At 59.1% G+C, this 47,329-nt stretch carries 44 protein-coding genes; 25 read left to right on the top strand and 19 right to left on the bottom strand.

Annotated features, from left to right (window positions below):
- Nucleotides 1-507: DUF6363 domain-containing protein (locus Q0G18_RS02435; RefSeq protein ID WP_366768924.1), on the top strand; the 507-nt coding region annotated here is incomplete at its 5' end.
- 25 nt (nucleotides 508-532) lie between these two features.
- Nucleotides 533-1,372, top strand: a complete 840-nt coding sequence (locus tag Q0G18_RS02430; protein WP_297149202.1) for an RNA methyltransferase — start codon at nucleotides 533-535, stop codon at nucleotides 1,370-1,372.
- A gap of 8 nt (nucleotides 1,373-1,380) precedes the next feature.
- On the opposite strand, the gene Q0G18_RS02425 is transcribed toward Q0G18_RS02430, so the two are convergent.
- The 4 genes from Q0G18_RS02425 to Q0G18_RS02410 all read right to left on the bottom strand — a co-directional run bounded on the left by Q0G18_RS02425 (nucleotide 1,381) and on the right by Q0G18_RS02410 (nucleotide 5,609).
- The gene (locus Q0G18_RS02425; protein WP_297149200.1) at nucleotides 1,381-2,088 is read right to left on the bottom strand and encodes a DUF4405 domain-containing protein; all 708 of its coding nucleotides are present in this window, start codon (nucleotides 2,086-2,088) and stop codon (nucleotides 1,381-1,383) included.
- Nucleotides 2,089-2,104: 16 nt separating this feature from the next.
- A complete protein-coding gene (locus Q0G18_RS02420; protein ID WP_297149198.1) occupies nucleotides 2,105-3,127 on the bottom strand; it encodes an aldo/keto reductase in 1,023 nt (340 codons plus the stop codon).
- 198 nt (nucleotides 3,128-3,325) lie between these two features.
- Nucleotides 3,326-4,036 carry a flavodoxin gene (locus Q0G18_RS02415; protein WP_297149196.1) on the bottom strand — a complete coding sequence of 237 codons (711 nt, stop codon included), beginning with the start codon at nucleotides 4,034-4,036 and terminating at the stop codon, nucleotides 3,326-3,328.
- A 100-nt stretch (nucleotides 4,037-4,136) separates the two neighbouring features.
- Nucleotides 4,137-5,609, bottom strand: a complete 1,473-nt coding sequence (locus Q0G18_RS02410; RefSeq protein ID WP_297149194.1) for an MATE family efflux transporter — start codon at nucleotides 5,607-5,609, stop codon at nucleotides 4,137-4,139.
- A gap of 154 nt (nucleotides 5,610-5,763) precedes the next feature.
- Between Q0G18_RS02410 and Q0G18_RS02405 the strand changes: the two genes are divergently transcribed.
- Nucleotides 5,764-6,354 carry a TetR/AcrR family transcriptional regulator gene (locus Q0G18_RS02405; protein ID WP_297149192.1) on the top strand — a complete coding sequence of 197 codons (591 nt, stop codon included), beginning with the start codon at nucleotides 5,764-5,766 and terminating at the stop codon, nucleotides 6,352-6,354.
- Between the two features lie 108 nt (nucleotides 6,355-6,462).
- Here Q0G18_RS02405 and Q0G18_RS02400 read toward each other — a convergent pair whose 3' ends face one another.
- A complete protein-coding gene (locus Q0G18_RS02400) occupies nucleotides 6,463-8,400 on the bottom strand; it encodes a GNAT family N-acetyltransferase (protein ID WP_297149190.1) in 1,938 nt (645 codons plus the stop codon).
- Between the two features lie 128 nt (nucleotides 8,401-8,528).
- Between Q0G18_RS02400 and Q0G18_RS02395 the strand changes: the two genes are divergently transcribed.
- Nucleotides 8,529-9,374 (top strand): class I SAM-dependent methyltransferase, encoded by an 846-nt coding sequence (locus tag Q0G18_RS02395; RefSeq protein ID WP_297149188.1) that lies wholly within the window; start codon nucleotides 8,529-8,531, stop codon nucleotides 9,372-9,374.
- Between the two features lie 108 nt (nucleotides 9,375-9,482).
- Here the strand turns inward: Q0G18_RS02395 and Q0G18_RS02390 are convergent, their stop codons facing one another.
- Nucleotides 9,483-10,490 carry a DMT family transporter gene (locus tag Q0G18_RS02390; protein WP_297149186.1) on the bottom strand — a complete coding sequence of 336 codons (1,008 nt, stop codon included), beginning with the start codon at nucleotides 10,488-10,490 and terminating at the stop codon, nucleotides 9,483-9,485.
- 347 nt (nucleotides 10,491-10,837) lie between these two features.
- On the opposite strand from Q0G18_RS02390, the gene Q0G18_RS02385 reads away from it, so the two are divergent.
- Nucleotides 10,838-11,092, top strand: coding sequence for an NAD(P)-dependent oxidoreductase (locus tag Q0G18_RS02385; protein WP_297149184.1), 255 nt, complete (start codon nucleotides 10,838-10,840; stop codon nucleotides 11,090-11,092).
- Nucleotides 11,093-11,194: 102 nt separating this feature from the next.
- Nucleotides 11,195-11,794 carry a bifunctional phosphoserine phosphatase/homoserine phosphotransferase ThrH gene (gene thrH, locus Q0G18_RS02380; protein ID WP_297149182.1) on the top strand — a complete coding sequence of 200 codons (600 nt, stop codon included), beginning with the start codon at nucleotides 11,195-11,197 and terminating at the stop codon, nucleotides 11,792-11,794.
- 115 nt (nucleotides 11,795-11,909) lie between these two features.
- Here the strand turns inward: thrH and Q0G18_RS02375 are convergent, their stop codons facing one another.
- Nucleotides 11,910-13,196, bottom strand: coding sequence for a radical SAM protein (locus Q0G18_RS02375; protein ID WP_297149180.1), 1,287 nt, complete (start codon nucleotides 13,194-13,196; stop codon nucleotides 11,910-11,912).
- A 218-nt stretch (nucleotides 13,197-13,414) separates the two neighbouring features.
- Between Q0G18_RS02375 and Q0G18_RS02370 the strand changes: the two genes are divergently transcribed.
- From Q0G18_RS02370 to Q0G18_RS02345, 6 genes are all read left to right on the top strand, one after another.
- Nucleotides 13,415-14,395, top strand: a complete 981-nt coding sequence (locus tag Q0G18_RS02370; protein ID WP_297149178.1) for a WYL domain-containing protein — start codon at nucleotides 13,415-13,417, stop codon at nucleotides 14,393-14,395.
- A 123-nt stretch (nucleotides 14,396-14,518) separates the two neighbouring features.
- Complete coding sequence (locus Q0G18_RS02365; protein ID WP_297149176.1) at nucleotides 14,519-17,149, top strand: RNA helicase; 2,631 nt, start codon at nucleotides 14,519-14,521, stop codon at nucleotides 17,147-17,149.
- A 385-nt stretch (nucleotides 17,150-17,534) separates the two neighbouring features.
- Nucleotides 17,535-17,921 (top strand): heavy metal-associated domain-containing protein, encoded by a 387-nt coding sequence (locus Q0G18_RS02360; protein WP_297149174.1) that lies wholly within the window; start codon nucleotides 17,535-17,537, stop codon nucleotides 17,919-17,921.
- A gap of 93 nt (nucleotides 17,922-18,014) precedes the next feature.
- Nucleotides 18,015-18,533 (top strand): hypothetical protein, encoded by a 519-nt coding sequence (locus Q0G18_RS02355; RefSeq protein WP_297149173.1) that lies wholly within the window; start codon nucleotides 18,015-18,017, stop codon nucleotides 18,531-18,533.
- 117 nt (nucleotides 18,534-18,650) lie between these two features.
- A complete protein-coding gene (locus Q0G18_RS02350) occupies nucleotides 18,651-19,223 on the top strand; it encodes a hypothetical protein (RefSeq protein WP_297149171.1) in 573 nt (190 codons plus the stop codon).
- Between the two features lie 16 nt (nucleotides 19,224-19,239).
- Entirely contained in the window at nucleotides 19,240-21,288 is a 2,049-nt protein-coding gene (locus Q0G18_RS02345; RefSeq protein WP_297149169.1) for a BspA family leucine-rich repeat surface protein, read from the top strand.
- Here the strand turns inward: Q0G18_RS02345 and Q0G18_RS02340 are convergent.
- From Q0G18_RS02340 to Q0G18_RS02325, 4 genes are read right to left on the bottom strand one after another with little or no spacing between them, the layout of a single operon-like run.
- Nucleotides 21,228-21,602 (bottom strand): CrcB family protein, encoded by a 375-nt coding sequence (locus Q0G18_RS02340; RefSeq protein ID WP_296062815.1) that lies wholly within the window; start codon nucleotides 21,600-21,602, stop codon nucleotides 21,228-21,230. The genes Q0G18_RS02345 and Q0G18_RS02340 overlap by 61 nt on opposite strands.
- Entirely contained in the window at nucleotides 21,599-22,222 is a 624-nt protein-coding gene (locus Q0G18_RS02335; protein WP_297149167.1) for a CrcB family protein, read from the bottom strand. Before Q0G18_RS02335 ends, Q0G18_RS02340 begins: the two co-directional genes overlap by 4 nt.
- Nucleotides 22,222-22,929, bottom strand: coding sequence for a 5'-methylthioadenosine/adenosylhomocysteine nucleosidase (locus tag Q0G18_RS02330; protein ID WP_297149165.1), 708 nt, complete (start codon nucleotides 22,927-22,929; stop codon nucleotides 22,222-22,224). Before Q0G18_RS02330 ends, Q0G18_RS02335 begins: the two co-directional genes overlap by 1 nt.
- A 9-nt stretch (nucleotides 22,930-22,938) precedes the next feature.
- A complete protein-coding gene (locus Q0G18_RS02325) occupies nucleotides 22,939-23,433 on the bottom strand; it encodes an S-ribosylhomocysteine lyase (protein WP_296062807.1) in 495 nt (164 codons plus the stop codon).
- A gap of 323 nt (nucleotides 23,434-23,756) precedes the next feature.
- Between Q0G18_RS02325 and Q0G18_RS02320 the strand changes: the two genes are divergently transcribed.
- Nucleotides 23,757-24,167, top strand: coding sequence for a hypothetical protein (locus tag Q0G18_RS02320; protein ID WP_297149162.1), 411 nt, complete (start codon nucleotides 23,757-23,759; stop codon nucleotides 24,165-24,167).
- Between the two features lie 127 nt (nucleotides 24,168-24,294).
- Here Q0G18_RS02320 and Q0G18_RS02315 read toward each other — a convergent pair whose 3' ends face one another.
- Together Q0G18_RS02315 and Q0G18_RS02310 are read right to left on the bottom strand one after the other, a co-directional pair.
- A complete protein-coding gene (locus tag Q0G18_RS02315; protein WP_297149160.1) occupies nucleotides 24,295-25,584 on the bottom strand; it encodes a type II toxin-antitoxin system HipA family toxin in 1,290 nt (429 codons plus the stop codon).
- On the bottom strand, nucleotides 25,584-25,910 hold the full coding sequence (locus Q0G18_RS02310; protein WP_297149158.1) for a helix-turn-helix domain-containing protein: 327 nt from the start codon (nucleotides 25,908-25,910) through the stop codon (nucleotides 25,584-25,586). Before Q0G18_RS02310 ends, Q0G18_RS02315 begins: the two co-directional genes overlap by 1 nt.
- A 132-nt stretch (nucleotides 25,911-26,042) precedes the next feature.
- Between Q0G18_RS02310 and Q0G18_RS02305 the strand changes: the two genes are divergently transcribed.
- The 5 genes from Q0G18_RS02305 to Q0G18_RS02285 all read left to right on the top strand — a co-directional run bounded on the left by Q0G18_RS02305 (nucleotide 26,043) and on the right by Q0G18_RS02285 (nucleotide 33,392).
- Entirely contained in the window at nucleotides 26,043-26,456 is a 414-nt protein-coding gene (locus tag Q0G18_RS02305; protein ID WP_297149156.1) for an EthD domain-containing protein, read from the top strand.
- A 204-nt stretch (nucleotides 26,457-26,660) separates the two neighbouring features.
- On the top strand, nucleotides 26,661-28,961 hold the full coding sequence (locus Q0G18_RS02300; protein WP_297149155.1) for a molybdopterin-dependent oxidoreductase: 2,301 nt from the start codon (nucleotides 26,661-26,663) through the stop codon (nucleotides 28,959-28,961).
- 496 nt (nucleotides 28,962-29,457) lie between these two features.
- Nucleotides 29,458-30,402 (top strand): LysR family transcriptional regulator, encoded by a 945-nt coding sequence (locus Q0G18_RS02295; RefSeq protein ID WP_297149153.1) that lies wholly within the window; start codon nucleotides 29,458-29,460, stop codon nucleotides 30,400-30,402.
- 192 nt (nucleotides 30,403-30,594) lie between these two features.
- Complete coding sequence (locus Q0G18_RS02290) at nucleotides 30,595-31,932, top strand: MFS transporter (protein WP_297149151.1); 1,338 nt, start codon at nucleotides 30,595-30,597, stop codon at nucleotides 31,930-31,932.
- A gap of 47 nt (nucleotides 31,933-31,979) precedes the next feature.
- Entirely contained in the window at nucleotides 31,980-33,392 is a 1,413-nt protein-coding gene (locus tag Q0G18_RS02285; protein WP_297149149.1) for an SLC13 family permease, read from the top strand.
- A 71-nt stretch (nucleotides 33,393-33,463) separates the two neighbouring features.
- On the opposite strand, the gene Q0G18_RS02280 is transcribed toward Q0G18_RS02285, so the two are convergent.
- The 4 genes from Q0G18_RS02280 to Q0G18_RS02265 all read right to left on the bottom strand — a co-directional run bounded on the left by Q0G18_RS02280 (nucleotide 33,464) and on the right by Q0G18_RS02265 (nucleotide 37,730).
- Complete coding sequence (locus tag Q0G18_RS02280; protein WP_297149147.1) at nucleotides 33,464-33,898, bottom strand: helix-turn-helix domain-containing protein; 435 nt, start codon at nucleotides 33,896-33,898, stop codon at nucleotides 33,464-33,466.
- Nucleotides 33,899-33,909: 11 nt separating this feature from the next.
- On the bottom strand, nucleotides 33,910-34,164 hold the full coding sequence (locus Q0G18_RS02275) for a DUF4160 domain-containing protein (protein WP_297149146.1): 255 nt from the start codon (nucleotides 34,162-34,164) through the stop codon (nucleotides 33,910-33,912).
- Between the two features lie 114 nt (nucleotides 34,165-34,278).
- Nucleotides 34,279-34,965 carry a 4Fe-4S dicluster domain-containing protein gene (locus tag Q0G18_RS02270; RefSeq protein WP_297149204.1) on the bottom strand — a complete coding sequence of 229 codons (687 nt, stop codon included), beginning with the start codon at nucleotides 34,963-34,965 and terminating at the stop codon, nucleotides 34,279-34,281.
- A 143-nt stretch (nucleotides 34,966-35,108) separates the two neighbouring features.
- A complete protein-coding gene (locus Q0G18_RS02265) occupies nucleotides 35,109-37,730 on the bottom strand; it encodes a molybdopterin-dependent oxidoreductase (RefSeq protein WP_297149144.1) in 2,622 nt (873 codons plus the stop codon).
- Nucleotides 37,731-38,317: 587 nt separating this feature from the next.
- Between Q0G18_RS02265 and Q0G18_RS02260 the strand changes: the two genes are divergently transcribed.
- From Q0G18_RS02260 to yfcE, 7 genes are all read left to right on the top strand, one after another.
- On the top strand, nucleotides 38,318-39,853 hold the full coding sequence (locus Q0G18_RS02260) for a LuxR C-terminal-related transcriptional regulator (RefSeq protein ID WP_297149142.1): 1,536 nt from the start codon (nucleotides 38,318-38,320) through the stop codon (nucleotides 39,851-39,853).
- Nucleotides 39,854-40,037: 184 nt separating this feature from the next.
- On the top strand, nucleotides 40,038-41,312 hold the full coding sequence (locus Q0G18_RS02255; protein ID WP_297149141.1) for an ArsB/NhaD family transporter: 1,275 nt from the start codon (nucleotides 40,038-40,040) through the stop codon (nucleotides 41,310-41,312).
- A 98-nt stretch (nucleotides 41,313-41,410) separates the two neighbouring features.
- Entirely contained in the window at nucleotides 41,411-41,947 is a 537-nt protein-coding gene (locus Q0G18_RS02250) for a VanZ family protein (RefSeq protein WP_297149139.1), read from the top strand.
- An 87-nt stretch (nucleotides 41,948-42,034) separates the two neighbouring features.
- Nucleotides 42,035-43,069 (top strand): beta-eliminating lyase-related protein, encoded by a 1,035-nt coding sequence (locus Q0G18_RS02245; protein ID WP_297149137.1) that lies wholly within the window; start codon nucleotides 42,035-42,037, stop codon nucleotides 43,067-43,069.
- Nucleotides 43,070-43,166: 97 nt separating this feature from the next.
- Complete coding sequence (locus Q0G18_RS02240) at nucleotides 43,167-43,691, top strand: nitroreductase family protein (RefSeq protein ID WP_297149134.1); 525 nt, start codon at nucleotides 43,167-43,169, stop codon at nucleotides 43,689-43,691.
- On the top strand, nucleotides 43,692-44,927 hold the full coding sequence (locus Q0G18_RS02235; protein WP_297149132.1) for an SLC13 family permease: 1,236 nt from the start codon (nucleotides 43,692-43,694) through the stop codon (nucleotides 44,925-44,927).
- 116 nt (nucleotides 44,928-45,043) lie between these two features.
- Nucleotides 45,044-45,607, top strand: a complete 564-nt coding sequence (gene yfcE / locus Q0G18_RS02230) for a phosphodiesterase (protein WP_297149130.1) — start codon at nucleotides 45,044-45,046, stop codon at nucleotides 45,605-45,607.
- Between the two features lie 71 nt (nucleotides 45,608-45,678).
- Here yfcE and Q0G18_RS02225 read toward each other — a convergent pair whose 3' ends face one another.
- Nucleotides 45,679-46,101, bottom strand: a complete 423-nt coding sequence (locus tag Q0G18_RS02225; RefSeq protein ID WP_297149128.1) for a flavodoxin — start codon at nucleotides 46,099-46,101, stop codon at nucleotides 45,679-45,681.
- Nucleotides 46,102-46,211: 110 nt separating this feature from the next.
- The gene (locus Q0G18_RS02220) at nucleotides 46,212-46,904 is read right to left on the bottom strand and encodes a DUF3793 family protein (protein WP_297149125.1); all 693 of its coding nucleotides are present in this window, start codon (nucleotides 46,902-46,904) and stop codon (nucleotides 46,212-46,214) included.
- Between the last annotated feature and the right edge of the window lie 425 nt (nucleotides 46,905-47,329).

Genomic DNA, 47,329 nt, shown 5'->3' with positions numbered 1-47,329 from the left:
ACCGTGGCGTGGACGAAGGCGGATATGCCGACGATGCGCGACATGATGCTGCGCGTGCGCGCCAGTTCGACCATGCCCCTGTTTATGCCGCCGACGACGATCGACGGACGCACCTATATGGACGGCGGAATGGGGACGAGCTGGGGGATTTGCCTCGATGCGGCGCGTCGTGACGGTTTCGAGCGCTTCTTCATCGTGCGGACGCAGCCGCGGGGGTATCGCAAAAAGCCTCTCGGGGCTTTGCCGCGCGCCGTGTTCCGCGCTGCCTTTCGAGGCCATCCCTTGGTTGCGGAGCGCACCATCGAGCGGCCTGCTCGCTATAACGCTCTGTGCGACGAGATTGAGCAGCTTGAACGTGCGGGTGCGGCGTGCGTGTTTTACCCCGATGAGATGCCGGTCGACAACAAGGAGACGAACTGGGAAAAGCTCTGCGCGTCATACGAAGCAGGCTATGCGCAGGCTCAGCGCGAGGCGGCTTCATGGGAGGCGTGGATCGGTGGCCGGTAGGCGATGTCGCAAGAGGGGGAGAGCAATGCCGATAATCACATTGGAGCAAACGGGCGACGCGGGTGCCGAGCGGGGCGGGGACTTCTCCCTGTTCACCCGCACGGCCGACGTGGAGCTGCGCGAGAGAGGGCTGTTCATCGGCGAGTCACTCAAGGTGATCGAGCGCGCGATGGCTGCTGGCGCCGTCCCGCGCGCGATGCTGCTTCCTGAAAAACTGCTCGAGGGCACGATGCCCGTCATTGAGCATGCGCTTGCGACAGATTCCTCGACGCCGATTTACGTCGCGCCGAAGGCGCTCTTCAAGGAAATTACCGGGTATGAGGTGGTCAGAAGCGCACTTGCCGTGTTCGAGCGCCCGTCTTTACCAAGTGTGACCGAGCTGCTGGACAATCTGGGCGCACGACGCGTGGCGGTGCTTGAGGACATTGGGAACTCGACCAACATCGGGGCGATATTCCGCTCGGCAGCTGCTCTCGGCGTCGATGCGGTGCTCGTGACCCCATCGTGCCACGACCCGCTTTTTCGTCGTGCGGCTCGCGTATCGATGGGGACGGTATTCCAGGTTCCCTGGACGCGCATCGGGAGCGTCCAGGCCTGGGCGGGGGAGGGCATCGCGCTCCTTCATGACCTGGGGTTCAAGGTCGCGGCGATGGCGCTGTCCGACGATTCAATCGCGCTTGACGATGAGGGTCTGCGAACTTGCGAGAAGCTCGCAATCGTCCTTGGGACGGAGGGCGAGGGGTTGGCGCAAGCCACGATCGACGCAAGCGATTACACGGTAAAGATTCCCATGGCCCACGACGTCGACTCCTTGAACGTCGCGGCGGCAAGTGCCGTTGCCTTCTGGGAGTTGCGCGTGCGGTAGGCTGGCGTTTATCGTGCCCTAGATGTTCGGTGCCGACTTATCTCAAGCGCTTCGAGAGTGGTTCGCAGGTAGTGAAACAGACCGCTGATCAGCACCGCAATGGAGGCATAGCTCATCAGCAAAAGATCGATCGGCGCGCCGTAGTCGGCAAATGCAAACTGAACTCTGCCAAACAGGTAGGCTGCGAAGTCAAGCTGGATGAAGGAATACGCACCGAAACAGGCGACCGCCGCGAACGAGAAGCGACATGCCCAGATGACATAGCGAGGCACATCTGACGCGTTTCTCTCCCCTCTGGTGCGTATGAGCCGACTGGGTCCCTTGATATGCAGCCCGACATGGGCAAACGCGAGCACGAATCCCCAGTACGAGCACAGCATGTGGATTCGACGCGCGACGGCGGCCCCTGGCAAAGCCGGCAGGAACCCGAAGGCGAACTTCGAGAGCACAAGAGCGCTTGCCGCCTGCCCGATAACGCACATGACCAGGCATGCGATAGCCATGAGGCGCAGCGCGCGAACCATATTACGGCGGCCGCGGAGAAGGGCCCTGAACCGACGCCGGTTCAGGATGGCGTGAGCCGTGACGGCGGCGAACAGGCTCGCCCCCAAGTACTCATGCGCGGCCTCCTGTACAAGAGCTGTGGCCATCACGGCGATGAGCAGCCCTGCGAGCGCGGCATCCACTGCAATGGCGATCGGGCTGCGGTTCTTCACGGGAAACGGCCCTTTCCTAGTACGAAGCGTAACGCTGGTTGCGGTCGAGGGCGTCGATGGCGGCCATCTCATCGGCGGTCAGGCTGAACCCGAACACGTCGGCGTCCTCGCGGATATGGTCGGGATTCGAAGAGCCTGGGATGCAGACGTTGCCCGATTGCAGGTGCCAGCGGATGACCGCCTGTGCGGGGGAGATGCCGTGGTTGCCAGCGACCTCGGCGACGATGGGGTCGGCGAACAGGGTGCGGCAATCGGCCTTGCCGCACAGCGGGAACCACGATTCCAGTATCGTGCCCGCTCCAGCGATGGCCTCCTTGACGCTGCGCTCCTGGAAGTAGGGCTGCGTCTCGTTCTGCAGTACGGCCGGCGGGATGGACGCCATGTCCAGCATGCGCGCGAACCCGCTCTCGTAGAAGTTCGATATGCCGATGCAGCGGATCTTGCCGGCCGCCACGGCGTCCTCCATCGCGCGGTAGGCGTCCTCGTCGCTGGCGTCCTCGTGGTGAAGCAGCATGAGGTCGACGTAGTCTTGCCCCAGGCGCTGGAGCGACCCGTCGATGGCCGCGGCGGCGTTGGCGAAGTCGGCGGTCCACAGCTTCGTGGTCAGGAACACCTCGTCGCGCGGCACGCCTGCGCGGACGATGCCTCGCCCCACGCCTTCTTCGTTGCCGTAGATGCGCGCGGTGTCGACGAGGCGCGTGCCCGCCATGAGCGCCGCGTAGACCGATTCCTCGGCCTGTGCGCTCGACAGGATGTAGGTGCCGATGCCAAGCGCCGGCATCGCGACTCCGTTGTTGAGCATCACCGTGCGTGCGCTCAAATCGAAGGAAGGGCTGTAAGCGGAAGGCGTGAGCGCGTTCGATGCGCTCGTCGAGGCCGAGTTGTTCGCAGCGTCGCTTGCCGAAGGAGTTGAGTCTGCGGCAGCCGACGAGTCGCCTGCCGTCTGCTCCGATGCGCAGCCCGCAAGGCCGAGCGCGGCGGCCGCGCCGAAAGCAAGCGAGCCCTTCAAAAACGATCTTCTGTTCATTGTGTTGTTCATTTCACCAGTCCAATCTCCTTGCTGGGTGGGACAATCAGAGGGTTAGGGAATCGAGATTCTTTGCCGCGTCGTGGTCAGCATCTCGCCCGAGTTCGAGGCGTCGTCGCGGTGAGGCTGTCGTATTCGTGAGCTGCCGGCGATGGAGCCCTTCTCGATCTGCCCCTCGCGCACGCCCCGATCGGTTGTTTCCCATGCTTGCTAGCTCAAGCTTGCAAGCCAGTTGTCTATCTGCGACTCTGCGGTGTTTCGGTCGTTTTGCGCCGTGGTGCCCGACATGGTGAGGCCGCTTGTCACGGTCGCACCTGCGCATTTCCGAGCGACGGTCGCGAACATGCCGGCCTCGCCGCTTCCCGCATGTGTGTTGAACGGGCAAATCGTCTTGCCGCCCCAGTCGAGCGCCTCGATGGCGGTGTAAACTGGCATGGGCATGTCGCCCCACCAGCACGGAAAGCCGAGGTACACGGTGTCGTAGCCCGACAGGTTCGGCATCTCTGCCAGCTCGGGGCGCGCGCCGGAGTTCTTCTCATCGACCGCTTCGTCGCAGCACGCGTCGTAGGCATCGGGGTAGGGCTCCGCGCGTTCGATTTCGAACAGGTCGGCACCGGTCTTTTCGGCGATCATTCGGGCGAGCACCATGGTGTTGCCCACCTCCACCGTGCCCACGCCGTAGTTTTCGCCGGCGCGGGAGAATACGAGTACGAGTGAAGTGCCACTCGAGGCGGCTGGTGCTGCCGAAGTGGAGGGCTTAGATGTCGCATCGCCTGATGGAGTGCCGCCCGACGACGCACTCGCCGAGATCGACGCGTCCGTCGCGTTCCTGCTCTCGCTGCAGCCTGCGAGCCCCGTCGCCGCGCCGAGCGTCGAGAGTCCCGTGATTTGGAGGAATCTCCGTCGAGTCAAAGTGTTCATACCGCTTTCCTTTCCTTCGTTTCCTTATTTATGTGCCCCTGGCTGCAGTCTCCAACAGCAGCAGGAAGACACGTTTTCGGAACCTGCCTTTTCAGCTCGTTTAAGCCTTCGCTTCTGCAATTCGCTGCGCCATGTCCTCCCTTCTTTCTTTCGCGTTTTGGCTGTTCAAACGTACCCAAAGAGCGATGGCCGTTAACGCCGTCGCGGATTCCATGATGGGCTGCGCAAGCATGAGACCGTATATTGGCCAGATGGCGTTCAGCGCGATCATGAGGGGAAGGTCGACCGTTCCTTTCCTCAGGACGGATACGATCAAAGACTGCTTGGAGCTGCCCGTCGCCTGAAACGCCGAGTTCAGCGCGAACTCCAGCACGATGGCCGGCAATGCCAGGATGCGCAGACGAAGAAAAGCGGCTCCGAAGGCGACGGACTCGGCGTCGGAGACGAACAGCGACACCAGCGGCTCGGCAAGGGCTTCATAGATGACGAGCACGAAGGCGGCCGCTACGAGGGCGATCGTGAGGACGAAGCGCATCGTCGCGCGCATGCGGGCTCGATTGCCGGATTTCGAGCAGTAGGCGATGAGCGGCACCACGCCGCTTGTCACGCCCATGATCAGCTGGAACGGGACAAGTTCAAGCTTTTGCACCACGCCCAAGCCGCTCTCTGCCGTCACGGGCGCGGCCGAGAGCAGTCCCACCAAAACACCGTTCGACAGCGAACCAAGCGCGATGATCGCGGCAGCCGGAAAACCGACGGCGAAGATCTCGCGCAGATCGGCGCCGGCGGGGCGGCCCGGCCTCGCCGCAATCGGGACTTGAAGTCTTTTGCGGTTTCGGATGAAGTACCCGATGAAGAACAACATGCTCGCTGTGTTTGCAATGGCTGTCGCAAGGGCTGCTCCGGCGACTCCCAGGTCAAGCCCGAAAATGAACACTGGGTCCAACGCGATGCACATAAGAACGCCCATGCACATGCCCGTGCTCGCAACCCCGGGCTTCCCCTGCGCCTGCAGCATGGAGGCCAGAACGAGTCCCGTGACGGTGGGCAGCGCTCCGGCGGACGCGGCGAACCAGAGGAAGGCGCGGGCATGCGGCATGACGGCTTCGGGCGTCCCGAGCAATCTTAGCAGCGGCTCGGCGCAAAGCAGCAGGATCGCGCCTGCGACAAGGGAAAACGCTGCGGCAAGCCACACCGACGTGGTTGCCACGCGTCGGGCGCGCTGCTCGTCGTGCGCGCCGAGGCTGCGGGACACGAGGCTTCCGCCGCCGACGCCGAACAGATTGGAAACCGCGTTCAGCAGCATGTATATCGGGAACGTGGCGGTCAGGGCAGCCACCTGGGCGGGATCCCCCGTCTGCCCGATGAACCACGTGTCTGCCATGTTGTACGCCAGCACCACAAGCTGGCTTGCCACCGCCGGCAAAGCGAGGCTTGCCACGGCGCGCGGGACCGGTGCCCGCTCGAACAGGTCGGTGGAATCGAACTTGTTCTGTCGATGGTTCCGAAATCGCCGTAGAGGGTTTCGATGTTTTTCTGCTTTGTCGCCTGTGAGCTGATCGTCGGTTTGCATGATTGAGATGCTCCTGATATGCCACGGTAGTTGCTTATTTCTTACGAATGGCATAACATCATGAAGAACGGGTTCTCGCAATGGACTCGCATGCTCAAATCGTGGCTTATGACCGCGCTTTAGCGTAATCAGTGGCTTAAAGAGAGGTGGGTGCATGGCCGAGATGCCAGATGGCCGGAAGAAAACGGATTTACGCGTTGTGAAGACGCTCGATGCGATTCGCACGCACTTCGAGCGGCTCGTCTGCGAGTGCGGCTACGACAAGCTCACCGTCGCGAGCCTGTGCGAGTCGGCCCGCATCAACAAGAAGACGTTTTACCGCCACTACAAAAGCCTCGACGATCTGCTCGCCCAGGTTCAGCATGAGTTCGCAAGCGAGTACGTAGAGCTTACCGGCCATTTGAGGATTCCCGAAGATGCCGGCGAGATAACGCGCCGCTTCATCCTCTATTCGTGCGAAACGGGCGCAAGAAGTCCCTTTTATGAGGCTGTGACCTGCAGTTCTGCGTTCAGCAGCATTCAGGCATCGATGATTGACAACGTTCTTGAGTCGCGCCGCGTCTCGCCTGGCGGGTTCGGCGCGCTGTCGGCGGAAGAGGCGTCCGTCGTCATTTCCTTCCTGCAGCAAACCGGCATAAACGCCTACAGGCAATGGGTTGCAGATGGCAAGCGGCTTTCTCCGGAAAGACTGGCTAGCTTGACGGCAAGTCTTGTCGAAGGCGCCCTGGAGGGGGTCCTCCAGTAAGCAAGTGGGACAGGGGTCGGGTGATTTGTCCCACTTGGCGCTTTCGGGAAGGGCTCGCGCGCCTGAAAGCGGGGGAGTTGGGAGCCCGCCACTGGGTGTCTTACCAGTTCAGAGCTTCTTTTGCTGGTAGAGTCCGTGCTGTTCGAAGCCAAGGCTCGCGTAGTACTCGCGCGTTCCTACGGCGCTGATGACGTTTATGCGCTCGTAGCCTGCCTCTCGCGCGATATCGCATGCCCGAGCGACGAGCTTGCGGCCCAGCCCCGTGTGCTGGGCTCCCGTGCTTGCATGCCCGAGCGCGGCGACGGCGCCGTACACGTGCACCTCGCGGATCATGGCCTCGCCTGCAGCTAGAGGGAAGGCGTCGTGAGCGGAGCGTTCTGCTTGCGCGCTTGCGCTTGCGGGCGCAATATCTCGTGGGGCCTGGTGAGAGGTGGCCTTGCCTTCGAATGGCATCGCCTCGCACCCCGTTGAGCCGATCGCCCCGCGCTCGTTTTCCGCTTCCGCGCGTGCAGCTGCGATCGCATCGGCTTTCGGCAGCGACAAGCGCAAGAAACCTGCAATTTTCCCTTCGGGCGTTACCCATTGCAGGAAACGCTCGCTCGACACGGTGGTCTCATAGGGGAACTCGACGAGCTCAAGCTTGCTCAGGTTTGCTTTGTGCGTGCCAATTTCGCGCGTCCTGATTTCGGCCACCGCAGCCTCGCGGCGCGCCAGCTCGCTATCGACCATCTGGCGCAGGTTCACCTTCTTGTTGCCCGCCATGATATCGTGCGAGGAGATGTCGCGGATCATGCGCGACACGCGCACGTAAGGAGGCGTGACCTGCATGTTTGCAACCAGAACACCAATAAGCTCCTCCTCGGCGTAGGGTCTCCACGTGCTGTTTCGCCAGTGTTCCACAAGACCCGTGCCGTCGACGAGCGCGCAAGGGTACATTTTCACCTCGTCGGGGAGGAAGCGCCTGTCGGTCACGAGCGCACGGTACCCCGCGACATCGCTCTCAGGCGTGGCCCCGTAAAGGTTGGCCATGAAGTGCGCATGGATTTTGAAGCCAAACAGCCTTGCGAGCTCGAAGGAGCGCCCGATGCGATCGAGGGAGATGCGGCGTAGGTTCGCATCGAGTATGTGCTGGTCAAGGCTTTGAATTCCGATTTGAACCTTCGTTGCGCCGAGTGCCCGCATCTCGGTGAGCGCTCCGGGGGTGATGCAATCGGGGCGTGTCTCGATGACGAGTCCCACCGAGCGATGCGCGGCCTGCACGTTGAGCGCATGCTCGAGGGTGACGTCTGCGAGCGCGGCCGTCTGGCTGTTGCTCGCCTGCCGCCAGCCCGCATCGTCCCCGTAGAGTTCGCGGACTGCTTGGTTGTAGGTGAGTTCGCCGCAAGTGACCCGCGCCTGCTCGTCGCGAGTAAATGCGGCAAGGTCGTCTCTCTCGCTTTTGATGCCGCATTGCTCGTAGAAGGCGCGCCGCTCGGCGATGCTTGTCCGTTGCACGTTTGCGTCCGATGCCTCGTTCAGCGCGCGGAAAAGCTCGCGCATGAACCAAAAACGGTACGCGCGCGGATAATCTGTCCAGGTGCCGCCGAGGACGATGAGCTCGACCTTGTCGGTCGTGTGTCCCATGTCGGTGAGCGTGCGCAGTCGCAGCGCCACCTGAAGATAGGGATCGAACCAGTTGCGCTCGGCTCGCTGGCAGGCAGGCTCATCTGCCAGATAGCTTTTCGGCATGCGGATGTCGTTCGGGCAGTAGAGGCAGGCGCTTGCGCAGGGCCACGGCTTGGTGAGCACCGTTACGGTCGCCACACCCGATGCGGTGCGCATGGGCTTCATCCGCAAGGTGCGCACGAGAAGAGCCTCGAGCTCGTTGTCGATGCTCCAGCTGCGCCACAGGTCGGGATTGCGTTCCTTCGTTTGCTGGTAAAAGGGGAGGAGCTTCTTCTTTGCCACCGCGCGCACGGGTCCTCGTAGCTCGCGGTTGCGCGCGCGGATAATCCGGTCGAGTGCGTTCGCGTCGAGCGGCTGACCCTGCTCTTTCAGGGCTGACAATATGGTTTCGAGGGTTTTCTGCATAAGCGGCATTGTACGCTATGCGGACCCGGCGCGCGCTGGCGGATCGCCGGCCCGCTGCGGACGGCGAATTGCGTCGCGAAGCGATACAATGCACGGGATGACTTATGGATACTGAAACCGCCCGAAAACTGTGCGACATAACCTCAACTTTCTACCGCGGGAACGCCCCGTCGTTCTCGTCGACCCGCCGCGCTTCGTGGGCGGGTTGGAGGCGCTGCCTCGACGAGATGGGGATCGGCGCTGAGCCGTCGTCGGATGCGAGTGCGGCTTTCCCAAAGGGTGCGCTTCTCGAAGGCGCCGCTTTCGCCGCTGGCCAAATTCCTCGCGATCCGCTGCGTGTGCTCGATGTGGCGTGCGGCAACGGGCGCTTCCTTCGCTTTCTGCAAGAGGCGCTGCCCGGTGCGGCGATAGCCTACTTCGCGGTGGACGATTGCGAGCAGCTTGCGCGCGATGGGCTCGCAAGCGATGCCGACAACGTTGCCTTCCAGAAGCTTAATATCGCAAACTCGCTGATAGACGCTTCGATTGAGCGCGCAATCGAAGCGCCGCCTGTCGATATGGCGGTGTGCTTCGGATTCTTCCACCACATTCCTGGTGCCGATTCGCGGGCGGCGCTTCTGCGGGCGCTCGTCAAGAGCGTGCGTCCCGGCGGGCACGTGGCGGTGTCGCTTTGGCAGTTCGCGAAGAGTCCCGAGCTTGCAGCAAAGGCAGTAGAAACGACGGCGAAAGCTCGCGTGGAGTATGGGCTGCCCGCGCTCGATGAGGGCGATTACCTGCTTGGATGGCAGAACAGGCAGCATGCATACCGCTATTGCCACACCTTCTCGGATGGGGAAGTGGCCGACCTCTCTCGTGCCGTCGACGGCTGGGCAAGCCTTGTTGCTCGGTTCGAAGCGGACGGCCGGACGGGCACCCTGAACAGCTATCTTGTGTTTCGCCGTCGGGCTTAACCGTTGTCATGACCTATGCTCCGCGGCCAATCGCGGACTTGGCATCGAGAATGCGGGGTTTCTCGTTTAGTAGCCAAAAGGTGCTTTGCTAGCTGCGATACTCGCAGTTCAGCGGGCGATTCTTCCACGGTTCCGTTTGACAGGCTCGCTGGATTCCCAGCTTGTGGTGGTCGCTGGCCCGTCGGCGACGGACTCGTCGAGGGCGGAGTCGGCGGCAGCAGCAGCGGCGCCGCCTCCCTTGTCGCCAAGCTGAGTTGCCGCGATGGAGGCGAAGATGAGCACGAATCCCAACGCCATTCTCGGCGTGAGCGCCTCGCCGAAGAATGCCACGCTGAACAGGGCGCAGAACACGCTTTCAAGCGAGCAGAGCAGGCCCGCCTCGGAAGGGGACACATGTGCCTGTGCTGTGTTCTGCGCCACGGCTCCAAAGGCCGCCGAGAGGACAGCAACATAGGCCATGGCGCCGATGAACTCGGGAGTGGTCACCTGCGCCGCCGTTGGCATGGGCTGCGTGGTCAAAGCGAGCAGCAGGGCCAAGATACCGCTGGTGAATTGCTGGACGACGGTGGTGGTCAGGATATCGTTGTCGCGCATGACCAGACCGATGATCACGATTTCGGCGCCGTAGAGGAACGCCGAGAGAATGCTTATGCCGTCTCCCAGGCTGATGGAGAAGCCGTCGGTCAATGACACCATCCCGATGCCAATGGCGCATATTGCCGCGGAGATAAACACTTTGGCGGACGGGCGGCGGTGCGAGACCACCCACCAGATGAACGGCACAGTAAGGCAATAACATGCGCTCAAAAAGGCGTTCTTCGATGGTGTCGTCATACCCAGGCCCAGAAACTGAGTCCAGAACCCGAGGAACGTGGCCACGCCTATGATCATGCCCGCCTTCAGCGTCTTTCGACAGAAATTTCGCTTGATATGGGGAAATAAAATGATGAGCAAAACGATGCCCGCCCCAAAGAAACGGATGGCGGTGAACCAGGTGGCGCCAACGGTGGCGATGGCGCTTTTGCCGATCACGAAGCCGAGGCCCCAGATGGCGGCGGCCGTGGCGAGGATGAGTCGATAAACGTTCGTCGGATATGGTTTGTCGAGGATGCTCATAATTGCTTGTGCTCCTGGCAACTCGGAGAAATGATACGGCTAGCATGGAACTAGGATGCCAGCCACCTCTTCAATTGAGCTTGCGAAATGAACTCCCTGCCGCTTGCGCGGCGAGGAGACCCCATATTTCCCGTGCGGTTGAAGAGGGTATGTGGGCTATCGTAGAAGCCATTCGAATTGAACATTATGCACGGTGCGCCCAGAGGTTCAAGTGATATGAGGGAAATGACCTTGCTCGTGCCGTTTACGACAGGATTGGCTTTGTCGCATGGTTCGAGGCGGGCGGCGGGACGGGCACCCCGAACAGTTTCTCGTGTTTCGCTGCCTCTGAGGAGCGAGACCCTTAGTTGACCACCGCCCAAGCACTCGAGGAGGGAAGGCTCTGGGGTGCGGGAATCGACGTGTTCGAGGACGAGCCGATTGATTTCACGCACCCGATCATGCGTGCGCCGCATACAGTGCTCACCTCGCATGCGGCGTATTGGTCGGAGGAATCGGGTCGGGAGCTTCGCGAGCGAACGATGCAAAGCGCCATCGACGTCGTATGCGGGCGCCGTCCAGCCGATTGCTTGAATGCCGACGTTTTCGATAGGCTATCATAGGGCCGTGCCCGCCCAGCTCGCGACGTCGCGTGCTGCGGGCCCTAACCTCCGTCGCGCTGGAATCCTCCAACGCCTTGAGCCTGCATAAGGAAAGGATGTCCTATGAACGTGGTTTGCTTGGATTTGGAAGGTGTGCTTGTCCCCGAGATTTGGATCGCGTTCGCCAAGGCGAGCGGCATTCCCGAGCTTGAGCGAACGACGCGCGACGAGCCCGACTACGACAAGCTCATGAACTTCCGCCTGGACATCCTGCGCGAGCATGGACTTGGCCTGGCCGAGATCCAAGACGTGATCGCCACAATCGACCCAATGGAGGGCGCCCGCGAGTTCCTCGATGCGCTGCGCGAGAAGACGCAGGTCATCATCATCTCCGACACCTTTGAACAGTTTGCGCAGCCGCTGATGCGCAAACTCGGCTGGCCCACCATCTTCTGCAACTCGCTCGAGGTGGCAGAGGACGGCGCCATCACCGGTTACAAGATGCGCTGCGACCAGACGAAGCTCACGACCGTTCGCGCGCTGCAGAGCTGCGGGATGGAGACCATCGCTGCGGGAGATTCGTACAATGACCTGGGAATGATTCGCGCAAGCAAGGCGGGCTGGCTGTTCAAGGGCGCGCCGTCGACGAAGGCCGAGAACCCCGATGTCCCCACGCTCGAGGAGTACGACGAGCTGCTCGCCGCGATCGAGGCTGCGCTGTAGGAAGCCACCAAGGTCCATCGGTGCGAAAGCGGCATTTGGCGACGCGTTTGCACCGATGGACCATCGTATTCTCTAGTTCTTGGGCTGCGGAGGCTGCGGGGGGCTCCCATGCGCGCTATTCAGCCACGTGCAGGTCAAGCTCCTGGATATACGAGCCGTTCTCGTCCGATTCGAGCACAGCATACGCAACGGCCGGCGTGACGTTCACGCCGCGCAGAAACTCCAGATAGCGCAAGGGAAAGGTTGTCGAGTCCTCCTCATCGCTGTCGACCATCGTATCGCAGCCCGCCGTGGCGAGCACGGGGCGCGCCACCTCGCGGTCGGGGCCGAACACCTTTGCCGTCTTCAGGAAGAAGTCCCCCTCGTCGAAGGTGAAGCAGGGGTGCACGTGCGCGGCGCGCTCGTTTCGCTGCCGCATCTCGCTTCGATGCTTGTTATCGAGCGAGCAGTAGTGCATGCCAAACGAGAACCCCTGGTCGTGTGCCCATATCATCAGCGAGAGCGCAAGCTGCTCGCTGCCGGCGATGGGAAGGCCGCCCGAGTAGCCGTAGTCGTACATCACGTCGAAGGGCGGGTTGCGCACGACAAGGCCGCGACGCGCGAACTCGTCCCAGCTGTGGAAGGGGAAGCAGAACTCGAGCATGTTGATCCCGCGGATGCCGATCTCCTCGAAGCTCGCGAGCAGCTCTTTCATGCGCGCCTCGGTGCCGGGGATGATGGGCATCTCCACCATGACGTCGGGAATGTAGCGCTTCGCCAGGCGCATCGCGTCGAGTACGCGCTCCTGCATGGGCTCGGGGTCGAAGTCCTTCACGCTGAAGCGGATCTCTTGCAGCCCCGCGTCACGCAGCGTTCGCGCCATGTCCCCCGTCAGCAGGTCGCCCGAGGTATACATGCGCTTGTGCGCCTCGGGGAAAAGCTCGCGCGCGCGGTTGAGAAACGCGATTGACGCGTCGAAGCTCAAAAGCGGCTCGCCTCCCGTGAGCCCGATGACGGCGAGGCCGTTTTTGTAGGTTTCAGCGGCGCGGGCGAGGCCCTCTTCCCATGGGCAGCCCTCGCGGACGAACTTGTCGTAGTCCGCCTGGTTGTGGTTGAAGCAGAAGTAGCAGTCGCGGTGGCACTTGAACGTGGTGGAAAACGTTTCGGAGCCTTTGTTTCCCGTGCACTCGATGCACGCTTTCGAGATCCAGCCCATGCGGATCGATGCGCCCGCGTTGCGGAACTCGGCGCCCCGTTTCTCAAGCTCGCCGCGCAGCTGGGCGATCTCGGCATCGGATGATCCTCCGGGGGCGAATTCCACGCCATGCTCGGCGAGCGCGCGAAGGTAGGTCTCGCGGACCTCGTCGTAGTGGCGCAGTGCCGCGCGAAGGGAATCGTTGCCTGCCAGGGTGCCTGCGTTCATGAAGTCACATCCAAGTCGTCGTCCGGTTGCATCTGTCTTGCGATTATAGCCGACCTTGCTCGCTTGCGCCCTTCCCGATAATTTGACGTCTTCTGAGACAACTTTGGGACGGGCAAATGTCATAATCGACGTGATTTTTGTAACGAACGCTAGTTTACCTGGGGAAACAAAGAAGTATAATCATTATGGTAACTGAGGTATAAAAGGGAGGGTGTCCCGTGGCGGCCAATTTGCAAAAACTCAAGCTCCTCTACATCGCGCAGATGCTCGTGGAGGAGACCGACGCTGTCGCCGGCTTGACCATGGCGCAGATTCTCGAACGCCTCGAGGCTCACGGTATCACGGCGGAGCGCAAGTCGGTCTATCGCGACATCGAGTCGCTGCGGGAGTTCGGCCTCGATATCCAGACGTTTCAGCGGGCACCGCTCGAGTATGCCCTCGTCACGCGATCTATCGAGCTCGACGATCTGATGCTTATCGTGGACGCCGTGCAAAGCTCGCGCCATTTGACGCAGCGCAAGTCCGATGCGCTCGTCCGCTCGATCAAACGCCTTGCGCCCAAGCGCGAGCGCGACTTGCTCGACCGTCACCTTTCCGTGAGCGGGCGCATCAAAATTCAGGGTGATTCGCTGCTCTACAACGTTGACCACATCCTGGAGGCGATCGCGGGCAAGCGCAAGGTGTCGTTCCGCTATTTCAGCTACAACGCCGCGAAAGAGAAGGTCATGCGCCGCAGCGGCGAGCGCTACGTGGAGACGCCTGTGGAAATCATCGTGAACCAAGGCGTGTACTACCTGGTCACTTACAATCCTGAAACCGACACCTTCGAGGGCTTTCGCGTCGGGCGCATGGATTATGTGGAAGTCTCCGAGGAGCGGGCGGCGAAGGTTCCCCGTCAAAGCGATTTCTCGGTCGAGCGGCTCGACAATGCGGTCGTCGGTGCGGCTGGCGGTGCGTTCGTCGACGCGACGCTTATCGCCGATGGCCATGCCATGAACGCCGTCGTCGACCGCTTCGGACGCGACGTCGCCTCCACCGACCTCGGTGACGGCACGGCGCGCATCGAGGCCCGGGTTGAAGAGGGCCCTGCGTTTTACGGATGGCTTGTCCGGTGCAACGGCACGGTCCGCATCGAGGGGCCGGAGTCGCTCGCGGAGAGCTACAAGCAGTATCTGCGTGCCATTCTTGAGCAGTGTTAGCATCATTCGGCTGCGCTGCGCTACACTTCGAAGAACTGAATGCGAATTCGCGGTGACTGAGTCGGGCGGGCCAGCAGGTCCGCCCGTTTTGTCGCGCGGGCGAACCTGTACGAGGAGCGATTTTTGTCTGAACGAACCAACGACGGCGTATCTGTCCACGTCACGACCCCCGAGAGCGAGGTCGCGCAGCTTGCCGACGCATCCCGCGCGCATGAGCCTGGAGAGCTCGGCGCGCTTGCCTGCAAGCTCTACGATGAGAACCCTAACCTTACGGAGGAAGAAGCCTACGAGGCGTTCATCGGCTGGGTCGAATCGCGCGGCATCGAGCTGTGGCCCCATCAGGAAGAGGCCCTCATGTCCATCATGGTCGGCGATCACGTGATCTTGGGAACGCCGACCGGCTCGGGCAAGTCGCTCGTCGCGCTCGGCATGCACTTCATCGCGATGTGCTTCGGCGAGCGCTCCTACTACACGGCGCCCATCAAGGCGCTTGTAAGCGAGAAGTTCTTCAACCTGGTGGACATCTTAGGCCGCGAGAACGTGGGCATGATCACGGGAGATGTGCACATCAACACGTCGGCCCCGGTCATCTGCTGCACGGAGGAGATCCTCGCAAATCAGGCGCTCGCCGAGGGAAAGGACGCCCCCATAGAGAGCGTCGCCATGGACGAGTTCCACTTTTTCTCCGACTCCGATCGCGGTTGGGCTTGGCAGGTGCCGCTGCTTGCGCTTCCCAATGTGCAGTTTCTGCTGATGAGCGCCACACTTGGCGACGTTGACCAGATTGCAGGGCTGCTCGAGCGCCAGACGGGCAAGGACGTCTCCCGCATCATCGACGCGCCGCGCCCGGTTCCGCTTTCCTACGAGTACGCGCTCACGTCGCTTGAAGGCACGGTCGAGCTCGCGCTGCGAAAAGGGGAGGGTCCGCTCTACATCGTCCACTTCTCGCAGGACGCGGCGCTCTCGAGCGCGTCGGCGCTGGCGAGCTACGGCGTGGCGACGAAGGAACAGCGTGAGGCGGTGAAGGAGGCCATGAAGGGCGCGCGATTCACCACGGCGTTCGGCAAGACGTTGAAGCGCCTGCTCGGCTGCGGCGTCGGCGTGCATCACGCAGGAATGCTGCCCCGTTATCGCTTGCTGGTGGAAAAGCTCGCCCAACAGGGCGTTCTCCCCGTCATCTGCGGAACCGACACGCTCGGCGTGGGCATCAACGTGCCCATCCACACCGTCGTGCTCACCGCGCTCACGAAGTTCGACGGCCACAAGATGCGCCGCCTGCGCTCGCGCGAGTTCCACCAGATCGCGGGGCGCGCGGGACGATCGGGCTTCGACACCGAAGGCGTGGTCATCGCCGAGGCGCCCGAGCACGAGATCGAGAACCACAAGGCCGAGGTGAAGGCCGCAGGCGATGCGAAGAAGCTCCGAAAGATCAAGAAGAAGAAACCGCCCGAGAACTTCGTCAACTGGAACGAGGACACCTTCAACCGCCTGGTGGAATCGGTTCCCGAGAAGCTCACGCCCCGCATGCGCATCACCCACTCGATGGTGCTTGCCGAGGTAGAGCAGGGGGGCGACGCCCGCGCCCGCGTGGAGGAGCTCATTGCCGACTCGCTGCAAACCGACGAGGAGAAGGTGGCGCTCTCGCAGCGTGCCGACGAGGTGTTCGCCACGCTCATCGCCGCGGGCGTGGTGGTGAAAGAGGATCTGCCCGACGGGGGCGCAAGCTACTACGTGACGGTCGATCTTCCTGAAGACTTTGCGCTTGACCAGCCGCTTTCTCCCTTCTTGCTCGCGGCTTTGGAACTTTTGGACCCTGAAGACGACGACTATGCGCTCAATGTGGTGTCGATGGTCGAGGCGACGCTTGAGGACCCGCGCCAGGTGCTGCGTGCCCAAGAGCGCCGCGCGCGCGACCGCGCCATGGCTGAGATGAAGATGGACGGCGTGGAATACGAGGAGCGCCTCGAGCGTATCGCGGACGTGACCTACGAAAAGCCGCTTGAGGACTTGCTCGACGCCGCCTTCGACAAATACTGCGAGGGCGTGCCGTGGGCGCGCGACTTCTGCCTGCGCCCGAAGTCGGTGCTGCGCGACATGCTGGAGAGCGCCGCGGACTTCAAGGGGTATATCCAGAAGCTGGGGATCACGCGCTACGAGGGCGCGCTTCTCAGGTATCTGTCCGAGGCGTTTCGCGCCCTCGACCGCACGGTTCCCGAGGGCAAGCGCGACGAGCGGCTTGAGGACATCGTCGCTTGGCTGGGACTTGTCGTGCGCTCGGTCGACTCGAGTTTGGTCGACGAGTGGGAGAACGCGGGCGCCGCGCTCGATGCTGCGCCGCCTTCGCCCGAGGACGAGCCGGTGGTGCGCGATCGTCGCGGGCTTACTGTTCTTGTGCGTAACGCCCTGTTCAGCCGCGTGCGTGCGGCGGCGCACCGCGACGTTGCGACGCTTGGCGAGATGGATGCGGACTGGGGCTTCGGCGAGCGCGCCTGGGCTGTGGCACTCGACGAGTTCTACGACGCCCACGAAGAGGTGCTCCTCGATGCGGATGCGCGCTCGAAAGCTTACCTTGTGCTCGATGAGTCCGACGAGGAATCGGCCCACGTGTGGCATGTGCGCCAGATTTTCCACGATGCGGAAGGCGACAGCGACTTCGCGATAGCGGCCGACGTCGACCTGGACGCCACGCAGGCTGGCGATGGGGTGGTGTTTGCGAACTACCGCGTAGGGTTCGCCGAGGACTTAGGGGAATAGGAAGGCGCGCCGTCGGTAAGAGGCGGTGGGCCGGCAGTGTTGCGTGTCTGGCTCGGCCCCATCATCCTCCGCTGCGCTTGGCTCGACCCCAAGCGCAGCGGATTCGCGAGTCGCCGCCTCGTGTCGTGTGATGCGGTCGAACTGGCTGATTCTTGTATTCTGGCGGTGTCAAGAACCGGCTGATTTTTGTTATGCGCAGGTAGATGGCCTGAAGGAAAGGGAACGTCACCTGTATTCATATACCCTCAGAGGGTATATGAATACTGTGTGACGATGTCTTGCCCAACGGTTTTCTCTCGCTAACTTCTCGTGTACACTGCCGAAAGTATCAAAGGGAAAACTTCTTGCTTATCCAAGAAGCGAAGGCTTTCGGAGGAGCTGCTGTATGAACGCACCAACCTTGATTATCATCATCGTTATCGCAATCCTTATGGTCTTCGCGCTTCGCCGCGCTTACCGCGTATTCTCACTCAAGGATGACTGCTGCGGCGGCGGTTCGAAAACCCCCAAGGCGAAAAAGGTCGCTGCTGTCACGGTGGAAGACGCCGACGAAGCGAACTATCCCTATTCGCTTGACGTGAAAGTTAAGGGGATGACCTGCGAAAAATGCGTCGAACGCGTGCAGAACGCCCTCAATGCGCAGCCGGGAACGTGGGCGACAGTCGACCTGGCGTCGGGCACGGCGCACATCTTGGCGAAATCCCCCATCGTCCGCGACGCCGTCGAGCGAGCGGTGGAGGACGCGGGATATTACGTGTCGCATCGTAATTAGCCTTCTCAGTATTATGCTGTTTGCATTTTTATCTTGTCGCGAGGGGCGAGCTTTGCGATAATCCATCCGCGAAAAATGTCGAAGGGTGGGGAATTGAGCGAAGTAGAACAAGAAGATAACTCGCGCAAAAAGAAGCGGCGCGTCGTCATTCTGATACTGCTCCTTCTGCTGCTTCTTTCCATCGGCAGCTGCGCGATGTGGCAATTCGCCCAACCTAAGGCTGACCCCGGCGCGACCGTGCAAACCCACGAGGGCAAAAGCGACGAAGAAGTTATTGCCGAGCTCAACCGTCAGGCGGAGGAGTCGCGCATGACGATTTCCGTGTCGGCGAAGCCCAAGCTGGCCGATGGGAAGGTGCGCGTGAACGTTTCGAACGTAGCGGAAAACAAGTTCTCGCAAACGTTCACCCTTTCGCAGGATGGCATCGAGTTGTACAACTCCGGGCTTATCGCCCCCGGCGAGGTCGTCGAATGGTGCGAAGCGCCGGATGCGCACGAGGGATCGGCGACCGTGACCGTGCAGGGCTGCGACCCCGAGACCGGCGCGCCGTCGGGCAACCCCCAGTCCGTTGCCGTCACCATCGTCGCAGCCGACTTAAGCGAGAGCCAGTAAGGCCAGCTAATAGCGCAGTTCGGCATCAGCAAGGCACCAAGCTGCCGGCATCTTCGGCGGCAGAAAGCAAACAATGAGGCGGGAAGGGCCCGCTTCGCACAAGAAAGGAGTCCTTTCGTGGACGCAACCAGCAACCGCGGCCTCAAGGCGCGCGTGGGTGCGCTGGCCGTATGCCTCGTCATGGCTACTGCTATCGCAACCCCCGCACTCGCTTTCGCAGATGGCACCACCTCTCAGTCGACGGACGTCACCATCCAGTCCGTGACCCCCGACCCCGATGGCGACAACCTGTCGTTCTCGGTTCCGACGAAGATCCCCTTCGTCGCCAAGACTGACGGCACGATGCTGGCCCCCTCTGCGGACACCCTGCAGATTCAGAACAAGTCGGTCTTCCCGATCCATGTGGTGAACATGGCCGTCACCGAGCAGTCGCCGTTTAAGCTCGTCGCCGACGTGACGGTGGGCACCGCCGCGAACGCCTTCCAGTTCACGGTCAACGGCTTGCAGGCCGCCGAGTCCGTCGACACCTCCGCCCTTGCGGCATGGAACATGGGCTACGCCACTTCCGCAAACGATACAATCTCCCTCGACATCACCGACGCGAAGATCGCGCGCGTGACCGCCGACATCTCGGCGCCCCAAAAGGCTGCGACCATCACCTGGACCGTCGCTTCCGGCGCTGCGCAGTAGCAAATAGCCCCATCACATGTGTCACGTGCGGGCAATAACGGGAATATGGCATGCCGCCGCGGTCTTATGTGCGGCGGCATTCGCGCTGGCATGGTGCCTCGCCTCTCCGTTTGCGCCCGCATACGCTGACGAGGGCGGGGCTGGCGCGTCCGCAGACGACGATACGATCGTGGTGACCATGCCCACGACCGTGCCGTGCGCGCTGCTCTCCGACGGGACGGTCGCGACGCCGACTTCGTGGAAGGTGGAGAACTCGGGAAGTATCCCGGCGCGTCTTGCCATGGCCACGGCGACTACCGCCTACGACGGCATATCAATCTCGGCGAAGGCGGGCGGCTCGACGCTGCTCGACTACTCAGGAGGCTTCGCATCCTACGACCCGACGCTGATCGTCCCCGCGAAGGGGTCGCTTGACGTGAGCTGGGCGGTGTCCCCGATCGATCCCGCCGCGCACGCCGACCTGTTCGAGCAAGCAGCCCAACACCCCGTGACGTTGCTTTCGGTGTCGTTTCTCTTCTGCGCTCAGTCGACGGAGCCGAGTGCCTCGGATTCCGTCCCGTTTGCTGTATATTCCGAAGACGACGCCTCGCTCACCTTCTACAAGCGTCGCGCCCTGCCCGCCGAGGGAAGCATGTTCGAGGGCAAGACGGCGACGGCGGTGTACGCAAATATCGAGAACACGAAGAGCACCCCGCCGTGGAAGGGCATCGCGCGCAAGATTGAGCGCGTCGCGGTCGTCGACGACGGCGTCGCCCCGCAAACGATGTACGCGTGGTTTTTCGAGTGCAACAATCTTTTGTCGGTCAACCTGTCCAAGCTCGACACGTCGAAGACGACGAGCTTAGGGTATGCCTTCTCAAGGTGCAAATCGCTCACCGACCTCGACCTTTCCGCTCTCGACACAAGATCTGTCAGGTCGTTTGCCGACGTGTTTCAGGATTGCTTGTCGCTTCGGACACTGAACCTTACGGGCTGGGACACGTCGAGCGGCAAAGACTTCAGGCAGATGTTCTATTGCTGTGCCGCCCTTGAGGAGCTCGATGTTTCGTCGTTCAATACGTCCAGTGCAACCACGTTCGAGCAGATGTTCTACGGGTGCCGCTCGCTTAGGTCCCTTGATTTGTCGCACTTCGACACGAGCAACGCGACCACCTTCGCGTCGATGTTCTACAACTGCGCCTCGCTTGTCACCCTCGACGTGTCAATGTTCAACACCGCCGCCGCTACCGACCTCTCCCAGGTCTTTTACGGGTGCAAGTCTTTGAACGAGCTCGATTTGTCGAGGGCGTCGACCGCCAAGGTGCAGACGTTTTACGGGATGTTCTCGGGCTGCTCGGGGCTTAAGCGGATCGACCTTTCGCTTCTCGACACGTCGTCTGCGGTCAACCTGAGCTATCTGTTCGCTGATTGCTCAAAGCTCGAAGCGGTGAATTTCGCTGGAATCGACACGTCGTCCGTCGTCGACTTCAATCATATGTTCTCGGGATGCAGCTCGCTTGCTTCGCTCGATCTGTCCTCATTCGATACGGCGGCGGCGAACAGTCTGAGTTACCTCTTCTTCGGCTGTTCCTCTCTTCGGGCGCTCGATCTGTCCTCGTTCGACACATCGAATGTGGAGACCATGGTGTACCTGTTCGAGGGATGTTCGAAGCTTGCAGAGGTGACGCTCGGCGAGTCGTTTGCCTGGGTTGGTTCCAAGTGCTTTCTGCCGCAGCCGAGCGCTGCGGACATCCCTGGAGCGGACGGCCTGTGGCATGCTGCATCGGACGGTGCCGCCTATCGGCCTTCTGCCGTGCCGGGCAACAAGGCGGACACATATCGTGCAGTTGCGTCTGGTGGGGAAGGCGACGCCGCGGAAGATGGTGCGGGCACTGCGGAAGATGCGAGCAATGCGGGACGCGCGGGCTCTGAGAGCGCTGCGGACGCCGCGGGCGGTGCGAGCACCCCGAATAGCGAAAACCACGCCATCGCCGCGGAAGGCATGGCGGCAGCTGCGCGCGAAGACTACATGACCGCGCTTGCGATGGCGAACCCGATCGCCGCGGCGCCGAGGGTGCTCGCGTAAGTCGCGGCAAGGTATCCTGCGCCGAGTGCGCGCTTGCCGCCCAGGACAAGCTCCACCGCCTCGTAGTTCATGGTCGACAGGGTGGAGAACCCGCCGAGAAATCCCATGGTCGCCGCGAGGTAGAGAACCTCGTTAAGATCAGCCTGAACCGCCAAGGCAATTCCCGCTAAAGTGCACGAGCAGATGTTGATGATGAGCGTCGCTGCGGGGAAATCCCCATGCGTGCGTGCTTTGAGAAAGCCCGTCGCCTTGCTGCGGCAAAGCGCTCCTAAGGCACCGCCGAATCCTACGGCGACAAGCAGAAGAGGACTCATCGTTTGCCTCCCTCGTCTTCGGGGGAGGAATCCTCCGCAGTTGGGTTATCCTCGCAATGCTGGACCCACTCCTGTGCGAAGGCGTTTCGCGCCTGGCCTTTCGCCCTGTCGGCTTCTCGCATAGCCCTTGCTCGGCGTGCGGCATGAACCCGGTGGATGGCCTCGCGGCGCCGTTCGATGCGTGCAAGGCGCCATGCGTCGAGACCGCGGCATGCGGCGTGCCCCGCAAGCGAGGCGAGAAACGTCGTCGCAAGTGTGGCGGTGACGTAGGCTGCCCACAGGCCGACCTCTCCTGCCTGCAGAAACGCGAGACACTCGGTCGAGAACGCCGATATTGTGGTGAAGGCGCCCACAAGCCCCACGCCGAGCGACTTCACGAGAGCACCCGGCAGGTGCATGCGACGCCCCACGTACTGGTTCACCAGTTCCAGCACGAAGCAGCCGAAGATGTTGATGACGAGCGTTCCCGCAGGAAAGCCGCCGTTTGCGGGCAGCGCACATTCCAGAAGATAGCGAAGCGAGGCACCGATGAATCCCATGACCAGGATCAACGGCGTGAGTGCTCCCTTGCGGCGCAGCAGCTTTTGCGCGCGGGCGGCGGTGTGCGTTTGGGCGGTCATTACACGAGGCGGCCGATCATCCGCGTGACGAGCGCAGCGCACTGACGCGCCGCCTGGGCCTCGAAGGTGGGGTAGTCGATGTAATCGGTGCCGTCCGCTTTGTCGGAGATTGCGCGCACGATGGCGAAGGGAACGCGGTTCAGCCAGCAGACCTGGGCAATCGCCGCGCCTTCCATCTCGCAACAGCTTGCGTCGAACGTGTCGGCGATGCGGTTTTTGTCGGCGTCCTCGCGCACGAAGACATCGCCCGAGGCCACGCGGCCTTCCCAGGTTTGGATGCCGAGCTCGGCTGCGGCGTCCACCGCGGCGCGTCGGAGCGCCTCGTCGGCGGGGAAGGCGAGTGTGGACAGCCCCGGCGTTTGCCCTGGGGCGTAGCCTAGGTTCCCCACATCCATCAGGTGGTTCACGGCGTCGGTCGCCACCACGATATCCCCGATGTCGATCGAGGCGTCAAGCGATCCCGCGACGCCCGTGTTCACCACACCGCGTACGGCGAAGCGGTCGATGAGCAGCTGCGTGTGGGCGGCTGCGTTCACCATGCCGACGTCGCACTGTGCGACGACGACGGGCACGCCCGATAAGGTGCCGGTGAAAAACGAAAGCTGCCCGGTGTGGGAGGCCTCGACCGTGCCCTCCGCAGCCATGCTCTCTTTCAGCAGCTCAACTTCGACGTCCATTGCGCCGATGATGCCGATAGGGTTCTCCATCGATATGTCCTAGTCCAGAAGCGCCGGATAATGCGTGTGCGCGTCGTCGAGCACGGAAAGTGTGTCGGCCACGTAGCGGCGTGCCCACCATTTCGCCTGAGCCAGGTCGGAATCGTGGTAGTTGCCGCATTCTTCGGGCTTTGCGCCGGGGATTTCGCCCTCGAAGTCGCGAGCGAACTCGAACAGGCGAAGCACGAGGTCTGCCACGTCGGTGGGTTCATAGGCGCCGAACAGCACAAGGTAGAACCCGGTGCGGCAGCCCATGGGGCCGAAGTAGATCACGCGGTCCTTCCATTCCGCATCGTTGCGCAGGAAGGTGGCGCCGAGGTGCTCGATCGCGTGCACGGCGGCGGTGTCCATCACCGGCTCGCGGTTCGGCGCTGTCATGCGCAGGTCGAAAGTGGTGGTCACACACCCGGTCTTCTCGTCGGCGTCGCTGCGCGATACGTAGACGCCGGGCTCGAGCTTGGTATGGTCGACGGAAAAGCTTGCGATTCGTTCCATGAATTGGCTCCTTTGAAGGTTGTTATAGTTGGAAGGATATACGATTCGCCGATGCGCGCAAGCGTGCTAATCGCTATCGGTGTTGTTGGGCATGGCACGGGGGCGAATCGTTTTGGGGTCCTGGGCTGTTTGCTGGCTTTGATTTGCGGGGCTGGGATGCTGATTCGTCGTGCGCTTCCGCCTTTTGGACAGTGGCCGACTCAATGAAAGATGAGACTCATGTCCCAATAATTGTTCACCGAGAGGCTTCGCCCTTCGATTTTCTCGTTAGCTCCTGTATCCTTAACGCACGACAATAGGTTGGCAACAACAAGGAGGGGCGTATGAAAACCAGTTCACAGACGGCATTGAAGGTTCTGTCGATTATCGGCATCGTTGTGGGGGCGATTATCGCGGTTCTCGGAATTGTGCTCACCGTGGGCGCCAACGGTTTCGCCGTGTCCCAGGCGAGTTCTTCTGGTGCCGGCGTTGCGGTATTGGGCACGATCGGCGGTGTGGTCCTTATCGTGGCCGGCGCCTTCGATATCGTTGTCGGCGCATTCGGCGTGCGCGGTGCAAACGACCCGTCGAAGATCGGCGTGTTCTGGGTGCTGTGCATCATCGGCATCGTGTTCAACGCGCTCGGCCTCATCATGGAGGCGACCGGTTCGGGCATCAGCGCCAGCAGCCTGATCGGCACCCTGTTCGTGGTCGTCCTATTCATCCTCGCGAACAACATCAAGAAGCAGGCATAAAGCCGCGTTTGCCATATCCGGAAGACGAGGTCTTTAATGGAAGCCCGCGGGCGGCAATGCTGCAAGCGGGCTTCACTTCGTTTCGGGGGCTAAAGGCGTGGATCGTGAGTCTCGCAGCGACAAATAATTACAACCGCGCTTTCGCCTTCTTGCATAGTTGTGCAATAGGTTCCTCCATGTGCGATCTGAGCTCTTTTGCGGATGGGGCGGACGCAGTGCCCTTCAAGTGGTCGAACACTTCTGCAAGCTTAGCGGGAATGATGTCGGCATAGAGCGACATCAGCTCGGCGCAGCCTTCGGGGGTGATACCGACATCGTCCAAACGGGACTGCCTTACGAGCTTGCTCAGGTTGTTGGCCGTGATGCATCCAGCTCGGTTTTCTCCGCCTATCGACATAGCGAGTTTCGGTGGCTTTGTCTTCCACGTGTTGGGCTTTATGTAGGGAGCGATTGAAGCGACATCGTACATGGGTGCCAGCCGATGCCCCCCATTTGCTTCGAGCATGATGGAATAATTCTTCGCGTGGGCATCGGTCGCGGCGATGAGGTAATTGAAAAAGAGCATTTGCAGAAAACCCGCTATGTTGTTTTGGGCCGCATCGCCGGTCGACTTCAAAAGCTCAAGGACGTCGGCGCAGCTAGGGCCGCCAGAATCGGTGTATTTGTTTTCCGGCAGGCATCCGAGCGCCTGACAGAGGTCTTCCTGATGCAACCGCTTCACGACGTTGTTGCTGGTTAGACGATCGTATCGCTCGATTACTATCGCGGGCTCGATTCCCCCTGCGCCTTCAAACTCATGGTACTCGACTTGGGCAGTGTTGACTCCGCAGGCTGCGGCAAGGCGCATGCATACATACTCGTTTAGGGCTTGATGGGAAAGTCCCCTTACGCCGCTTTTGAGAATGTGCGTGGTTGCTGCCGCGCCTTCGCAGGAGAACCATTTGCCGCCCTGTCTTCTGAGCGCGAATTTGCTCTGTTGGCCGCCAAGGCTCCAATGCTCGTTATTCGCGAGCCATCCAGAGCCTTCCTCGCGGCCAGCTGAAAGCCTCCGCGCGATTTCTGCATTGTCGATGGGGACGAGCTTCTCCTCTCGCGCCGCATTCTCGCCTGGCGGGCAGAATTGAACGGCACCGGGGCAGTCCAGGCCGATGATGCCCAAGAGTGCAAAAGGGTTGTTCGGTGAAACTTCTGCATTCGCAGCAACAGCTTTTCGCGCGGCCTGGTCTTCGGGAAGAAGGCCCCAGAGATACGGTCGTACGGTTTTGTCGCGATAGGTTCGGGTCGACAAGGGCATTGCTGACGAGAGCGGTACGCCGCGGTATCCCTGAAGATAGGCGAACGAAAGCTGGCCGGAGTCGTCTTGCGAGAGCATGCCAGCGTGCTCTCCCGAAATCAGCACGTCCAATTCTTCGAGCATCATTTTGCCTTTCCTGTGAGAATCGCTAGGGCGTCGAAGCTGTTATCGCAATGCGGAGAGGCGTCGGTCGGCTTCGCGCCCAGTTCTACCTTTTGGGCCTTGAAACACGGAGGATCGCCTTTGTCTATTCGCAGGTCTAGCCCGAGCACTCCCAACACGGCAGTCAATTTGTCCAGTTGAACGCCAGGATTTTGACCCAGTTCCAGCGACCACAGACATCGCTTCGAGACTCCTGCTGCCTCGGCTACCTGCGCCTGGGTCAAACCGAGTTCTGCTCGGCGGTCCTTAATCGCATAGCCGATTTCAAGTGCGTCTATCACCAGCATTTCCTCTCGTTTGTCTGCGAAAAATGATGCATTCGCATAATTTTGCGACAATAATAACTCGCAAAATTATGCGAGTCAATAATTTCGCATCATTTTGCGAATTGGATAGAGCGCTCACGCCTGTCGCGCCTCGTGTCGGCTTCGCCCGCCGCGCTCCGCATCGGCTTCTACCTGCCCGTTGACGCCATGGTGGAGTTCTACTTCGAGAACTGGGACGCGTTCAACTGCTTCTATGCGTCGGAGGAGTTCAAGCGCCTCTCCGCACACGGTGCGGGCTTCATCGGCTCCATCGATACGTACCTCGTGCAGTCGCACACCGTCGTCGAACACCCCTCCGACGGCGGCTATTGGCTGAAAAGGTTTTGCGACTCTGTCCGGGGTCACAAGGAGAAAGCGGGCCTCGTGCCCGCTTTTTGTGACCCTCCGCCATGGACAAAGAATGACAGCCTGCGCAGCAGGGGAGCTCAAAGGAGTCCGCGCATCATGGGGAGCCCGTGCAGCTCTCGCTGTTCGACCTCGCCTAGCCTTCTTGAGGGAGTAATTTAATTGCAAGGGGAAGAGTGCCCCCTCATGCGGGGGTATTGTCTGGTGCATGTATTTAGACATGAGATAGATAAAGCACTAAAATAGCTATTCGACCTGCTTTGATTTGATTTATTAATAGCCAGAAATATAAACGAAAAACTGAGCAGCATCCATGCGCCTTACAATCGGGCCAGCGTTACAAGCCAGATGAGGTGAGGAGTCGCTATGGAGGCGAATCGAGGGGAGTTTAAAACCAACTGGAAGGAAGCGCAGCTGATGGGTCCCACACAGGATGACCCAACGGGTCGCGAATGGACATGGGAGGAGGACGGGTATACCGTTATTCGCTCGAACGCGCGATCGGGCCCAGGCTGCCACGACAACTGCGGCATTCTTATGTACGTGAAGGATGGTGTGCTCGAAAAAATCGAGGGCGATCCGGAAAACCCGTACAACCAGGGCCGTCTTTGCCCGCGTTGTTTGGCGTTCAAGGAGATGCTGTATCACAAAGACCGCCTGCGATACCCGATGAAACGAGCTAAGGAAGACAGGGGAAAGAACACCTTCGAGCGCATCACCTGGGATGAAGCGTATGACATCATCGAGCGCGAAATGAAGGCTGTCATCGAAAAGTACGGTCCCGAATCGATTTGGGTGACGCAAGGCACGGGTCGTGACATCAACGGCTATGGAAAGCTTATGGCGCTGTGCCTGGGGACTCCGAATTATGGTACGGGTTTTCTTTCGGGGCAGGCTTGTTACGCACCACGCATGTTCTCGACCTCGCTTAAAGCGGGCGGTTTGTTTATCTGCGATTACTCCCAGTTCTTCGCTGATCGTTATGATAATCCGGCGTGGGAACCGCCTGGATGCATCCTCGTGTGGGGCAACAACCCCGTTGTCGCTAACTCTGACGGAACGCTTGGCCACTGGGTAGTTGAATGCATGAAACGCGGGAGCAAGCTTATTGTCGTCGACCCGAAACTAACCTGGTTGGCTGGTAAGGCTGATGTATGGCTTCAGGTTCGTCCGGGTACGGACACGGCGCTTGTACTCGCACTCTGCAATATCATCATTGAGAATGACTTGCAAGATAAGGAATTCATCGATTTATGGTGCTATGGCTACGATGAGTTCGCCGAGAATGTGAAGAAGTATCCTGCGTCGTTTGCTGCAAAGACGTGTGGCGTGGACGAGGATTTGGTCGTCGAAGCAGCTCTTGAAATCGGCCACGCGAAATCGGCATGCTTGCAATGGGGCGTTGCGATGGACCACACATCAGAGGGATTCATTACAGGCATGGCGTGCTTCGATCTTATGGCTCTTACGGGTAACTTTGAGAAGCCTGGCTCGATGGTTGCCGCAAATCCTGTGTGGGACATGAGCGTAACGTGGCTTCCGCGTGAATGGGTGTGGGATGGATGCCATAAACCGCTGGAGCATCCCGAGCTCACCATGAACGACAAGTACCCTGCGCTCAATGCAATTGCTGCTATCAGTCCCGATATGCTGCTTGAAGCCATGGAAACGGGCGAGCCGTACCCGATCAAGGCGATGTTCATGATGCAAAACAATGCCATCGCTTGCATGGGCGCACAGCCGCAGCGCATCTTGCCCGCTCTTCAGAAGATGGATTTCAACGTAGTGGTCGATTTGTTCTTGACGCCGACGGCGCTCGCTTGTGCTGATGTCTTGCTCCCTGCAGCGTGTTTTGCGGAGCGTATTGGTATCACGGGACATCAGCCTTATGCGTTGGGCGCAATTGCCCAAGCTGTCGAACCTCTTGGCGAATGTAAGTCCGATCAGCGCATCATTTACGAAGCGGGCGGACGCTTTCAGGGCGAAGAGTACAAAAAATGGGACAGTGAAGAGGGAATGTACGACTATCTGCTTCGCAACACGGGCCTTACTTACGAGTCTCTTCGCGAGCGCACCTGGCTCTATCCGGAATTCGAGTATTACAAGTACAAGTCGGGCAAATTGCGTCCCGATGGTACGGTCGGCTTCGCCACGAAGACGGGACGATATAATTTCTACTGCCCAGAGATGACATATTTCGGTCTTTCTCCCTTGGCTGACTACGAAGAGCCGCCCGAAAGTCCGATTTCCCGTCCCGATCTGGCAGAAAAATACCCGCTTGTTCTTACCACTGGCGCTCGTTCCTGGGGTTTCTTCCATTCTGAGCACAGGCAAAGCCCGTCTATGCGCAAAATACACCCGGAACCGACGGTGCTCATCCATCCCGAAACGGCCGAAAAGTACGGCATTACCGATGGCGACTGGGTGAAGATTGAGAACAATTACGGTTCGTGTAAACAGAAGGCGAAGCTTTCTATCCGTATTCGAAAGGATACTGTTTCTGCTGATCATGCCTGGTGGTTCCCTGAGCGTGATCCGAACGACGGTACGCTGTTCGGCGTCATGGAATGCAATATCAACAAGCTTATTCCCATGCGTCCCGGCAAGGTGGGCTTGGGCGCGTCATACAAATCGCAGTTGTGCAGCATCGCAAAGGCGGAGGGGTGATTACCATGAGGCAAGTTCTTGTTGTTGACTATGAGTATTGTTCAGGATGCCATACATGTGAAATTGCATGTCAGCAGGAACATGGGATGGATCCTGATAAGTACGGCATCAAGCTTACGCAAATCGGCCCTGATGAAATAAAGCCACGGAAATGGCAATTCGAATTCTTGCCTATTCCCACAGATCGCTGCGACATCTGTGCGAATCGCCAGGCGAAAGGCAAGCTGCCTTCGTGCGTGCAGCACTGTCAGGCTGGATGCCTTTACCTAAGGGACGCTGACGATTTGGGAGATTTGCTTTCGAAGAGGAAGGTGTCGCTCTTCACATTGGGACGCTAGGTTGGTAGTCTCTTGCTGCAATAAGGACAGGGCGGTTGGATGACATGCGTTATCCAACCGCACCATGCCTGAAGTGGATAGCTTGCTGCTTTGAAATGGTGCTTAGTCGTTTGTTTCCGACGTATATAATGAGGGACAAAGCGAGAGGGGGCAAAGCGGTGAAAATCGATACTCTGTACGAATTTCTCTTGCTTGCGTCTACGCTCAACTATACCGAAACCGCGAAGAGCTTTTTCGTTTCTCAGCCTGTTCTCAGCAATCATATCGCTGGCCTTGAAAAGGAGTTGGGCGTTCGGCTCTTTAACAGGAATAGCCATGCGGTCGAGCTCACGGAGGTGGGCGCGATTTTCGTTGCCGATGCGCGGAAGATTGTCGACGATTATGAGAGCGCTATGGGTCGCATCGCTCATTATCGTGAAGGTGTTACTTCGTGCGTGACGATAGGCTTTCTTCTCGGATCGTATGGCTCGTTTCTTCCAGAAGTGTGTCGTAGGTACAGCGTCAAGCATCCAGGTACCGAGTTCGAGTTCAAGGAGCTGGAAATCGGCGCTGTGCAAAGGGGACTTTCGCAAGGGACGATAGACGTTGGTTTTACGCTTTTCTCTGAAGCCGGCAATTCGAATCGCTACGAGTTTCGATGCCTCTATAGAGATCGCTATAAGCTTGCGGTTCCAAAATCGCATCGACTTGCAAAAAGGTCGTCAGTCACTATTGACGATTTGCGAGACGAGGTTGTGCTTGCTCCGCGGTTCGATAGCTTTAGGAGCACTCTCACTCAGACGAGCGTGAGGCTTCGCAGCGCTGGTATTGATGTGCGAAACGACGATCGCATTGTCGATGCGGCGGCGCTTATGGCGACGCTCGTGTCGAGCGGTCGAGTGGCCATGGCTCTCGATCATCTCAGCGTGTATGGCAACGGCAACGTCGTGTTCGTTCCTATTGAGGGAACCGGGTTCGATTTATGTGCTGGTCCGATGTGGAAGAAATCGCAAGGCAATGGGGCGGTTGAATCGTTCATTAGTTTTCTCGCGAAGGAGACAAAGGGCTTCTCGCGTGAGGATTATCTCTCAAGGCAAGGAGCCGACACGCTTCCTTTCGAGTGACGAGGCATTTGCTCCGTTGTTTTTAAATTACCAGTTCAGGATTCAATTTAGTACATTGCTGGCTGCGTCTCAACATCTAAGGTTGAGATGGTGATCCATGATTCAAATTCAACATGAGCGTCTGTAGACCTTAGGCACGGTTGTGGGGATACTTGCCTTCAGGGGGAGGCGGACACGAGGGGAGTGGGCTGCATGTCGATTATCACGCAGCGAAAAGAGTCGCAGACAAAAGATCCCAAGCGCAGCTTTTTTTATGGCTATGCGCTCGTTGTAGTTCTCGGCTTTCTATATTTCTGTTCATCGGGGATTGTTCTGGCGACGGCTACCATCGTGAACCCTCTCATGCTCCAAGATGAAGCGCTTGGGATGAACGCGACGATGCTCGGAACGGGGTTCTCGCTTTTCGTGCTGGTGCAAGGTATTTCGGCGCCGCTTGTTGGTGCATTGATCTCAAAGTGCGGTGCTCGCTTCAGCATGACGCTCGGTGCGGTGGTTCTCCTTTGCGCTATGCTTGCGCTCATCTTCTTCGTCTCTTCGCCGATTGCCTATTTTGTAGTGTTCGGAGTTGTGACAAGCGCGGCTACCATGATGGTGGGGCAGCTTGCGGTGCAGAGTACTTTGGGCAGTTGGTTTGTGGAGCGTCGTGGCGTAGCAATGACCTGCATGATGGTCATTGGCGCAAGTGCGTCATTTATAGCACCGCCCGCTGTGAACGCCATCATAGGGGCTACTGGCGGCGGTTGGAGGAGCGGATGGTATCTCATCGCTGCACTTGTTGCGTTGGCTATTCCCGTGGCGTTTTTCTTAGTGAAAAATCATCCTTCAGACATCGGGGAAATACCTGATGGCACGTCAGGAGCTAAGGTGGCAGCTAAGAAATGCGATTATAGGTTCGTGGTGTACAAGAATAAAGAGAGCGTCCCGTTCAAGCAAGTTGTTCGTACGCCGACGTTTTGGCTCATTTCCCTTGCGGCAACGAGTGGGTTCGCGGCATATACGCTCTCGACTTCGCAGGGTGTCCTCCATTTTACGTCGCTCGGTTTCGATAGTGGTCTTATTGTTGCGGGGGTGGCGCTTATGGGGGCAATGGGCCTTGTGGGCAAGATTTCCATGGGGATAGTGTCCGATCGCATCGAGCCGATACGGCTTATCGTAGTAGCCGCGCTCATTCTCGTGATTGGCATCGTAGTGGGTGCCGAGGCGTCAAGCGATGCCATGCTGCTCGTTTTCTACGCTTGTATTGGCCTTGGGTTCGGCGGCGTGAATGCAGTGTTTCCGACGGCTATGGCTAACTACTTCGGAGCAGGGTCGCTTTCGAAAAATTTAGGTACTGGGATTATGATTACAACCCTTGTCGCTTCGGCTCTTCCTATTATGAGCGGTGCTTTTTTCGATGCGACGGGGTCGTGCGCTCTGGCGTTTTACGTAACCGCGGGAATCGTTGCGGCGTGTGCAGTGTGCGGCATGCTCGTTCGTTTTCCTGCAAGGGGAGAAGGCGGCGTTCGCAGTAAGGAGGTTGTCGGGGGTTAAATGGGAGTCCGTTTCTGTTGTGTCTATAAATCTATAAGGAGGAGATAATGGAAAGCACGAACGTACCCATGTCGAAACGTCTCATTGGTATTGCTTTGGCAGCTGTATTTATCGTAGGATCGATTTTCATTCCAGGAAGCGAGACGCTCGGTCACGAAGGGGTCATGACACTCGGCTTGCTTTTGGCGCTGGTGTCCTTGTGGGTTACATCTGCGCTGCCTTTGGGCGTTACGGCACTTTTCATCATTGTAATGTGTCCGGTTTTAGGTATCGTTGGCGGCTTGGGCCAGGCAATTGGCGGTTTTGCTAGTCCGGCACTGTTCTTCATCATTGCGGTGTTCTCGCTGCCCGTTATCATGTTGAAGACCAACTGGGGTACTCGTCTTATTGGGGCTCTCATCAAATGGACGGGATCGAATTCTCGCAAGCTCGTTCTGGGCTTTATGATTGCGACCACGCTTGTCTCCACGATTATGTCTGACGTGCCTTGCACGGTCCTGTTTCTTGGTTTCGCACTTGCCATCCTGAAAGCTGCAAACGCCAAACCCTTAGAATCCAATCTTGGACGCTGCTTGATGATCGGTATCCCGATTTCTGCCGTCACGGGCGGCATGGCAACGCCGGCAGGTAGCTCTTTCAACGTTGTTGCAATGAATATTCTTCAGAAGGCTACGGGCGCGTCGATCTCGTTCCTCGATTGGGTCATCGTCGCGTTGCCGGTGGTTATCGTGATGGTTCCCGTCACCTGGTTCTTTATCACTCAGATTCTGAAGCCCGAACCCATTACCGACGAGTGCCTTCAGGGCATCCGTGAACAGGCTGCCGCAGCTAAGAAGATTGAGCCCTATGAAATCAAGGCTATTATTGTTGTGCTCGGCTTGCTCGTTCTCTGGATTGCCGGCAACTGGATTCCGGTGCTGAACGCTACGGTCGTTGCATTGATCGGTCTTACCGTGATGTTTCTTCCCGGCATGCAACTCCTGTCTTGGAAGGAATTTCAGGACGCCGTGCCCTGGGGCATTGTGCTCATGTGCGGAACCATCATGTCGCTTGGTTCGGTTATCGAGTCTACGGGTGGCGCTGCGTTTCTGGCTGGCCTTATCACCAATAGTGGCGTTATGAGTCTGAGCTCGTTTGCGGCGTTGGCGCTTATGCTTGCCTTCGTGTATATCCTGCATACCGTCTGCCCGATTGGCGTCGCTATTCTCGGTATCTTCCTGCCGATTATGATCACGCTGTGCGCAGGGTTCGGCATGTCGCCTGCTGTTCCGACTATTGCTTTGGCGGTTGTCGTTGCTGGCAACTACCTCATGCCGGTGAACCCGACGGTCATGTTAACGTACGGTGAGGGTTACTATACCTTTGGTGATATGTTCAAAACGGGCATTATCCCATCCATTGTGCTCGTTCTTCTCATGGCGGCATGGATGCCGTTTATCGTGGGAATCTTGGGTATCTAGCTAGTTTCAACGTTTTCAAAACTTATCTATCAAGGCCTGCGATCCGCTTCGTGATGGCAGGCCTTTTTGTGCTATGCGGAAACTGGATCGCCGTATTCTCTCTGCATGGCGTCTTTTGTTACAATCCACTGTTTCCCGTATTTTCGTGCATCAATGCCTGAGACGATCTTTCCATATGAAACTGCCTTGCGAAGTGTCGATTCGCTCAACCCCCACAGCTCCGAGGCGTCAGCGAATGACATAAGGTCGTCAAAAGGCGTGCTTTCTGTGACCCCGTTGTACCAGAGCTCATCGCACGAAAGATCAATGTCGTCATTCCATATGATGCCGTAGCCGCCGACGTCGACTTGGACGTCGTTGAACAGCGAGTCGTCTTCGAGGGCTTTGAAAGCGGGAATTCTCATTGCGAGCGGGGCGACATCGTATCTCTTCGTGGTTCCGTCGATGAATAGAACACTAAGCTTCATGTTGGGCAGTGGATAGACGTCTTTGATTTTGTGAAACATCGAATACCTCCTTAACTCAACGGGTCGAGCTTCTTGAATTCCTGCGTTTCCCACATGTCGAGCAGGGCATCGCGATTGATTCCAATCCACTCCCTGACCATGCCAGATGCGCGCGCAGGCAACTTGCCATCGAGCAATTCGCCTGTATTGATATCGAACGCGGCGGTGTCTTCGCCGTAAATTGCATGAACATGGGGAGGGTTGTGCTCTGATTGCAGAAAGTACATCCGAATCACGATTCCGTAAAAAGTTGAAAGTACTGGCATAACTCCCCTTTCCAATCTTGCAGATAATATAATATCACGATACAGTGATATTAGGAAGCAAAAAGCCCAAGCCTATAGAGGCTTGGGCTTTGAAAAATGCGGCGTGGGACGTTGCTACCCTAACTGGTTGATATAGAGCTCGATCGGGCCAACGTTTTTATCTTCATTGGTGGTATCTGCCTCGATGACACGAGTGAGATAGCCATTGGCTTCGACGTATACCCTAAACTTTGCGGCGGGAATCTGGTGGAACCAGAAGTCGCCGAAGTCGTCAGATTCGGTCACCTTGATTTCGCCGGAATTGAGATTCTCGAGTGTGATCTTGGCTCCTATGATGACTTCGTCAGCCTCGAGATCAACGATGATGCCGCCGATGAATCGCTTGGGCAGGTTCAGATAGTACATGCGCGGCTCGTCACTGGCGGCCCGCTCGGGCATGATGGCCTCGGCTTTTGCAATATCGTCAGCAAAATCCTCCTCGTCTCCAAAGCGCAGTGCTTCGTGCGGACATACGTCAACGCAGTGGGGAAGCTCTCCCTCGTCGACCAGGTGAGCGCATCCAGTGCACTTCTGAGGGATTGCGAGTTCCTCGTTCCAGAAGATGGCGCCATAGGGGCAGGCATCTACAAGCTCGCGCTTGCCTTCGGCCTTCACGGGATCGATGATAACCAAGCCATCTTCGCGCTTGTATACCGCGTCGGGTGCGGCTTTCATGCATGGGGCGTTGTCACAGTGTTGGCAGCGATGTATCACGTAGGATACCTTCACCTTGGGAACTTGCCCTCGAATGATTTCTTCCATGGAGGTCCAAAATTGCCCAGTGTCGGGTTGGGGTTTAGCATAGGGAAGCCATTCGTTGTCGACATGCTCGTCCTTGCATGCTAGCTGACAGTTGCGGCACCCGTTGCACTTTGCTGCATCGAAGATGAAAACCTTGCCCATGGCTATTCGCCTTCCTTTCCGTTGACGACGCGCGCAGTGGCAACAAGACCGCACGCTGGATCGTAGTCGCGCCCGAACGCTTCGGGATATTCCTCGGCAAGCTTGTGCACATCAACCTTCTCGATGTTTACCAAAAAGCCGCTTGTCACTTCGCCGTGGGCATGATTGGACGTGCAGGCGGTTGGAGCGATAAGGTTGTTCGCGCCGCCGCGGTCGAGACCGCCCTCTCCTAGCACAATGGAGTCGCAGCGCGCGCCGTGATCCTGATAAACTGCGCCTGGCATAATGCGCTCTGACACGATAACGCCGCCGAGCACGGCACCGCGCTCATTGTATACGCGCACCACGTCTCCCGTTTCGAGACTGAGCTTGCCCGCATCGATTGGGTTCACCCATACGGGTTCATACTTGTAGCCATCGGGGCCGGTCACTTTGCAGGTTTCCATTTCGCGGAACCACGTGACGTCGTCGTGCTGGGCATGCACGCGGAAATGCGGGTGGTTAGATACCAGCAGGAACGGATACTTACGACCGCGCTCCAGATACTGGCGTTCCTGATGCCCGGCGCCTTCGTCAACCCAATGCGGAATGGGACCACGCTCTTTGTCGTCGGGGAAGTTCTGTGCAAGCGTGGTGGAATAGTACTCCAGCTTGCCTGATGGTGTGCGGAGCGGGTTTGCCTCGGGGTCGTCGTGGAACTCACGCACGCCAGCGGGGATGTCCTTCCAGTCCTCGCGAGTGGGGAAGGCGTAGTACTGCTTCTCTTTGAATTCTTCAAAGGACATGCCTTCGGGAGCGCCACTTGTGTCAAAGCCCACGCGAATCCACTCGTCGTCGGTTTTCCCCCCCAGATATTTGTCGTAGATACCTTCGTATATGCCGCCGAACCTCTCGAGTTTCTTGGCTACTTCTGCGACGACTTCTTTGTCAGATTTCGACTCGCCTAAAGGCTTAATTGCCTGGCGCTCATAGAACACGACGTTCCACTGGCCTGAGTCGCAATCCGTCCCGATGTCTTCCGTTTCGAATTTGGTATTCGAGGGAAGGATGATGTCGGCGAACATGGTGTCGTTTTCCATCCAGGGATGCTGCACCACGACGCACTCGATCGACTCGTCGCGCAGCGCATCCTGCATTTTGAACCCGCCGTTCCAGCATGTTTCCCAGCAGGGCGAATCGGACCAAATCATGTGCACGCGGCTTCCGCCTTCGGGCGGGAAGGTGTAAGGGCCGTCAAACTGGTCTTCACGAGGCAAGCCAGCAGAGATGTGCCCGTACCATGAGACGGGTGGGTTCATGATTGCTTCGGGAATCATGGTCTTGGGGATGAAGCTTGTCTTGGTTCCGGTGACGTATCCGCGATACGCAGCTCCCAGACTGGGGATATGCGTCGAAGGGGGCAGGGGGTCAAGCGTGGGAATGCCGAAGAGCGTCCACTCCATGAATTTGAACTGGTTGGCGCCAGGCTTTCCGAGACCCTGCATGCCCAGAAGTGCCACTTCGAGACGCGCCGGTTCGTGCGCGAAGCATGAGCGGATGAACGAGCCGCCGTTGCAATGCGCAATGGAGACTGCGTGCTTGGCCCAGTAGCGGGCGAGCGCCTTGATGGTGTAGGAAGGCACGCCGCAGATCTTTTCGGCCCACTTCGGCGTCTTCGGAACGCCGTCCTCGCCGCCTAAAACGTAGTACTTGAAGTTCTCGAAGCCAACAGCATGAGTATCGAGATATTCCTGGTCGAAGGTTCTGTCCTTTATCCAGGTATAGGCGATGGCAAGCTGCAGCGCGGCGTCGGTGTTGGGAAGGACGGGGATCCACTTGTCGGCGTGCACGGCATTGGCATAGTTCACGTCGGGGGAGATGTGAATTTGCTTCACCCCAATCTCTGTGAACCAGAAGCAGATTCGGCTTGCCATGTATCCTCCCCAGCCGAGGGGAGTGGTCTCAGGGTCGCAGCCCCAGAACAATACTGCATCGCCGTTTTCGGAAATGTCTTTAATTACGTTGTTCTGCTTGTTCTGTTGTCCGAGCGGGTCCATGCCCCAGATATGCTTGGCGCCCCAATACCAGCCTTCCCAGCTGTCGGGCTGGCGGGACTGCAAGGTAAACCCGCCGCACAGATCGAGTAGATGGGTAATACAGCCGTGGCTCGCGTGCACCACTTTCGTTTCGCCGTGGCCGTCAATTTCGCATAGGATTGCCTCCGGGGCATATTCATCATGCATGCGCTTGATTTCGGCTGCAACGATTTCTGCTGCCTCGTCCCAGCTGATGCGCTCATAACCGCTTGTGCCGCGATTTTGTGGATTGCGTTCCCCCGCCGGATCCCAGTCAATGCGCTTCATAGGGTAGGGGATGCGGTTTTTAGAATAGACGCGCTTCTTGTAGCAAAGCGACAATGGCGAAATCAGTGTTTTAAAGCCTGGCTCGAAGGTTTTTCCCCTTGCTTCGATTTTCCAGGCGTTTAATTCCTCGGGAGTTTGATGCTCGTCGAAATGAAACGGCCTGATACGCAGGATTTTGTTCGCCTCCTCATCGATGTCAACTGTGCAGGCGTTGGCGCCGAGTCCGAAGCTGTCAAATCCGAGGCCCTTGACAATCGGTGTCCCCTTTGCGTTCTTGCTCATGCGTGCTCCTCTCCTTGCTCTCGTCTGATTGAGTCGGGATTTCCCCGGCTTATCCATGGATTAAATGCTGCGTGCCCCCAAATATTCGCTTTTGACTACCCCCGAGGCACATTGACTTTTGGCGCTCCGGGGACAGAGGGAACGCTCGGTGTCTTTGGCACACTCGGTACGGAAGGTGCACCCGCTGCACCGGGGACCTTTGGAATCGAAGGTGCGCTTGGCGCCCCTGGCACGGGCGGCGCCCCGACGGCGGCAGTCGCTTTGGCTCCGCACTTGGGACATGCATCGAGGTTTGGGTCAACCATCGCTCCGCATTTCGGACATTTGACAGGACCCTGATCGACGCTTGGTGGTCTGAAACACATGAATTTCCCCTCTCGCTCGTTTGGTTGAAAGGCGCATCGGAAAAACGAGAAGCCAGCTTGACAGCCTTCTTGTTGCCAGCGGGACACCTTTTTTAAGCGCGCCTCTCTTTTAACTAAATGGAGTATCTTTTATTGGGTGTGCCTGGTCGACAGCTGGTAATATTGAAATGAGAGCAACTTGAGGGATCGTGTCATACCCAGATGTTTAGAGGGGGGAGAGGTATGGAAAGCGTCGAAGGGGAAGATGCATCGTCGGAGGGGGCGACTCGGCGGCAAGCCGGCGTCGCATCGCTGTTCGCGGTGGCGGTTGCCGGCTTTTCGTGTTTGATAGGTTGGGAATTGTCGGTGGTGTTCTCGCCGTCGCTTCCTCTTCTGTCGTTTTGCGATATTCAGACGGCAATTGTTATACGATGCATTTCTGTGCTGACGCTTGCTTTCGCCTTTGGCTTCTTTGCGGTGAAAGCTGATTTATTTTTCAAAAATCGAGATAGGCTTGCGGTCGCTGCGCTGATCGTGTCGTTTTTGCCTATGATATGCGCGTGCGCCTACACTGCGACAGGTGCTCTCCCGATTATCGTTCTTGAGATTTCGTGGGCGTTGCTCGGAATTTCCCAAGCAATCTTGGCTACGTACTGGTGCGTAATATTCAGTCTAATGGAGTCGTCGTTCACCATGAGGGTGGTGGTCTCGGGAGGGGTTGGCGGCACATTCCTGTTCGTTATCGTGAACGCTGCGGGAGAGCTGTGGGTGAGTATGCTCGAATTGTGTCTCATCCTCTTCATTTCGGTCTTGTCTGCTGCGATGATTGCGCGCTCCATTCCGAAAAACTCTATCCCGAATGTGCAGGATTTTCGCCGCGTGCCCGACTTGTCTGCTCCCGCGTTCTTTTCCGTCGCGAGTTGTGGTGCGGTGTATGGACTTATGAGCATCGAGGTGTGTTATCAAGGCTTCATGGCAGCGCTCATGGGCGGTGCAAGCGGCATCTTCGGTGTTGCTCTCGCAGTTGTCTGGTGCGTGCTTGGCTCGCGTGTCGACATCGATGTGGGGGTTGTTCAGCGTATCGCTTTGCCACTTTTGGTAGTAAGCCTTCTCATGATGCCCCTGTTTGAGGGCCCTTTGCGTGTGATTTGGGCGTGCGTTGCCTTGGCGACGCTTGCGCATAATCAAATGTTCACTTGGTTCTCGGTGAGCATCGAGAACTATGAGTTCCGTCTGCATCCTGTGCGCCGTTTCGCGCTTCGTCAAATTCCGTCGTGGGTTGGTTTCTTTATCGGATGCCTTCTAGCCTACGCCGCCGCTTTCGTATTCCGCCTCGACAGTGAAAGTCTCTACCTGTTCACTTGCGTTTTCGTTGTAGTTATTGTGGTGGCGTTCTCTGTTTACGGTGGTGATGAGTCGAAGACGAAAAGGCGGCTTGATTCGCTCATCGACGTTGCGGCGCAAAAGGCGATAGAAGCGGTCTCGAAGCCCGAGGAGGTGGAGGTGATACCCTCCGCGGGCACTTGTGAGGGGGGAGAGCCGTTTTACTCAGAGGGCTTTCAAGACCGTTGCGAAGAGGTGTCGCGCAAGTATTCACTCACCCCGCGCGAAACCGAAGTGTTTGCGCTTCTCGCAAAGGGGCGTAACGCCGAGTACATTGCTGGGCAGCTAATGGTGACGCCTGCCACTATCAAATCGCATATCTACCATATCTATCAAAAGCTTGGTGTGAACTCCCAGCAGCGTTTGATGGATCTGGTGGACGAAGGCGAGCGATAATATTGCGTTCCTCGGAGTGTTTTAGCATTAGCCGCCTATTGTCACTGTGGCCTTGATATATCCGCGGCATCTTTGAATGCATCCGCCGAGATTTGCGGCTTTTCCAACTTAAATGTTGATGACAAGGCTCCCTTCTTCATGGATACTGATTCGAATGCGAAAAATCGAACAGTAAAGGAACCGCATGGGCACAACCCAGATAATCGCCATCGTCGTGTTCGTTGTCGTCATGGTGGCAATCGTAACTGAGAAGATTCACCGTGCGCTCGCCGCAGTCGTCGGTGCAATGATCCTGCTCATCCTCCACGTGGTCAGCTTCGACGCGGCTATGGAACACGTCGATTTCAACACGCTCGGCGTCCTTTTGGGCATGATGCTCTTCGTCGCCGTGGTGAAGCTATCGGGGCTTTTCGAGTACCTGGCCATCAAGTGCGCGCGCCTTGCGAAGGGCAATCCCTGGCTGGTGATGGTGCTCTTCGTCTGCCTGACCGCGGTGCTCTCGGCCCTGCTCGACAACGTGACGACGGTCCTGCTCATCGGTCCCATGACGGTCACGGTCTGCCGCCTGCTCGACCTCGACCCCCTGCCGTTCTTCCTCGCCGAGATCATGGCCTCCAACATCGGCGGCACGGCGACCCTCATCGGCGACCCGCCCAACATCATGATCGGATCGGCCGCGGGTCTCTCGTTCGCGGACTTCGTCATGGTCGACGCGCCGGCGGCGATCATCTGCCTCATTGTGATGATCGGGCTGTTCTATCTCCTGTTCGGCCGCAAGTTTAAAGTCGACGAGGAGCACAGGCGCGCCCTCATGGAGCGCGACGAGCGCGAGGAAATCAAGAACCCCACGCTTCTTCGCCAGAGCGTCATCATGATCATCCTCGTGACGGCGGGCTTCATGCTGCACGGCTCGCTCGGCATCGAGTCCTGCGTCGTCGCCCTCACGGCGGCGGGCATCCTCATGCTCATCTCGGGCGAGCGCATCGAGGAGGCTCTCGCGCATGTGGAATGGACGACGCTCGTCTTCTTCGCGGGCCTCTTCATCGTGGTCGGCGCCTTGTCCGAGGTTGGCGTCATCGGTATGCTCGCGCAGGCGCTCATCGACGTCACGGGCGGTTCGACCTTCGTCGCCATGCTCGTGCTGCTCTTCGCCTCTGCTGTCATCTCGAGCTTCCTCGACAACATCCCGTTCGTCGCCACGATGATCCCGATCTTGCTTTCCATGGAGGCGACCGGCATGGACGTCATGCCCCTGTGGTGGGCGGTGTCGCTCGGTGCCTGCCTCGGCGGCAACGGCACGCTCATCGGTGCATCGGCGAACGTCGTCATGTCCGACATCGCCAAGAAGCACGGTACCGAGATCACGTTCATGGGCTTCTTGAAATACGGCTTCCCGATTATGCTCGTCACCATCGCCGTGTCGGCTGTGTACCTTGTCGTGCGCTTCCCGCCGATGTAGGGTGTGACAGGTAAGACAGGTAAACCAAACGATCGAATCGGGGCTGGCAAAAGTGCCGGCCCCGTTTTCATACCGTCGAAAGAGAAAAGATAGGAATCATGTTGTCTTCTGCGTCGAATGAGCATCGCGGGCAATGCGTGCGGCTTGCGGCCTGCGTTGTGGCGCTCCTCCTGTGGATGGGGTTCATCTTCTTCATGTCGGCGAACGATGGCGACCACTCCCAGGGCATGAGCGATGGCGTAACGTCTCTCGTTCTCTCCGCAGTGTGGTCGGGCTATTCCGGCATGTCGCCCGATGAGCAGATGGCTGTCGTGGAATCGCTCAGCTTCCCCGTGCGAAAGGCGGGACATTTCAGCGAGTACGCCGTGTTGGGTCTGCTCGCCTTTGCGACACTGCGCCAGGCCCAGACGCTTCGGTCTTCCCAAGCGCTGCGGAATACGCGCATAATCGCCCCTGCTTCTGCGGGCGCGGTGGTTGTCGCCTTCTTGTACGCCTGCTTCGATGAGTTCCACCAGCTGTTCGTTGCGGGCCGAAGCGGGCAGCCGTTCGATGTCGGCGTCGACACGGCAGGCGCGCTTGTGGCGGTCGCCATCGCGGTGGCTGTGACGCGCATGCGGGAAAGGCGCCGCGTTTAGCGCGGTCTTGCGCCGCTTTCCGTGTTGGTGCGATATGCTGTTGTCCGTACATTTCTCAAACTGTTGTTTCCCGAAAGCCAGGATTCCATGATCAGACTCAACTGCGATTACTGCAAAGGCGCCCTCCCCGAGGTCCTCGAGGCGCTTCAAACTATTAACAACCAGGCGTTTTGCGGCTATGGCTGCGACGAGGTGTGCGAGCGCGCGGCTCGCCTGATTCGCGAGCGTGCAGGTGCGCCCTCGGCCGATGTGCACTTCCTCGTTGGCGGCACGCAGGCGAACTTCGTCGTCATCGAGTCCGCCCTGCGCCCATGGCAGAGCGTCATCTGCGCCGACTCGGGGCACATCAACGTGCACGAGACCGGCGCGGTCGAGCACGCGGGCCACAAGTGCGAGACCGCGCCCGCCCGCGATGGAAAAATCAGCGCCGACCAGGTGCGCGCCATTGCCGCAAACTGGGCGGGAAGCATCATTCCCGAACATATCACGCAGCCCAAGATGGTCTATCTTTCCATGGCGACGGAGACAGGTTCCGTCTATACGCTTGCCGAGCTTGCCGCCATCCGTGCGGTGTGCGACGAGTTCTCGCTCTACCTATTCATCGACGGCGCGCGCCTGTCCTACGGCCTCGAGGCGATCGGCGGCGACGTTTCCCTCGAGGACATCGCCCGGCTCGCCGACGTGTTCTACTGCGGCGGCACGAAATGCGGCGCGCTGTTCGGCGAGGCCGTCGTCATCGTGAACGACGAGCTCAAGCCGCATTTCCGCGCGAACATGAAGCAGAACGGCGCCATGCTTGCGAAGGGGTGGCTGCTCGGTGCGCAGTTCGAGGCGCTCTTCACCGACGACCTCTACTTCAAGGTTGCCCGCCGCGCGAACGAGTACGCCGCGCGTGTGAAGGACGCTTGCGCGAAGGCGGGAATTCCTCTGTTCGCGCAAACGACGACCAATCAGGTCTTCATCAACTTTACCGACGCTCAATACGCGCAAATCTCTGAGCAGTTCGAGTTGGAATTCGAGCAGCGCACGGACGAGGAGCACGTCGTCATTCGCGTCTGCACGAGTTGGGCCACGCGCGAAGAGGAAATCGTTGCGCTCGAGAAGGCCATCGCGGCTTTGTAGACACTTCTCCGCAGGACGCTGTTTCACGGTGGGGCGTTGCTGCTCGCTGGGGAAAAGCTAGTACCCTGAGCGAATCGCAATGAAAGAAAGGAACCTCATGGAAATTCTCGATACGCTGCTTCATCGCCGCAGCATCCGCAGCTTCGCGGGAGGATCCATTCCCCGCGAGACGGTCGAGGCGCTTCTCGTCGCGGGCATGTCCGGCCCTGCGGGGAAGGGGAAGAAACCTTGGCGCTTCGTCGTCGTCGAGGATGCGGAGACAATTTCCCGCCTGGCCCAAGCTCGCGACCCCAAGCAGAAGCTCTTCGACACGGCGAGCCTGGTCATTGCCGTGTTCGGGGACCCGTCCATCGCCGACACGTGGGTCGAAGACTGCTCGGTTGCCATGACCAACATGCACTTGGCGGCCGATGCGCTGGGCCTTGGCAGCTGCTGGGTCCAGGCCCGCATGCGCACTGCCGCCGACGGTACACCTTCGAGCGACTATGTCAGCCGCATCCTCGGCGCACCGGAAGGCCTCTCCCTTGAAGCGATGCTCGTTGTGGGAACCATCTGCGAGCATCTGGCTCCCCATACGCCCGCCGACATCGATATGTCGCTTGTGAGCTGGGAAAGCTTCTAAGTGCAACGCCTTCGCGATTTCGTGCGGCGCGAGGTCGTCCTCGTTGTCGCCGTCGTGCTCGCCGCCGCGTCGTGCATCGCCGTTCCGCCCGACGCGGCGTATTCTTCCTATATCGACTGGCACACGCTCGCGCTGCTCTTTTGCCTGATGGCTGTCGTTGCTGGGCTTCGCTCTCTCGGCGTCCTCGATTCGATGGGGAAGTGGCTCGTCTCACGGGCGAAGTCCCAGCGCGCAATCGCGTTCGCGCTTGTGGGAATCGTTTTCTTCGCGAGCATGACGGTGACGAACGACGTGGCGCTCATCACGTTCGTTCCCCTCGCCCTCGTGACGCTTCGCGCGGCGGGCATGGAGGGTCGCGCGCTCCTCGTGGCTGCGCTCATGACGGTGGCCGCAAACCTCGGCAGCATGCTTACGCCTGTCGGGAATCCCCAAAACCTGTACCTGTTCACCGCTTCAGGGATGTCGGTTTCCCGCTTCCTGCTGCTCATGGCACCCTACACGGTGCTTTCCGCAGCGCTTCTGACTGGGTGCATTTTCGTGCTGTTCAGGTCGAAGCCTTGTTGCGGGGAAAAGGCTGGCAAGAACGAGGGCTGCGTTCGGGGTGCTGCTGGCGGGGGAGAGGTCGTCCCGCGGTCGTGCTGGTCCGACGGCGCTGCGCCCGACTCTGCAAATGAGGCCCGCGAAGCTGCCGCCCCTGCACCCCTGTGGAAATGCAGCTGCGGACGCCTTGCAATCTACCTGGTGCTGTTCTGCATCTGCCTGCTCGCGGTTGTGGGGATTGTTGATGTGCGCATAGTGCTTGCCGTCGTCATCGCGACCGTTGCGCTTACTGATGCCGAGCAGCTTCGACGCGTTGATTTCGCGCTCCTGCTCACTTTCGTGGCGCTGTTCGTCTTTGTGGGGAACATGGTGCGCATTCCGCTTGTCCATGATGCGGTGGCGGGGCTTGTGGGACAAAACGCAATCGTCGCGGCAGTGGGCGCGAGCCAGGTGATCAGTAACGTCCCCGCGGCCGTGCTGCTCTCCGGGTTCACGAGTCAATGGGACGCCCTCATCGTGGGCACGAATCTTGGCGGGCTTGGGACGCTCATCGCCTCGATGGCGAGCCTGATCACCTTCAAGGCGATCTCTATTGGCCGCGTGGGGGCGAAGATGCGTTACTTCAAAGTGTTTACGCTGGTCAACGTGGTATTTCTGGCGGTTTTGCTCGGGTTTGCCCTGCTTTTTGGCCTATAGCCGCCCAGCAAGCCAAACACCTACCGTCGTGAGATAGGGCTTGCTGGCGTCAACTTCGCGACGACTTGCATCTCGGATAGGGTATGCTTTCGCAAAGACAAGAAAGGAGCGCCCCGATGAAGCTTTTGATTGCATCCGATATCCACGGCTCGGCCTACTGGTGCCGCGCGCTCATGGCGCGAATCGAGGCTGAATCGCCCGACACCATCGTTCTTCTGGGTGACCTTCTCTATCATGGTCCGCGAAACGACCTCCCGCGCGATTACGCACCGAAGGAGGTGCTCGCCATGCTGAACACGCTGGCCGACCGCGTCGTTGCCGTGCGCGGCAATTGCGACAGCGAGGTCGACCAGATGGTGCTCGATTTCCCATGCATGGCCGACTACGCGATCGTGATGGACGCGGTACCTGCGGAGGGCGCGGACGGGCAGCCCGCTCCAAAGGCCAAGCCGCGCCTGCTGTTCTGCACGCACGGCCATCTATTCGGGCCACAGAATGTGCCGCCGCTTGCGCGAGGTGCCGCCCTCCTGTACGGGCACACCCATGTAAAGGAGATCGTCTCGCGCGACGGCGTTCTCTTCGTGAACCCCGGTAGCGTTTCTCTCCCGAAGGACGGCTCGAACAGCTATGCGATTTACGAAAACGGTGCCTTTGAGCTGCGGGAACTTGTAGGGGAATAAATGCGGGCACGCCGCGCCGCCGCCAATCCCTTTCCTTCCCGATCGGGCCCGCGCCCGCGCGGCACGGCGCCCTACTTTGCGATCAGCGTGCCAAGGCGCATGCAGTCCGCGGAGGCGTCGTCGTCGGGGTAGTCCTTCGCGATGATGGAGTCGACCACGTCGACGCCCGCCTCCTCCGCGCGCTTCTCCCAAAGCTCCATCCACTCGCCGTCGTTCCAATCGTAGGACCCGAACAACGCCACCTTGCGACCAGGAAGATGCGGCTCCACCTCATCGTACATGGGCAAGAACTCCATTTCCTCGAGCTCCTCGTCTCCCATTGCGGGGCAGCCGAACGCGAAAGCGTCATAGTCATCGAGCTTGCTCGAATCGAAATCCGCGGCTTGGATGAGATCGGCCTCGCCGTCGGCGGCACGCGCGCCTTGCGCAATCAAATCGGCCATGGCCTCGGTGTTTCCCGTGCCGCTCCAATAAACGATAGCGACTTTATTCATGATAGGTTCTCCTTGCATATCGGGTGCCATTCGGTTCCGAGCGCTTTTATTCAGCGCTGGGCGATGTGCACGCAGGCTCCCCTCCCGTGTGCACATCGCCCAGCGCGCTCTTAGCTGGCCTGGGAATAGGCCTCGTCGGCGGGGAAGGCGTCGTCGAGGATGGCGAGGCATTCCAGCGACACTCCTTCGTCGAAGAGCTCTTCGTAAGCGCGTGTGCATTCCTTGTATTTGCAGAAGCACTCCTTCGCGTCGCGCTCGCATGAGTACACCTTCCAGCATCCGCTGCACAGGTAGTTCTCGCCCTTGTTCTCGATGAACCCTATGACGTCCTTGAACGGATATCCCAAAAAGAGGCCGATCTCGTGAGGGAACGCGCACGACCCTGAAAGCGTGCTTTGCAGGTCGGTCCCGCAGATGCGCTTGTGCAGAAGTTCGATGCAGGCCGCGAGGGAGCCGGTATCGTATCCCTCCTGCGCGAGGAAGCTTGCAACCTCAGGCCGCGAAAGGTCGCGTCGAAGCAGGTCGGGACGGTAGACATAGAGAAGCACCCCGGATTTCCTTCGCGCCAAAAGCTCGATGCGTACCCCGCAATCGTAGAGCTTGTCGCGCGTTGTGCGCAGCGCATAGGCCAGGTTGCGCTCATGGTCCCGCGCGGAGACTATGCCCGACTTGCTCTTGCCGAGCCCAGGGACCGACTCGTCGCGGCAGACGAACAGGCTTCCCGGCTTGATGCCAGCCAGTGTCGGCGTGCAGTGGTGTACCAGTTTTCGCTCGAACAATTTCACGTATTCGCGTTTGTCCACGGGAACGCTCCTTTTGTGAGGTCTTCTCGGCGATAGTTAACTCTGGGAAACTTATAAATCAGCGGCAAACGCGAGTCAAGCGTTTGGTTGAAAAAGTTTGCCATCGGTTACAATATTGCAGAAACACGATTTCTCGATTCGCGCTATCATGGACGAATTCAAACGTAAGGAGACCAGCTATATGAAGTCAAGGGCTAAACCGTAGATTCTAAGACCTTTTGATTTGTTGGAACGTTGCAGCTTGAGAACCGAATATCGAATGCTTTCGGGCATGGCGAAGCGGGCGGCGTCGCCGCCTGGAGAGGCTTCGTTTCGCCCGGCCCTATTTTCTTTCGGGGTCGTACGGGACCTGGTCGCGCATCACCGCGAACACGATGTGGCACAGCTTCCTCGCCACGGCCGTGACGGCCACGCGGTGGGGCTTG

Source organism: uncultured Ellagibacter sp., assembly GCF_934636505.1.
Lineage (GTDB): Bacteria > Actinomycetota > Coriobacteriia > Coriobacteriales > Eggerthellaceae > Ellagibacter.
Note: the sequence above shows the minus strand (reverse complement) of the source record. Positions and strands in the feature narration are given on the sequence as shown.

Coding starts and splice junctions, on each gene's coding strand:
- Q0G18_RS02265 (WP_297149144.1), bottom strand. CDS start 37,730: ATGAGCAAGAACGCAAAGGGGACACCGATTGTCAAGGGCCTCGGATTT.
- Q0G18_RS02285 (WP_297149149.1), top strand. CDS start 31,980: ATGGAAAGCACGAACGTACCCATGTCGAAACGTCTCATTGGTATTGCT.
- Q0G18_RS02275 (WP_297149146.1), bottom strand. CDS start 34,164: ATGCCAGTACTTTCAACTTTTTACGGAATCGTGATTCGGATGTACTTT.
- Q0G18_RS02250 (WP_297149139.1), top strand. CDS start 41,411: ATGTTGTCTTCTGCGTCGAATGAGCATCGCGGGCAATGCGTGCGGCTT.
- Q0G18_RS02395 (WP_297149188.1), top strand. CDS start 8,529: ATGGATACTGAAACCGCCCGAAAACTGTGCGACATAACCTCAACTTTC.
- thrH (WP_297149182.1), top strand. CDS start 11,195: ATGAACGTGGTTTGCTTGGATTTGGAAGGTGTGCTTGTCCCCGAGATT.
- Q0G18_RS02390 (WP_297149186.1), bottom strand. CDS start 10,490: ATGAGCATCCTCGACAAACCATATCCGACGAACGTTTATCGACTCATC.
- Q0G18_RS02310 (WP_297149158.1), bottom strand. CDS start 25,910: ATGCTGGTGATAGACGCACTTGAAATCGGCTATGCGATTAAGGACCGC.
- Q0G18_RS02240 (WP_297149134.1), top strand. CDS start 43,167: ATGGAAATTCTCGATACGCTGCTTCATCGCCGCAGCATCCGCAGCTTC.
- Q0G18_RS02410 (WP_297149194.1), bottom strand. CDS start 5,609: ATGCAAACCGACGATCAGCTCACAGGCGACAAAGCAGAAAAACATCGA.
- Q0G18_RS02335 (WP_297149167.1), bottom strand. CDS start 22,222: ATGACCGCCCAAACGCACACCGCCGCCCGCGCGCAAAAGCTGCTGCGC.
- Q0G18_RS02270 (WP_297149204.1), bottom strand. CDS start 34,965: ATGGAAGAAATCATTCGAGGGCAAGTTCCCAAGGTGAAGGTATCCTAC.
- Q0G18_RS02315 (WP_297149160.1), bottom strand. CDS start 25,584: ATGCTCGAAGAATTGGACGTGCTGATTTCGGGAGAGCACGCTGGCATG.
- yfcE (WP_297149130.1), top strand. CDS start 45,044: ATGAAGCTTTTGATTGCATCCGATATCCACGGCTCGGCCTACTGGTGC.
- Q0G18_RS02290 (WP_297149151.1), top strand. CDS start 30,595: ATGTCGATTATCACGCAGCGAAAAGAGTCGCAGACAAAAGATCCCAAG.
- Q0G18_RS02300 (WP_297149155.1), top strand. CDS start 26,661: ATGGAGGCGAATCGAGGGGAGTTTAAAACCAACTGGAAGGAAGCGCAG.
- Q0G18_RS02260 (WP_297149142.1), top strand. CDS start 38,318: ATGGAAAGCGTCGAAGGGGAAGATGCATCGTCGGAGGGGGCGACTCGG.
- Q0G18_RS02415 (WP_297149196.1), bottom strand. CDS start 4,036: ATGAACACTTTGACTCGACGGAGATTCCTCCAAATCACGGGACTCTCG.
- Q0G18_RS02360 (WP_297149174.1), top strand. CDS start 17,535: ATGAACGCACCAACCTTGATTATCATCATCGTTATCGCAATCCTTATG.
- Q0G18_RS02345 (WP_297149169.1), top strand. CDS start 19,240: ATGTGTCACGTGCGGGCAATAACGGGAATATGGCATGCCGCCGCGGTC.
- Q0G18_RS02255 (WP_297149141.1), top strand. CDS start 40,038: ATGGGCACAACCCAGATAATCGCCATCGTCGTGTTCGTTGTCGTCATG.
- Q0G18_RS02280 (WP_297149147.1), bottom strand. CDS start 33,898: ATGTTTCACAAAATCAAAGACGTCTATCCACTGCCCAACATGAAGCTT.
- Q0G18_RS02320 (WP_297149162.1), top strand. CDS start 23,757: ATGAAAACCAGTTCACAGACGGCATTGAAGGTTCTGTCGATTATCGGC.
- Q0G18_RS02340 (WP_296062815.1), bottom strand. CDS start 21,602: ATGAGTCCTCTTCTGCTTGTCGCCGTAGGATTCGGCGGTGCCTTAGGA.
- Q0G18_RS02330 (WP_297149165.1), bottom strand. CDS start 22,929: ATGGAGAACCCTATCGGCATCATCGGCGCAATGGACGTCGAAGTTGAG.
- Q0G18_RS02420 (WP_297149198.1), bottom strand. CDS start 3,127: ATGAACAACACAATGAACAGAAGATCGTTTTTGAAGGGCTCGCTTGCT.
- Q0G18_RS02375 (WP_297149180.1), bottom strand. CDS start 13,196: ATGAACGCAGGCACCCTGGCAGGCAACGATTCCCTTCGCGCGGCACTG.
- Q0G18_RS02245 (WP_297149137.1), top strand. CDS start 42,035: ATGATCAGACTCAACTGCGATTACTGCAAAGGCGCCCTCCCCGAGGTC.
- Q0G18_RS02225 (WP_297149128.1), bottom strand. CDS start 46,101: ATGAATAAAGTCGCTATCGTTTATTGGAGCGGCACGGGAAACACCGAG.
- Q0G18_RS02405 (WP_297149192.1), top strand. CDS start 5,764: ATGGCCGAGATGCCAGATGGCCGGAAGAAAACGGATTTACGCGTTGTG.
- Q0G18_RS02430 (WP_297149202.1), top strand. CDS start 533: ATGCCGATAATCACATTGGAGCAAACGGGCGACGCGGGTGCCGAGCGG.
- Q0G18_RS02325 (WP_296062807.1), bottom strand. CDS start 23,433: ATGGAACGAATCGCAAGCTTTTCCGTCGACCATACCAAGCTCGAGCCC.